Genomic DNA, 57,671 nt, shown 5'->3' on the forward strand with positions numbered 1-57,671 from the left:
GGGTGGGGGGGGGTCCCGGGGGGTGGTCGGCCCGCCGTAAAGCGAAGCAGTCCGGCACACCACCCCCGGAGGCCCGTCACCGCAGCCGACAGCCCCGCGCAGCGGATACGCCCCGCGCAGCGGCTCCGCGCCGCAGGCGCAAGGACAGCAACCCGCACGGCGGGAAGGCCGACAACGTGGGGCGCAGCCGGCCGCAGGCCCACGGCTCCTCCCCGGAGGGGAAACCCCTAGGGGATGTCACAGCTCGGACCCAAAGGGCCACCGCCCCTCCGTCGCGGGCCACCCGATCTGTCGGACCGGGTACGTTCGGGAGCGTGGCTGGATTCAGGATGGGTCGCGGACGGGACGCCCGTCCCGCGCAAGACGGACAACAGGCGGGGCCGCAGGGGCCGCCCGGGTACGGGCCGCCGGCGACGTACGGGCAACAGCCCCCGCAGCCCCCGCCCACGCCCCCGCGGAGCCAGTGGCCCTCGGCGCCGCAGCCGTACGGCGGCCCGGGCCAGCAAGGACGCCCGCAGGGGCCCGGACCGCAGGGTGAGCCCGAGTACTTCGGCGACGGCGCCGGCGGCGGCTACGCACCGTACGACGCCCAGAACAACGCCCCGGGCCACACCCAGCAGTTCAGCGTCGGCGAGGCGCCGGACGCCTACGGCACGTACGGGGACGGCTACGGGCCCGGCGACGGGCAGTACGCGGCGGGCGGCACCTACCGGGCCGGGCAGACGTCCGCGCCGCCGGCCGGCCCCCGGCTGCCGTGGAAGGAGCTGCTGTCCGGCCTCGTGCTGCGGCCCACGCCCACGTTCTGGCGGATGCGGGACCACCCGCTGTGGGGCCCGGCGCTGATCGTCACGTTCCTCTACGGCCTGCTCGCGGTCTTCGGCTTCGACAAGGCCCGCGAGGACGTGCTCAACGCCACGTTCAGCAACAGCATCCCGTGGGTGCTGATCACCGCGGTGATGTTCATCGTCGGTGGGCTGATCCTGAGCGCGGTCACGCACACCATGGCCCGCCAGCTGGGCGGCGACGGCGCCTGGCAGCCGACCGTCGGCCTGGCCATGCTGATCATGACGATTCCGGACGTTCCGCGACTGCTTTTCGCCATGTTCCTGGGGGGCGACAGCCCGCTGGTGCAGGTCCTGGGGTGGGCCACCTGGCTCGCCACCGGCTATCTGATGACGTCCATGGTCAGCAAGTCGCACGACCTGCCGTGGCCCAAGGCGCTGGGCGCCGCCGCGATCCAACTGGTCGCGCTGCTGGCCCTGGTGAAGCTCGGCACCCTGTAACGGGCGCGCGGCGCGATCCGGCCCACGGAAGAGCCCGTGGCCGAGGGGCCCGTCCCGGGAGAGAACATCTCCCGGGACGGGCCCCTCGGCCGTATCGACTCAGCGGGCGTTCACGCGAAGCGCTGCGCCTTTGACCCGTCGCACTTCTGGAGCCGCAGCGGGTCCTTGGCCGCGCCCAGCGTCAGGCAGAGCGTCGGCGCGGCGGTCGGCCGGAGCGTGCCGCCGTCCCAGGTGAACTGCTGGTTGGCCGCGCCGGAGCAGCTCCACAGGATCAGCCCGGCCCCGGCCTCGTAGCGGGCGCCGGGGACGTCCAGGCACCGGGCCTGGGTCAGCTCCACGTGCAGCGACCTGCGGTCCGGGTCGTACCACCAGCCCTGGTTGCGCTGGCCGTTGCAGTCCCAGCCGCCGACCGCGGTGCCGTTGCGGGACAGGCCGCCGGTGGCGTCCAGGCACGCGCCGGTCGCGGCGTTCTTCAGCGGCCGGTAGGCGTCGTCCCAGGCGCCGGCGTACAGCTTGGGCTGCCCGGTGTCCGCGGGGTCGGCGCAGGACGCCTCGCGCAGCTGCGGCGCCGCGTAGAGCTGGGTCAGGCAGGACGCGAACGCGGCGTGCCCGCGGGCGTTGGGGTGGAACGACTGGCGGACCGAATTGGCGTCCGGCGGGAAGGGGTTGGTGATGTTGACGTACAGCCCGCGGGCCCAGGTGTTGGCCATGCACACCTCGTGGCCGTGGAAGAGCCGCGAGGAGTCGAGGTAGGTGACGCCGGTGTCCTGGGCGATCTTGCGGACGCCGCGCTCGAAGGCCGGCACGGCGGCGTTGCGGCCCCAGCCGGCGTCCGAGGTGTAGCCGGTGCAGCCGCCCGGGAGCTTGCCGGGGTAGCGCGGGTTGTCCTCCACGTCCGGCCCGATCGGGCTCGGGTACGACATCACCACGAACCGGTAGTCGTCGTCGGCGTATCCGGCACCGCGCATCACCGTGCGCAGGTCCCGCACGGTCGACTCGACCTTCGGCACCAGGCCGTCGACGCGCGCCCGCCACCCCGGTTGGTACTTCGGCTCGCAGGTCCCCTGCAACAGGAACCAGCGCTCGACGCAGTCCGTCATCACCGGGCCGAACTGGAGGTCGTCGTTGGCGCCGGCGACCAACAGCACCATTTTCAGCCGGGTGTTGCGGGCCGCGATCGCCAGGCTGTCGCTCTGCACCAGTTCGTCGGGGTACTGCTTGCTGCCGCCGATTTGGATGTTGCCGGTGTACGCCCCGGAGCAGGCGACGTTGTACGTCACGTCCGCCGCGATCCCGGTCCGGTGGATCGCCGAGTCCGGCGACCGGTGGCACCAGTTGGTGGGCCCGTCGGTGCCCGGCTCGTACGTCCCGACGCCCTCGCCCGAGATCTCGCTGTCGCCCAGCGAGATCAGCGAGGTCTTCCGGTCGGCGAGCGGCCGCACCGCGGGGTCGCCGTACAGCTTGGTCGCCTGCTGTGCCCTGATCCGCTCCAGTTCCGGCGACAGGGGGGCAACGGCCCCTCGGCCGGCCGCCGTTCCGCCTCCCGCCGTCGTGGGCCGGACCCCGACGGCGCTCGCGCCGCCGGCCGTCACCGTGAACGCGGCGGTCAACACCGCCGCCGACAGCGCCACGGCGGCCCGCAGCCGCCGCCCTCGCCCGCGTCTCGCCCGCACCATGGGCCTCCCCTCCGGTCTGCTGTTACCGCCGGTTTCTACTCGGAGGTAGCGACCGGCGGAACACCGGGGACGGAACTGGCCGAAAGGTGCGCCACAAACGCCGCGAGCCCGCGGGAAAGACGCGGGCTCGCGGGAAGGCGGCGGACGGCCGTCAGGCGTCGAGGATCTGGCCCTCGCGCCGGACCACCGGCGGCTCGACGCTCCACGGGAAGTTGATCCAGTCGTCCGTGCGCTTCCAGACGTACTCGCACTTCACCAGCGAGTGCGACTTCTCGTAGATCACCGCGCTGCGGACCTCGGCGACGGTCCCCAGGCAGAAGTCGTGCACCAGCTTCAGCGTCTTGCCGGTGTCGGCGACGTCGTCGGCGATCAGCACCTTCTTGTCCGAGAAGTCGATCGCGTTCGGCACCGGCGCGAGCATCACCGGCATCTCCAGGGTGGTGCCCACCCCGGTGTAGAACTCGACGTTCACCAGGTGAATGTTCTTGCAGTCCAGCGCGTACGCCAGCCCGCCGGCCACGAACACCCCGCCGCGGGCGATCGACAGCACGATGTCGGGCTCGTACCCGTCATCCGCGATCGTCTGCGCCAGTTCCCGGATCGCTCCGCCGAACCGCTCGTACGTCAGGTTCTCCCGCACGTCACCCACGACTCTCCCAGACCTTCTCTTCGTCTCCGGGGCCCGCACCGGCCCCGCCTCGCACCTGCGTGAGGTGCCTCACACCTGCGTACGGTGGAAATTCTTGAACGACCGCGACGGGGTCGGACCGCGCTGCCCCTGATAGCGCGAGCCGTAGCGGTCGCTGCCGTACGGGTGCTCCGCCGGCGAGGTCAGCCGGAACATGCAGAGCTGCCCGATCTTCATGCCCGGCCACAACTTGATCGGCAGCGTCGCGACATTGCTCAGCTCCAGCGTCACGTGCCCGCTGAACCCCGGGTCGATGAAGCCGGCGGTGGAGTGCGTCAGCAGCCCCAGTCGCCCGAGGCTGGACTTGCCCTCCAGCCGCGAGGCGATGTCGTCCGGCAGGCTGATGACCTCGTACGTCGAGGCCAGCACGAACTCACCGGGGTGCAGGATGAACGCCTCGTCGCCCTCCGGCACGACCTCTCGGGTGAGGTCGGACTGCTCGACGGCGGGGTCGATGTGCGGGTAACGGTGATTCTCGAACACCCGGAAGAAGCGGTCGAGCCGCACGTCGATGCTGGACGGCTGCACCATCCCCTCGTCGTAGGGGTCGATGCGCACCCGACCTGCGTCGATCTCGGCCCGGATGTCCTTGTCTGAGAGAAGCACGCAGACGAGGATACGCGCCCGCGCACACCCCTTTTGCACGACGAGGGCCCGGCCCCCACCGGGGACCGGGCCTCTCCTGTCTCACGTCGACGTCACGCGCGGAGCTCACCGCCGGCCTCAGGCCGTCGACCTCCGCCGCGACCTCGCGACCGCCGCTACCGCTTCGCGTGCTCCACCGGCACCGCGTGCCGCAACCGAGCACAGCGCGGGCAGCGCAGCAACCGCCCGGGACCGAGCCGGTCGGTGGTCTGCATGGGGAACGAAGCGGTGCTGAACACGTGCCCCTCGGCACAACGTACGACGGTGCGCTCCATCAAGTCCCTCTCCCAACTGCCTGGACAACAAAAGCCACATTAGGGGATGAACTGGATGGACTCGCGGGCGGCACTCCGGTGCCCCACGGTACGCCTCAACTCCCTTCCCCCGCACCCGCGTCCCGCCCCGCGGCGCCCCCCGAACCAACCCGAAATCCGCCCCGCCGAACCGCCCTTGGACATGCCAAATGCACCGCGGCGCGGTGATGGGGTAGAGTGTGCGGCGACGCTCCGCCTTCAGAACATGGGCGGTGTTACGCGGGTGTAGTTTAATGGTAGAACATGAGCTTCCCAAGCTCAGAGCGCGGGTTCGATTCCCGTCACCCGCTCCACGCAAAAGCCCCAGGTCAGTGACCTGGGGCTTGCTTGTTGTCTAGACCTGCTGTGGGCTCGCGTGCCCTCTACGTGCCCCAACTCGGCGGGAACCAGCGAGTTATGGGGCAACAAGCTGCCCCCCAGTCCCCCGCGCCGGCCATCGATCTCGAATGGCGAGACGCAATTCATGTGACGTGCACCACCGAAGCATCGAATAATTGCCGACTTGCGCTTGCGAAGTGCACCGGTTCCAGGCTTTGGGTAGCGCTCGTCAGTGGCCAACTGGCCTACTGGTGCCCGGAGATAAGGGGGACAACATGGAATCCAGCGGTACCGAGTTGGCCGAGGCGCTCAAGGCCATCCGCGACGGCCTCGCAGCAGCGCAACGGGACGGCGAGGGATCGCCCTTCCGCTTCACGGTCAAGGACGTGACGCTTGACCTCGGCATCGAGCTACGGCACTCGGCCTCTGCGGGCGGCGGAGTGAAGGCGTTCGTCGTCTCCGCCGGCGCACGCGGTGAACGGGCAAAGACCGAGACCCACAAGCTGACCGTGAACCTGCAGTTGCATCATGCGGAGGACCATCTGATCTCGGATGAGGGGCGAGGGTTCGACCCACTCCCGGGCGAAGCACCCCTGTCCTGAGAGACCCGCGTGAGCGCACTCCTCCGCCAACGGACGGTTGAGGTCCACAATCCTCGTGATGGGACGTTCGGTTCCGGGAGCATCATTGCCCCTGGCCTCATCCTCACCGCAGCCCATGTGTCCTGCCGACAAGGTCCAGATGGTCGACCGGTGTTGGTCCGTGCCCTCGAAGGGGGGTCAACTGTAGAGGCACGGGTGATTTGGCACGACGCAGAGCTGGACAGCGCGCTGCTTCAGGCCGACCGAGGGAACCTCGGAGCGGGAGTGCCGATCGTGAGATGGGGAGAGCTCACCTGCGAGCACCCGGGTAACAGGCCCCTGTGCACGGCCGTCGGCTTTCCCAAGATTATGCGACGACGTTTCCTTCGCAGGTCAAAGGAAGTCATGGTCAGCGACCCGAAAGTCGTCCACGGACACATTGATCCGACGACGGCTTCCCGGACCCAGCGCTATGCGTTCGAGGTGGACGGCCCCCATGGCAACGAGTCCGCCATGTGGCGGGGCATGTCCGGTGCTGGGATCTTCTGCGAGGGACTGCTAGTCGGCCTTGCCACTCAGGCTCCCGAAGACTGGCAGGCTTCCTTACTTATCGCGACTCCAGCCTGCTGGCTCCTCGCAGCCGAAGGCTTCGCCAAGACGGTGAGCACCGCCACCGGCCGACCAGCCCGCCTTCAACCTGCCGACCTTCGAGGGCTGCTTGACGATCCGCCCGATCCGCGACTGTCCGCTTCCTACCTGCTCTCGGCCCATGCTCAGGTGGTCCCGTTGACAGGAATGGACGAGCAGTCCGCGCTCTTGGCGCAATGGTGTAAATCCAATCGCAGGGTCGACGTAGCCGCGATCACTGGCACGGGCGGCGTCGGCAAGACACGGTTGGCCAGTGAATTGCTACGCCGTCTCACCGAGGAGAAGTCCAACCTCGACCCTTCCGTAGCCTGGACGGGCGGATTCTTATCCGAGACGCCCCAACGAAGTGATCAATACGCGGCCCTGGCCACAGCGAACCGGCCGATGCTGTTGGTCGTCGATTATGCGGAAGCGCGTCTAAACCAGGTCGAGGAGTTGCTGACCGTTCTGACTCAGGGTTGGGGCACGGCCCATCCCGTTCGCATACTTCTCTTGGCGCGCGATGAAGGCAGTTGGTGGCCGCCGTTTCGTCGCACGCACCAGGGAAACACTGCGATGGGGACGGGGCTCCACGTCGAGGTAAACGACTGCGTGGAGCCCCAGACCTCTGTCGCTGCATACGAGGCCGCGCGGAGTTCGTTCAAAGAACGCATCCGCACGTTGAAGGACGCCGGAATCGAGGACGACTGGGCTTCTGCCACAGCCCCGGAGTCTAAGCCGAGGCGCCTTGAGGCAAATGCGATGCGCCCCACTCGGCTTTCCTTGCACGTAACCGCTCTCGCCGATGTCCTCACGGAGGAAAACCCAGCATTCGCAGAGTACGGCGACCCGGTCAACGTGCTCTTGGCCCACGAGGAGCGCTACTGGCACCGGATTGCGCGTGCGCGCGGGCTCGACGATGTCTTCCGCCGCCAGCCCGGCCTCCTGCCGGCCATGGTCGCAACTCAAAGTCTGCTCGGCGCCAGCAATAGGACATCCGCACGAGCCGCCATCACAGCTGGACTGGAGGCTCACCACCGTGGCCTTCCGGAAGGGGCAGGTCCAGACGCACAACTCGTGGATGCCGTCGAAGCAATGCTCACCGCTCTGTATCCGGCTGCCGGCGGCGCACGCTGGGGAACCATCGGCCCCGACCTCCTTGCTGGAGAAGTCATCAGCGAGGTCGAAGAAGTAAGCGATCACCAGTTCATCGCCGACGTCCTCCAGAATCCAGCGCTGGAGGAACAGCAACGGCGGCAGGGACTCACAGTCATTTCACGAGCAGCCGACGAGCAACCAGCGCTCGCGGCAAGCGCTGCCAAGGCCGTTGCATCAGCACCCGACATGCTCCTCCCGCTAGCAACTCTCGACGTCGCCGACCAACTTGGCACGCGCGCGGCATTGCGGTGGATCACCGAGATCAAGACCGCCGTCGAAGACAGGGCGCGGGGATCCGCACCAGACCCAGCGCTGTCGCGGTGGGCAACCGACATGGCGGATCAGGCGCTCAGTAGGCTACACACCAGAACAGCTGCCGCAGCCGCCATCACACGGACGCCTCCTTCTGACCAGCCGAACTGGGAAGACGTCGAAGGTGAGGCGCAACACGTGCTCTCACTGTTGCAAGACGCACGGTCACAGGCAATCCAACATGGTCTCAATTCCGACTACCGCTCATGCGGGTCCTACCGACACATCGCCGACGTAATCGTGCAACTGAGTTGGGTCAACGGGGCGAACATCGATGCAGCCGTCGTCGAGAGCGTCTTCCAAGGCAGATTGCAGCACCTCATGGATAAGCCACTCGTCCTCGGTATCGCCAACGCCTGCTACTCCATCGCCGGGCAGCCTTTCGATGACCAGTCCACGCGTGCACTGGCTTCTGCTGTCGACGGCGTAATCGCCCTTGCTAGGAGAGTCCGCTCGTCGCCTTCCGGGCCTAAGCCGCCCACTCACGGAGGCCCTGTCGGCAGTGGCGGAAGCTACATGTCCCTCGACGACTTCCTCCGCCTGCAAAGCGATCGCTACGGCAGTCGATCGGGCGACCAGAACAGTTAGCCCCAATTCAGGCGATGGTGGGTGCGGGATATGTCCCGCACCCACACATTCAGGCTTCCTTCTTGTGCACTCGCCGCTCCATCGCCTTGCCGCGGTCCGCGCGAACCCTCGCGTCGATGCTTCCGGCGACCTCCCGCTGCCGCTGGTCGTCGGAGTGCTGGTAGATCAGCGCCGCCCGCTCCGAGGACTGGCCGGCGCGGACCATGGCGTCCCTGAGGGTGGCACCGGCCCGGGTGGCCAGAGTGTGCCCCGTGTGGCGAAGGTCGTAGAAGCGGAAGTCGTCCGGCAAGCCGACCTGCGCTCGGGCCCTGCGCCACTTGCGGCCGAAGGAGGATCGCCGGAACGGGGCACCCTTCTCACCGACGAACAGCAACCCGTCGAGGCCCTTCTCAGCGAACCAGTCGAGGTGGCGCTTGACCTCCATGTGCAGGAAGCCAGGGAGGTAGATGGTGCGCACGCCCGCGTCCGACTTGGTGTCGCCCTCAACGCGGCGGCCGGTCGTCAGCTCGGGCGCCGCTTCCCGGATCTTGACCGCGAGGGGGTCGAGGGTGACGTTGGTCCTGCGCAGGGCCGCCTGCTCCTCCGGGCGCATCGGGCCGTAGGCGCCGAAGTAGACCATCAGCCGCCAGCGCGGACCGATCGCGTCGGCGAGCGCGTCGACCTGCTCGACGGTCGCGGTGGGCCGCTCCTTCGCCTTCTCGGTGCCCGCGCCCTTGATCCGGCAGGGGTTGCGGCGGATCAACTCGTCGTCGGTGGCCGTCTCCATGATGGCCTTGAGCAGGCGATAGGACTTGGCGACCGTGGTCGCGCCGGTGGCCTGGAGTCGCTCGGCCCGCCAGGTGCGGACGCCGGGCGGGGTGATCTCGTCCAGGTCCATCGGGCCGAAGGTGGGCAGGATGTGTAGTCGCAGGAGGCGGCGGTACAGCTCGTCCGTGGTCGCGGACAGCCCGCGTTCATCGACCCACTTCAGCGCGTACGCCTCGAAGTTGACCGCACCGGCGTCGGGGTCGATCCAGTGCTTGCGCTCGATGTCGGCCTGGGTGAGGGTGAGCCAGGTCTGCGCGTCGGTCTTGGACTCGAACGTCTCCGGGGCGGTCCGGCGGCTGCCGTCCGGTGCCCAGTAGCGCGCCTGCCATCGGCCGGAGGGAAGCCGGCGCACGGTCCCGAATTCACGCCGCCGCTGCGGCTTGCGGGCCGTCATCAAGCCGCCCTCCGGTAGGCCGAGCGCGCTTCGCGGAGAGTGGGGACGGTGTGGTCGTCGATGTACGCGTCCAGCACGCTGGCGCGGATGCGGACGTGGCGGCCGACCTTGACGTAGCGGATGCGGCGCTCCTGGACGAGGCGGCGGATGAAGCGGACGCCGGTGCCCAGGTGTTCGGCTGCCTTAGCGGGGCTGAGGAGCGGGTCGGGGGTGGGGGTGATCACCTCCTTCGCGGGCTTCGGGGTCTGGATGGAGGCGTGGGGTATCGCCGGGCGACGCAAGGGTGGGTCCTCGTCTGGCGGGTGCGGCGCGGCAACACCGCACTCCGCCGGGTCGTTCTTGGGATGGGCGGAATGTGTTGTGTTCCCTGGACCGGGGATTCGCGGGCCCCAGGGCCGGGGTGGTCTGTGGCAGCAGTCCAGGTTGGCCAGCCGGTCAGTGGTCCTGGCTGGCTCCGGGCTCGTCGTCGGATGCTTCGTTGGGCGGCTGAGTGAGGTGGAACGCCTGAGCGAAGTTCGGGATGGCCTCGTCGGCCAAGGCGCTGGCGACCATGACCTCGGCTTCGTCTCGAATGTCGGGGTGTTCCGCGAGGTAGGCGTCGAAGGCGTCTCGGGCTTGGCTGAAGGCGGCGCCCGCCCGCTGGGTCTCACGGAACGCGCGGACGACATTCTCGATGAGCTCCATCGCGCGGGCCTTGGCGGCGAGGCGCGGGGGGCCGACGAGGTTGTCCAGCGAGACGCCGAAGACCTCGGCGAAGCCGATCGCCTCGTCGAGGTTGACCCGGCGCTTGCCGTTCTCGATCCGCCACACCGCGGACGGGTTCATCTCGTACCCGGCCTCGTTCATGCGGTCCGACAGGGAGTTGGTGCTCCAGCCCCTGGCCTCCCGCTCGACCCTCAGCCGGGCGGCGACGTTCTCCTCGCCTCTGAGCAGAACCCCCTCTTCGGCACCGTCCGCTTCCGCGTCGGTCATGGATCAATCCCTCCTTCCTTCAGGCATCGCTCTTCTGCGTTTTGCAGGAACGACTCAACAGTAGCATCCACGCTGCGGTTCGCAAAGGGTTTCTGCAATCGGCATTCGTGTGGCATTGTTGTGGTCCCAGCCGCCCGACCACGACCGCAGGAGCCCGCCTCACCCCACGATCCGCGCAGCAAAAAGCCCCCCGGTGAAGCGAACACCGAGGGGCTCAAGCGCGAACCTCATGACCGCCCATCCCTGAACGATCTCCTGCGAAGCCGGGGTTGCCGCCCCATATGGCCCGCAGTCGAGGAGCTCCGTGCCCCACAGTACGACCCCGCCCATGCCCGCGTCCATGTCGCAGCCCCCGCACGACGTGGACGCCGAGTGCGCCGTCCTCGGCGCCTGCATGCACGACAGCGCCGCCATCGACGAAGTACGACCCGTCCTCGGCGACGACGCCTTCTACCGTCCCGCCCACGAGACGATCTGGCGTGCCCTGCTCTCCCTGCACAGCCAGGGCAGGCCCACCGACCCGATCGCAGTCAACGACCGCCTCGGGGAACTGGACGCTCTCCAGCGCGTCGGCGGCCCCAGTTACACACACCAGCTCGCCGGCGCCTCCCCCGGCATCAGCGGCGCCGTCTACCACGCGGAGATCGTCCGCAGGAAGGCCGACCTGCGCCGCCTGAGCGCCGCCGGCCTGCGCACCCTCCAGCGCGCCCAGGAGCCGGGCGCCGACCCCGACGTGATCCGCAGCGGGATCGAGTCGGAGATACGCGCCGAGCGCGAGCGTGCCCTCGCCTCCGGCCACGGCCGCCTCTCCCAATTCCTCACCGATGGTTGGCACTTCGTCACCGCGACCGGCGCCGAGACGGAGCCGCTGTGGGGCACACCCGACAAGGTCGCCTGGGGCTCGGGCGAGAGCCTGATGATCGTCGGGGCGCCAGGGGTGGGCAAGACGACGCTGGCACACCAGGTCGTCCTGGCCCGGATCGGCCTGCGGGACACCGTCCTCGGCATGCCGGTAGCCCCCAGCAAGCGGGTGCTGTACCTGGCGATGGACCGACCGAAGCAGATCGCCAAGGCCATGGCCCGCGGCATCGATGCGCCCGACGAACCGCTGCTGCGGGAGCGCCTGGCCGTCTGGCAGGGCCCGCTGCCCGCGACCCTCGACAAGGAGCCCGACCTCCTCGCGGACCTCGCCGCCGCCCACCAGGCCGACACCATCGTGATCGACAGCCTGAAGGACGCCATCAGCACCCTCGTCGACGACGCCCTCGCCGTGGCGTTCAACAACGCCCGCCAGCGCGCCATCCGCAACGGTGTGGAGATCATGGAGCTACACCACCAGCGCAAGGCGACCGCCGACGCCCCACGCGGCCAACGCCCCACCCTGGACCGGGTCTACGGCTCCACTTGGCTCACCTCCGGCGCCGGAAGCGTCCTGTTCCTCTCCGGCGACTCCGGAGACCCCGCCGTCACCCTGCACCACCTGAAGATGTGCACCGGCGAGATCGGACCGCTCCAGCTCCTGCACGACCACACCCACGGCACCACGACCGTGGACCCGGCCCTCGACCCGTCCGCCCTGTTGGCCGCCCACCCCGGTGGGCTGACCACCCGCGACCTGGCCACCCTCCTCACCGGAGAGACCACACCCTCCCGAGGCGCCGTCGAAAAAGCCCGGCGCGAGCTGGAGCGCCTGGTGAAAGCGGGAAAAGCCACGAAGGCCGAAGGCATCGCGGGCGGCAGCGGAGGCGGCCAGCAGGCCCGCTACTACACCACCGTGCGGCACATGAGCGTCGTTTCCTGACCCCGCCCGGCCGGGCCCGGACCGTTCACGCGACCGTACACGCGCCCCTCTCGCCGCCATGCCCTCCACGCCCGCCCAAAGCGTTCACGCGCACCGCAAAACCGCAGGTCAAACGTTCACGCGACCGTACACGCCGTACACGCGACAGAGCGTTCACGCGCGAGCCCCCCTTTAGAAGGGGGCTCGCGTGTACGCCCCCCTCGTGAACGCCGTGCACGCCCCCATGAACCACCTCTCGTACCACCCCACTTGGAGCGCCACCCACATGCCCTCGACCCGGACCACAGCCCGTGGCACCGCAGCGATCCGTATCGGCATCGCCCTGCTCGGCACGATTGGGTTCGCCCTCTCCTACGACGCCCTGCGGCAGATGGCCATCGCCATCCACGTCGGCGGGCTGCTCGTCTACGCCTTTCCCCTCGTGATCGACGGGTTCATCGCCATCGGCGTCGGCGCCCTGCTCATCCTGCGCACCGCCCCACTGCGCTCCCGCCTGTACGCGTGGTCGCTCGTCGGCAGCGCCACCCTCACGAGCATCTGGGCCAACGCCCTCCACGCCATCCGCCTCAACCAACAGGCCCGCCTGTATCTCGACAACCTCACCGTCGGGGCACTGTCGGCCATCGCCCCACTCGCGCTGGCCGGCGCCGTCCACCTCTACCTCGTCATCAACCGCCATCTCGCCGCCGGCGGCGCGGTGGCGGAACCGCCAACCGCCAGGCCGGTCGCCGTAGTCGCCGCGCCAACGCCGGCGCCGGGCCATCCGGCCCGCCAGGAGCAGCCGCACCACGGCAGCGCGGACGGTTCCGCCAAGGCGGCCGATGAACCCGCGCCGAAGGCGAAGCCCGCCGTCGCCAAGGCGCCAGAGCTCAAGGCAACGCCCAGCACAGGCGGCCGGAAGCCAGAGGGACGCAAGACCACCGTCCCCGATGACGTGCTGCTAGCCACGGCCCGCGCCATGCGCGCCCAGACCGGCAAGGTCCCCCGCACCGTCCTGGAAGACACCATCCGGGGCAAGGGCTACACGATCCGCAAGGACCTCGCCGACGAGGTGGCCAAAGCCGTCATGGCGGAACCCGCATCCGCCATCGCCATCACCGACGCCGCGTAGGCGCCACAACGCCAACCCAGGTGTTGACGCAGTGCTGATGGCGGTTCGCCACTGCCTGGCGGCACCAATGACGTGGCACCTCCGGTCCGCCTCCGCGCCAGCAGCGTCGCTGCGATACACCAACCGCCGAGTCCCCTACGCCAATCCCCACCCACTCCGCCCCAGCGGAGCGACAGCCGACTCAGGCCAAACCCCAGCTCCACCCCCACAAGCACGACCGCATCCCGCACCACTCCACGGAGAAACACCACATGCACGACCATCACCATGGCCCCTCCAGCACCCACCAGGAGACGACCACCAACCACGCTTCAGACGCAGCAAGTTGTACCGGGAGCAATGCTCCCGGGAACCCCGCCCCAGGGGTGGCGGGGAACGCCCCGCGCCAGGGGGCACCGGGCAAGGATGCTGCGGCCGAGGGCGGACCGCAGCAGGGAGGGAACAGGCCGGCCGAGTCCCTCTCGCGCAAGCGTCAGCGTCCGCGCCAGGAGAAGCTACGTCCGCACCAGCCCAGCTGCCGCATGAACGACGCCGAGTTCACGCGCCTCACCGCAGCAGCCGAGCGCTGCCGGATGAGCAACGCCGCCTTCCTCGCCTACGCCGTCGACAAGGCCGCCCGCGACCTGACCCGTACCGCCGCCGAGATCGCCACCGAACGGGAAGTCCTCGACGAGATCTTCGCCGCCCGTCGGCACTTGGGTCGGATCCACGGCCTGTTCAACCAGGTGGCCAAGGCCCTCAACTCCGGTGCCGACGCACCCGAGCTAGACGCCGCTGCCCAGGCAGTCCGGCGCGCAGCCCACCGTATGGAGGACGCCGCCGAGGCTCTTCGCGCCCACCGCGACGGCGGCGCCCCGAAATGATCCCCAGCCTCCACAAGTGCGGCAGCGACACTGCCGGGCTGATCCGCTATCTCTATGGCCCCGGCACCCACGAGGAACACATCGACGCCCACCTGGTCGCCGCCTACGACCCGCTCACCCCCGACCCGGGCCGCGACCCGCAGGCCGCCTACGAGCGCCTTGCGCGTCTGCTGGACCAGCCGGTCAACGCTCTTGCGGAGAACCGCCGACCGGACAAGCCCGTCTGGCACCTGTCCATACGCGCCGCCCCCGAAGATCCCATCCTGTCGGACGAGGACTGGGCGGCCATCGCCCGCCGCATGGTCGCCGCCACCGGCATCGCCCCCGACGGCGACGAGGCCGCATGCCGATGGGCAGCCGTGCGGCACGCCGACGACCACATCCACATCATCGCCACCCTCGTCCGCGAAGACGGCCGCCGCCCCCGCCGCCACAACGAAGCACGCCGCGCCCAGACCGAATGCCGCAGCATCGAAGCCGACTACGGACTGCGTCGCGTCACCCCCGGCGACGGCACCGCCGCCAAGCGGCCCACCAGCGCCGAGCGCCACAAGGCCGAGCGCCAGGGACGGGACCTCACGGCGCGCGAGGAGCTGCGCGAGACGGTCCGCCGCGCGGTGGCCGGCGCCGCCAGCGAGCAGGAGTTCTTCGACCGCCTCAAGGACGCCGGCCTTCTGGTCCGCACCCGCGTCCTGCCCTCAGGAGACCTGCGCGGCTACACCGTCGCCCTGCCCGGCGACCGCAACAAAGGCCGCGAACCCATCTTCTACTCCGGCTCCGAACTCGCCCCCGACCTCTCCCTGCCCCGCATCCAGGAACGCTTCACCACAGACCCCGCCACACCCGAGCCGGCCAACGACGACCCTCGGGAACACCGCCCCGCCCCCCGCTCCGCACCTGCGGACGCCCGACGCACAGCCACCAACGCGGCATGGGCAGCGCTGTTCGCCTTCGACCAGGGCGACGAGGGCGCAGTCGCCGCCCAGATCGCCGCCACCGGCGAAGTCCTCGACGCCCTCGCCAAGTCCTCGGCCCTCCACACCCGCCAGCAACTACGGGATGCGGCCTGGGCGTTCGAGCGGGCCTCCCGCTCCCACACCCGGGCCGATTTCCGCCATGCCCAGCAGCTCCGCCGAGCGGCTCGCGAGCTCGTCCGCAGTGGTCCGGCGTTCGGGAGGGGCGAAGACGGTGCTGGCACCGCGATGGTCATCGACACGCTGGTCTTCCTCGCCGTCGCGGCATCCCGCTGGCACGCACAGCGCCACCACGCCCAGCAGGCCGAAGCCGCAGACCAGGCAGCCGAACATCTCCGAGCCGCCTACCGGCAAGCCGCCGCCGCACCCCTCGCAGCACTGCAGGAGCGTGGCCGCCGCATCCCACCGTCACTGCGCCGCCACCAGGAGGAAGCCGTTCGCACCGCGCTGCCCAAGCTCGCAGACACCGTGCTGGCCGAGCCCGGCTGGGACGCCCTGGCCGCAACCCTCACCGACGCAGCACAAGCAGGGCACAACACCCAAGTTCTCCTCACCGAAGCCGCAGCCCACCGGGAACTCGACACCGCCGGCTCCATCAGCGAAGTCCTCGTCTGGCGCCTACGCCGCACAGCCGACCTCCCCGCCTACGCCCCGGCCCCGAAAGCCCCCCAGGCCAGCCGGGCCGCCGACCAGCAGCCCGTTGCACCGCACCTCACAACGAGTCCGGCACCACGCGCACCGCGCCGCTGAGAACACCACCCGCGCATTGCGTGACGGGCCTGACCGGTTCCCCGGTCGGGCCCGTCACGTATTTCGGACGCCTCGTGCACGAAGTGGCTAACTGGCGAGACAAGCATCCAGGTACTGCTGCACCGGCCCGAACAGCCCGTACGGGACATACTTGGGGATCTGGTCGTGTGCTACCCAGGCAAGCTCGGCCAGTTCCTCGGTGTCCGCCACATGCGCGATTCCACTGATCACTTCGCAGGCGGTGTAGGACATCAGCCTGCCCGTTGCCGGGTGGACACGCTCGCCCAGCAGCTTGACGGCGGAGACGTTCAGACCGGTCTCCTCCTTGGTCTCCCGCACGGCGGCGTCCTCACGGATCTCACCGGGCTCGACTTCGCCAGCCGGGAACTGCCAGGAGAGCTTCCCCTCGCTGATCCGGCGCCGGACCATCAGAACGCGTCCCTTGTGCACGATGATGGCCGCTGCAATGCCGGGTCGCTCATCGGCGGTCTGCTGCGTCACGTCTGCTCCTCCAGGACGGCAAGCACGGGTGGAAAGATCGTATCGACGGGGATGAAACGGGTCACCGCGTTTCTGGGAACCCACATCACGTCGATGTTCTCGACGGCATCGGAGTTGGTGGCCTGGCCCGCGAGGTACTCGCACAGGAAGTATTCGCACTGGACGCCGGTCACCGGGTGAAGCCGGTTTCCGAGATGCTGCCGGATCGCGCAGTGCACACCGGTCTCGTCCAGCGTTTCTCGCACGGTCGCTGTCTCGGCCCTGGCGCCTGGTTTGATCACGCCTGCCGGGAACTGCCAGCTGAGGCCCGTTGCGTCATCGTCTCGCCGGCAGACGAGCAGCACCTCGCTATCACGTATGACCACGGCGATCGCGACGCGCAGGGCCTGCGCACCTGCTGGGCCCGGTGCGGACGAGCTGCGTTCGGCGGAGACCAGGAGCGCGAACCGCTGTCGTGCCGTTGGCGGGGCCTTCTCGTGGGCTGTGTCGAGGAGCTGTTGCATCTCCTTGCGCGGCACTACGGCCGGGTCGGCGTGCCAGGCCGCCACGGTCCGTACCGCGATGCCGAGCCGGGCCGCGAACTGTTCATTGGTGAGGCGCAGGGCGGACTGCAGCAGGCAGGCGTGGCGGCCGCTCCAGAGTTCGATCACATCCACTTCCGCCCTCCTCCTTCCGCCGCGCTCTCAGTGCAGGAACTCGCGCACTGAAGGTGCACTCCGGCTGCACTGGCGGTTCATGGCCGTCCTGCGGGTGACTCGGAAGAATGATGGTCACCAGGGTGAAGCGAGCCGCAGGAGACGCCCTGAGTGGCCAACCCGCCTATGCGTAAGAGCGCCGGTCGACCGAAGGAAGAGTCTAGGTGAGCGCCCTCAACACGTAGTGAGCTCAAGGAACTTGGCTGAAACGGGCCCCTGTTTTCAGTCCTATCGTGCCGCCTTCCGGTGTCCGCCATCCGAGGGAATCTCCGGGCGTCCGGTCGAGCGAGTGGGCGCCGGTAACCTCAGCTTCCTGGCGGCTGATCCGCCGTCAATCTCCATGCATACAAGCCGAAAGGGACTCCATGGCTGAGGATCAGGGAAACCCCGTTGAGCGCACGCTCGTCCTGCTCAAGCCCGATGCGCTCGTACGTGGTCTGGCGGGGAGGATCATCACCCGGTTCGAGGAAGCCGCGCTGAAGATCGTCGGCACCAAGATGAAGTGGATGGACGAGGAGTTCACCCGGCGGCACTACTTCGACCTTGAGGAGAGGCTGGGCTCGGAGGTCTACCGCGTCACGTCGACGTTCATGAAGCAGGGCCCGGTCATCGCACTGGTGCTGGAAGGGTTCGACGCCATCGCCACGGTGCGGAAGATCGTCGGCAGCACGTACCCGAACCAGGCGCCGTCGGGGACGGTGCGAGGCGACTTCTCGCACTACAGCGCCGCGGGCAGCATCGCCTCGGGCAAGGCCGTGGCCAACCTCGTGCACGCCTCCGGCAACAAGGAGGAAGCACAGCAGGAGATCGAGCTGTGGTTCGACAAGGACGAACTGCACGACTACAAGACCCTCGCGGAGATCTACACGTACTAGCGGCGGGTTGCGGCGTCACCGCGGGGGCGCCGATGCGTTGAGCACCACCAGTGCACGACCAGACTTCTGAGGGGAATCCATGACCATCCAGACCCGCCTGGCCTCCGCTGATGAGCTGGAGTCCATCTTCCAGCGTGAACTGACGACAGACCGGTGGGCGGCCACCGAGACCGCGTACGCCTTGGCGGTACGCCACCGCGACCTGGGGGATCGACCCAAGTCCCGCGAGTGGGTGCAGCAGTGCCTGCGCCTCCTGGAGGGCTTCCCCAGCGACACCGAAGACCAGGTGGCCACCAGCCGCACCTCGGTGGGGGGCGTCCAGCTCCCGACCTACCTGCACGAAGGCGTCGTCCGGGAACGCTTCGGCGACCTGGACTGACCGGTGATCCATCCGGCGGGGTGGTGAGCCGGGCTGAGTGACGGCCGCACCGCCCCGCCCCTGACCCACAACCGCACAAGCAGCAGCCACCCGAACCGGCTACCCACCCCTTGGCGCCGGTCCGGCTGGCTCCGTCATGCCTGATTCAGGAGGCGATACGCCCATGCCCATCGAGATCGAGATGCGTGCCCGTTTCAGTAAGGAGGCCCGTGACCAGCTCGTCGACCGTCTGACGAGGGACGGCGAGGACCTGGGGCCCGACGACAAGCACATCTACTTCTACGTGCTGCCGGACCAGCTGCTGAAGGTCACCGACAACACGGCTGCCGGCACCGCCAAGATCACCCTCAAGGGAAGCAAGATCGGCCAGGGCGCCGCATTCGCGGAGACCGAGTTCGCCATCGCACCGGCCGACGTGAGTGCCGCGGTGAAGGTGTTCAACGCTCTCGGGTTCGAGGGAGCGATGCACGAGGCGTCCAATCTTCGGCACAACTTCCGTTTCGACGGTGTCGAGATCGCGGTCAAGTGGAGCGAGGCATGGGGTTACCACGCCGAATTCGAGGTCCTGCTGGACGACGACGCCCCCGACGCCTCTCATGCCGAGGCCACCGCCAAGATCACGGACGTTGCCAACGAGCTGGGCGTCACCCTGATGACCGAGCAGGAGCTGGCCGAGTTCACTGCCGCCTTCGAAGCCGCTGAGAAGGAGCGCAAGGAGCGCGAGCGGCAGGCCGCGCCCATCCGATAGGAGCACGTCCCCGCGGAGACCACCAGGGGGTGGGCATGATGAGCACGACCCCAACGACCGCAAGCCTGATCGACCTTGCTGCCCGAGGGCAGCTGCCGCTCCACCAGTACATGGACCGGGCCACCATCGACTGGATCACAACGAACCAGCCCAATCTCCAGCCCTCGCCGAAGCCGGCCCTTCGGCCGCTCGCGCAGTACCTCCTGCGGCGGGCCGCACTACCGCGCGACTGGATAGCCGAGCCCCGTCTGTACGACTCGATCCACGGCGTCCGGCACGCCATGCGCACCGCAGCACTGGCTGCCATCCTCGCCGAGGCGAACGGCTTGGACGACGCCGACACCACTACCGTCATCGTGGCCGCCGCCGTCCACGACTGCCAGCGCCATCACGACAAGGACGACCGCGGCCACGGGGAACGCGCGGCGATATGGCTGGCCGCCAACGCAGACACCATCTGGGGCCGGTTCGACCTCACGGCCACACCGCGCGGCGTCACACGGGCAGCCACCGCCGTCCGCCTGCACGACGTGCCCTACGCCGTGTTCAGCCCCGACGACCAGGCCGACTACCTGCGGAGCCACGTCATCTGCGACGTGGTGAAGGCCGCCGATGCCCTGGACCGCTACCGACTGCCGAAGACCAGGTGGTGGCCGAACGCCCAGCGCATCAAAGAGCCGGCCTTCGGCGCGTTCCGCAGCCTCGCCTTCGACCTCGTGGGCATCTCCGAGAAGGCCCACCTGGCCGGTGCCCACAGCCCGGCGGCCGTCCTGTACGCGCTTGCGGAGAAGGAGCTCGCGTGACCATGGACTTCCTCGACGCCTATCAGCTCTGGGCCGACGTCCACGCTTTCTACGACACCACCCACATCCCCAGCCCTGCCGATACAAACGACCCGCTGGCCCGACAGTCGGCAACCTGGGACGAGCGGCTCGCCGCCACACCGAACGGGCGCCTGCTGCGGCAGAACTCCCTCTTCGACGCCCTCAACGGCAACGGCACACTGCACCTCCTCCACGTCACCCACGCCCTTGAACAGATCAACGAGCAAGGAGTCCTCTACCCGTCCGGCGGCTGCCTCGTCGGGAGCATCTACTGTGCCCCGCTCACGGCTACGGACCGGGGCCTGCGGATGCACAACCTGGCTGCGTACGTCCTGACCAAGGAGGCGCCGGCCTTCCTGGCCAAGCTCGGCGTCGCAGACCGGGTGCCCACCCCGCTGATCTTCGAGATCAACACCCCACCGCAGGCGTACCAGGGCCTGGCGGGAGTGGACTATCTCCGGCTGGGCCTCATCCACTTACGGATCTACTGCCACCTCGAATACCTGCTGAGCAAGGGCGAGCGCCACCGCTTACGCGAGACCGTCGTGGCCAGGGTGAAGAACTCTGCCGCCTTCCTCGCCACCGCTGCGGCCGTGGCCTACCGAGGCACGCACATCGCCGCCAGGCCCTTTCTCGGCCTGCTCGACGAGACCATCCCCCGCTTACCGATCCTCGGCTACCTGTACTTCGAGGCGCTGGCGGAGTACCTGATGCTCCACTCGACCTCGCAGCACACGCGACGCCTGGCCGACATCGGAGAGCTGAACAACTGGCTGTACAAGGAGATGCTCTTCGCCTCCTACCCGAACATGGCCGGCAAGTTCGACCTCGCGAAGTTCCGCCCCAGGCCCTGCCGGCTGGCCGACCTCATCCACCATGTCGACCCGACCATCGAGATCAACCACGCGGCCGACTACCTGGTCGAACGAATCAGCCACCTCATCGCAGCCCGGCTCTTCGCCCCTGGGGAGGCCCCGGAAGCCTGGCATCACAAGCGCTGGGAATTCGACGCCCTCGCCACCCAGCTCGGCCCCCTGCTGGGCCACCTCATCCACCGGGAACTGCGCACCTTCGGCCGCTACCCCGACTTCTACTTCTACTTCGACCAGTACAAGGCCCTGCAAGCCTGGAACTACTGGAACCACATGGACATCGTCACCCCGTTCAACGGCACGATGCCCAAGGGCGAGATCGGCATCAACCCCGCCTACCCCAACCTCGACTACCGCGTCTGGCGCGCCGAACAGGACGACGCCGGCCACCTCCACCCGGCCGAGCAGCTCTCCTTGGCCATCGCCCCGCGGCTGGTGGACATCAAGTACACCCTCATGCGCAACAACCAGTGGACCGCCCCGGCGCCCAGCGCCGCGTAACCACTGCAGCCTTCACCAGCAGCTGCTCTGCTGCCTCTTCTTCCCAGGAGCCCCGCCATGAGCTACTTCGGCATGCCCTCCGTCGACCTCCTCGGCGAGCAGATCGACGCCGTACTGAGCGCGCCCTCCACCACCCACGGCCTGGCCCGAGCACTCCGCACTACGGCCTGGGAGATCGAACTCCACCGCTACCACCACGCCAGCCAGCGAGCCTGGCCCGACGGCCGCATCGACCAGAAGCCCACCAAGGTCCAGATCGGCGGCGGCGCCCACCGCATCGAGGGCTTCTTCAACATCGACGCCGTCCCTCCGGCTGACATTCTCTGGGACGTCCGCGAAGGCATCCCCCTGCACGACGGCACCGTCGAGCTGATCTTCTCCGAGCACTTCCTGGAGCACGTCGACTACCCCCGCTCCGTCAAGTACTACGTCCGGGAAGCCCACCGCATCCTGGCTCCGGGCAGTCGGATCATCACCGGCGTCCCCGACGCCTCCTTCGCACTCAGCCAGTACCCCGGACCACTGAACCTCGCCGACGAGATGATCGACCGCTGGTACGCCGAACGCGACTGCCGCGGGGACATCAACACCCGGCTCGACCTCGTCAACCTCGTCTTCCGCGACCAGGACGACGACCCCAAGTACACCCCGCACCTCTGGGCCTACGACTACGAGAAGCTCGTCCAGCTCTTCACCGAAGCGGGCTTCGCCACCGTAGAGCCGTGGACCTTCGACACCAAGATCGCCAATCCGAAGCGTCGCTGGGGAAGCGTCTACGTCGTCGCCACGAAGTAGCGACGACGCAGACCACCGACCACCGGATAGCGACCTCCCCGGCCGCACTCCCCTGGGTGCTGCCGTACCGGCAACGGTTGGCATGCGGCACCCACCCACGCACAGCCGGCCCCGCTGAGGGCGGCATCCCCCGTGGATCACGTCGGCCTGCCGCTCAGGGGCTCCCCTCGCCTCAAGCCCCGGTCTGAAGAACCGTCGAAGGGTCTCTGTCATGCGCTGCCATAGCCAAAGCTTCCTTCTGGTCCGCGATCCGACCTCGGTGCCGATCAGCCGCCGCCGTCTCCAGGATCTGGTGCAAAAGTGGAGGCTCCGCCTCGACGAGTCCTCCGATACCGCACTGACCGTCATCACCTCGGAACTGGTCACCAACGCGGTGCGGCACGGCACCGGCACGATGCTCACCATCACGGTGTCCGCCAACCTCAGCCGACGCCGAATCCTCGTCGAGGTCTACGACGGTTCGCTCGTCCTCCCTGTTCCGCACTGGGCGGACTCCGAGGACGAGTCCGGACGCGGTATGACACTCATCGACCGCCTGTCCCTCTGCCATGGGGCCGAGCACACCACCTGCGGCAAATGCGTCTGGGCAGAGATCGCCATGCCCCCACAGCGGGTCACCCGGCAACGGCTCATTCTCCGCCCCCGACGGGCCGCTCGAGCTATCGCCCGCCATTGGGGCGCCCGCCAGCCCCTGACGACCGTACGCACAGGAAGACGTGCTGGTCCCTGACGTTCATCAACCCGGCGGCGCGACGTCATCGCGCCAAATACACCGACTGCGCCGTCTTCACTCCTCCGGATGAAAATCCGCCCGATCAGGAATAGCCGGCCAGCACAGGAGCCCAAGTATCTATACGGCCTGGGGAATTTCTACGCCGCAATCGGGGCCGGTCAGCGTGGTGCCCATCTCGTTGGGGTCCGGATGCTGGTGACCCGGTACGTGCGGTGGTCGGTGTAGCACAGTGCGCGGGGAGTCGGAGATGGCAATCGAGGTAGCGGAACTGCGGCGGCTGCTGGCCGAGGCGGGCGATGCCGGCGGGGAGCGGCTGCTGGAGGTGCCGGAGGAACGGCTGGGGCTGGGCGACGCCTTCCGTCCGCTCTTCCCGGACGGGGTGATGCGGGCCAGAGCCACCCGGATCGACTCGGACGCGCTGTCCTTCTCCGGCACCGTGGAGACCACCTGGGCCGAGCAACCGGCCTCGGTGCAGATGACCTTCTCCCACGACGGCGGGTCCGAGGTCGAGGGGGTAACGGTGGCCGCGGAGCTGCCGGGCGAGGGAGCGCAGGCGCAGGCCCTCGCGGCCGAGCTGGGCCTGCGGGTCGTGGACCTCCCGGGGATGGCCGGCGCGTCCCGGCTGGTGCTTCGGCAGGCGGACGGAACGCTGTCGGTCAGCGGTGAAGGCAAGGGCGGCCGGTGGACGGCGGTGTGCCGCGAGGACACCGGGCGGCTGTGGGTGGGCCGGGGCGCCGACGGATGGCTGGTGGCCGGCGGCGACCGGGCGTTGAGCGGGGAGCAGGTTGCCGCCCTGGCCGCTGCTGCCGGGGAAGACGTACCGACAGCAGCGGGCGGGGTCGGGGAGGGCTGCTGGCTGTTGATGCCGGGGGCAGACGGGGCGGCGGCCGGGCCAGCGGCGCGCGGCTGGGGTGCCGCGGCCGAGGGGCACGGCGTGCTGGGTGACGAGCCGGTGTGGGTGCCCGTGCGCGGCAAGCCGCAGACGCGGGAGCTGGACCTGAAGCGACGCGATGGGCTGGGGCGGCCCATGCCCGTGCGACCGGATGGCTCGGGTACGGACAGAGGAAACGGCATCGCCATGCCCGGCGCCCGCGCGGCGGACGCGTCGTACGCCGTGGCCACGGACGACGGCTTCGTCGTCCTCGCGCCGGGTGCGCTGGCCCGCCACAGCCGAAGGCTTCGCGTGGCGGGTGCGTCGGCGCTGGTGCCGACGAGCCGGTCCTTCATCGACTTCGGGGATCTGGCGGACGGCAAGAGCAAGACGGTCACGTACAACAAGCCGCCGCTGTATGTCTCCGGCGGGCTGGTGGCAAGGGACGCCCAGCCGCCATACGAGCTGGTGGTGGGCGGGGTGCTGGTGGTGGACACGAAGTCCTTCACCGGCAGCGCGGTGGCCGCCGCCTACGTGCCGACCTCCGGGAACCGCACCTCGTTCTTCGCCTTCGGCGCGCTGACGCCCCAGAAGGCCGTCGGGCCGCCCGCCTTCCAAGTGCGTGGTGTGGCCGGTGGCATGGGATGGCGCAGCAAGCTGCGGGAGCCGGGTGTTGAAGAGCTGAGCGACTTCCCGTTCCTCCGGGCACTGGACGATCCGCGAGCGATCGGCGCGAACCCGGACGGCTCGGCCGATCCGCTCGCCGTACTCGACACCCTCACCGGTGGCGACACACCCTGGATCACCCCGGCAGGCTCCGGTGAGGATCCCCTCTGGATCGTGGCCGGCCTGGGATTCACCATCTGCGAGCGACTGGACGGCAGCGCGATGCTGCTCCTCCAGACCGGTGCGGATCTCACCTTCGGCCTGCTGGGCACCGCGGCGATGTGCTTCCCCAAGGAGGCCGGCCGCCGCCGGTACGCAAACGTCGAAGTCGCCCTGCAGGCAGTACTCAAGCCGAACGCGGGCGAGCTGACCCTGGCCGCGCAGCTCACCCCCAACTCCTTCCTCCTGGACCCGAACTGCTCGCTGCGCGGCGGCGTCGCGTTCAAGACCTGGTTCGGGCCGAGCCCCAACAGGGGCGACTTCGTCGTCACCATCGGCGGCTACCACCGCAACTACACGCCGCCCTCGCACTATCCGGCCGTGCCCAGGCTGGGCTTCGACTGGGATCTGTCGGGCAAGGTCACCGTCTCCGGTGAGGCGTACTTCGCGCTCACCCCAGCCGCTGTCATGGCGGGCGGCGCGCTGGAGGTACGGTTCCACTCGGGCGCGCTGCGGGCCTGGCTGGACGCCCGCGTGGACGCCCTGATCCAGTGGAAGCCGTTCTACTTCGATGTCGGCCTGCGGGTTTCGGTCGGCGTGCAGGCCCGCATCAAGGTCTGGTTCGTCAAGATCACGATCACCGTCGAGGTCGGCGTCGACCTACGCCTGTGGGGCCCGCCGACCGGCGGCGAGGCCAAGATCAAGCTGTGGTTCATCTCCTTCACCATCGGATTCGGCCGCGACCGCGACCCGGACGACAAGGCCCTGGACTGGGCCGGTTTCCGCAGCATGCTGCCACCGCCGGAGAGCACCGTACGGATCCTGCCCGGCGCCGGCCTGATCAGCGACGCGCAGCAACCCGATGGGACGCGGAGCCAGGACTCCCGGTGGCAGGTGGCGACCTCGGGGTTCACCTTCTCCACCGACTCCGCCATGCCGGTCAGCGAGCTGTACCTGGCCGAGAGCGGCGGCACCAAGGCCGAAACCGGCTCGAAGGTCAACATCCGTCCGATGCAGCGCACCGACCTGACGAGCGTGCACCGCGTCTGGGTCACCAATGACTCGACTGCCCTGTGCATGAACGCCTGGACGTGGACGGCATCCAAGGCGGCGGTGCCACAGGCGCTGTGGGGCAAGGGCGCGGGCAACGCGCTGCCCGCGCCCGGGGATCAGCTGGTGGACAACCAGCTCACCGGCGTCACGCTCACCTCGCCCGGCCCCTCGAACGGCACGGACACCGGCTACATCGGTGAAGACGCCCTGGCCTTCGACCCGATCGACCCGGACGGTACGCAGCCGCTCGATCCGTCGGCAGGGAAGACCGGTCCGACGCCGACCCGGCCGGGTGGCGTCATCGCCGCCATCGCGACCACGGTGAACGCCTCCGCGCAGAAGACGGCACGCGCCCAGCTCGCCCAGGCCCTGTCCGGCTTCGGCATCGATGTGGGAACCCCGGACACGGACTTCTCGGCCTACGCGCGAGCGGCCGAGACGGCGTTCACCGCCGAGCCGATGCTCATGACGACCTGACGCCCTCGCCGCACTCTCCTCTGACCACCGGCCGACCCCAGGGGTGACCAACCCGTGCCCACCACACTACCCGTCAAGCACCGCACCCGGTTCTTCGACCACCGCATCCCGGGCCTGTACGCAGGCCGCTACACCATCCACACCAGGCAGACCGTCAGCGGCCTGACCATCAGCGACAGCTTCCCGGACCGTACCCAGGGCTTCGACGTACGAGGTCCCCGCTTCGCCATCGCCGCCACCGATGTGCACGCGAGCTACCCCCGTCCCGGCTCCATCGGCTTCTACAGCCAGGTCCTGCCGCACATCACGCTGGAAACGCCGGCCGTGCCCTGGGCGCGTCCGCTCAAGGACCAAGAGCCCGCGGTCCCATGGCTGGCCCTCCTGGTCTTCCGCGAGGGTGAACTACCCGAAGACGAGCTCGCGCTGGGCAAGACCAGGGCGTGCTCGGTCTCCGAACTGCTTGCCGGGGAACTGCCCGGCACCGCCCCGGCGATTCGCCCGGAGCACCTGTTCGAGGATGAGCGCGAGCTGATCTGCGCGACCGTGCTGGTGCCGGGTGATCTGTTCAGCGCCGTCGCTCCCCATCCCGCTGAAATGGGCATGCTGGCGCACATGCGTGAGGGCGGCCCGCCGGATGCCACTCGGGGCGCGACCCCCGAGCCGGACGAGGAGGAGCTGAGGGCGGTCGTCGTCGCCAACCGCTTCCCCGATGTCACGGGCGGACGCCATGTCGCCCACCTGGTGTCGTTCGACGGATTCGAGACCTACCTCGGTGGCAGCGATGTGCCGTCGGCGGGACTGCGCATGGTGTCCCTCTGGTCATGGGTCTTCGAGTCCGAGCCCGACTCGGGGATCGGCTTCGGCGATCTTGCGCAGAACCTGGCCGCACAGCCCGAGCCGCTGCTGCGCTTGCCCGTATCCGATCCGCCGTCGAGCCCGTCCGACGCGCAGAAGGCGGCCCTGGACCGGCTCACCATCGGCGCGACCGCGCTGCCGCAGCGCCTGGAGTCCGGCGAGCGCAGCTTCGGCTTCTATCGCGGCCCGCTGACCGCCGCGCCCGCCCGCGACCTGCCGTCACCGTCGCACGACGAACGGCTGGAGTCGGCGGGCGAGGCGCTCGCGTACGTCCAGCCGTACGGGGTGTTCGACGCCTCGTACGCCGCCGCGTTCAGCCTGGGCCGCACCCTCGCGCTGTCCGATGCGGAGTTCCGTAGCGCGCTGCTGGCGTACCGGAAGGCCGCCCGGGGCGCGGTACGGCGCCTGCTCACACATCCCGACCTGGCGGGGCGGTCCGTCACGGCCGCCACGGCCGGGCTGCTGGGGCGCAACCTGTCGCGGGACGCCTTCGACCGGCTCCTCGGTTCCGACGGCAGCCGCGGCGGAACCTCTCGCCTGGCCTCCGCTCTGGCCGGTGCGGGCGCGGACGTCGTGGCGGGCCACACCCGTGCCCCGGCGGCGCACAGTCGCAGGGTCGGCCTCACCACTGCGGGGGTACGGACGGCACTGGCCGACGCCCAGGTGGCGAACGTGCTGCGGCAGGCCACGGCGACGGAGCTGAAGCCGGTCGAGACATGGCTGGCCCGGCTGCCCCTGCTGGAGATGATGCCGCTCGAACACCTGGTGCCCGACCCGCGCATGCTCCCCGAGGAGTCACTGCGGTTCTTCTACGTCGATCCGGCCTGGGTGCGGGCCGCCGTCGACGGCGCGCTGAGCATCGGCGTCGGCCACACCATGGACGCCGACCTCAACGCCCTGGCGCGACAGGTGCCCGCCCCGCCGGCCTGTGGCGTCCTGCTGCGCTCCGGCATCGTCGCCAACTGGCCCAAGACCGTCTACACCGGCTTCCGCGGCAACAGCCCCGTCGAGGAAGCCCATCGGGCCCACTACGGCACCAACGTCCTGATGCTGCTGTACCCGCAGGTGATCGACACCTTCGCCATGGCCGAACCGCCGCAGGGCCTGCACTTTGGCTTCGGCGACCTCGGCACCATCGAGCTGCGGAAGATCAGCGGCCCCGACATCGGCATGCCCATGGGCGAGTTCCCGGAGGATCCGGGCGACGACCGGTTCGGGCGGTTCCTGCGCCCCGGGGGCCACGACGTGCTCAACGTCGCGGGCTCCGGCGACCCGCTCGTCCCGGCGCTGGCCGAGGCACATGGCGTAGCGGACCTGACATCCGCCCAGTTCACCCTCCAGATGGTCAAGGCCCCGCAGCTGCAGACCTTCGCCCGGCCCTGACCCGGCGACCATCCCGTCATCCCGTACGGAAAGGACCGCGCGATGCCCACGCGCAGCAGCAACGACCACCTGGTGGTGCCGGTCGAGGTCGCCGCCCTCGCGGTGAACGCAAGCATGCAGAACCCGCACGGCGCCTTCGTATGGCACCGCTGGATCGCCAACTTCTTCCACACCCAGGACAACGGCGCGCCTGCCGAGCCCTCGCCGTTCTCCATCGACGCCGACTGGCCGAGCCAGCAGGAGAACTGCGGCGTGTACCTCCAGTGGCAGCTGCCGGAGGGTCTGACCAAGGGGCGGCACGACAACGAGACCGGCGACGACGAATTCCCGCTCGTCCCCAACCGGTGGCTGGTCGTCCGCTACCAGGCGGAATCCCGCAAGGTCCGCGCCTGGATGGTCGAGAGCGACCACATCGGCCTGGACACCGGCGCCGTCTCCGCGGTCGATCCGGAGGCGGAAGAGATCATCGCCACCAAGATGGGCCGCCGCCATGAGCTGAGCGCCGGCACGCCCTGGCGCGAGCCCTCCGATGCCCGTTCCCCGTTCCTGACCGCACTGGGCCCGGGCCTGCTGACGTTCTCCGTCTTCCAGCCGTACAACACCGACGTCTTCTCCCTGCACGACGACCTGGCCGACGTCGCGGGCGACGAGACGCTGGACTACTACGTCGCCGGCTTCTATTCCACGCCCGGCAGCGACATCCTGGCCAGGGGCGGTGAGCTGCGGGATCTGCTGGACGAGCTGGAGTGGGTCGCGCCCATGGCCGGGAGCAATACGAAGAGGTCGCTGTACACCGGCAGCGCGCTGGGCGTGGACTGGCGGCCGGACGGCCCGGTCCCCGACTCCGACATTCCGTCCGCCGACAGCGTCGCGGTGTCCGTCGGCAACAACACCGCGGAGGCGGCGACCGCCCTCCCCGAGGCCGCCGCCGGTCCCGGCGCCCTGTCGGCCGACGAAGCACGGCTCGTACGGGCCTTCGCGCTGGGCACCCTGGACCAGCTCGACCGTGCCGACGGCGACGAGCTGACCGATGCCGCCGCCCACCACGCCGGCTTCGGGCCCGTACCCGGCGGCCACATTTGGCGCGTCGTCGAGCGCGGGGAGGAGGGGGCGGGGGCGGCGGCCGGTCGGAGCGCCGCCGAACGCGCCCGCCTGCGGGCGGCCGAAGCGGAGATCGTGGCCGAGCTCAACCGCGCCCAGGCCGAACACGACGCGGTTGAACGCGACTTGATCGCCGCGCAGGAGCGGCTGTACGTACTGTGGGCGCTGTCCAGGGCAGACCGGCGGCCCAGCGAGTTCGAAGAGCGCATCGACGATGAACTCGACCCCGTCAAGTCCGGTGCCGCCGGCAGGGTCGGCGCGCTCCTCGACAACGTGGCCACCAAGCGGGCGGCCATCCCGTGGGGCAGCACCCCGGAGGAGCTGGAAGCCGCCGCAGCCCAGTACGCGGCGGACCACCACCTGCCCGCCGACCGCGTACTGCAGCGCGTCCCCAAGGAGCCGTTCCAGGACGCGGCCGACCCCGTGGTGCTGCTGCAGGGCGGTCATGTGCACGCGCCGCTCACCCGGGACACGCTGCTGCCCTGCCGCACCGAGGACCGGCTGATCACCGCCGTGGGCTCGATCACCGCCGCCTCCGTGCAGCAGGACCTCGACAAGGTCAACATCTCGAACCTGCCCGACCCCGTCCGCGATCTGCTCACCGAGTTCTTCATCCTCGCCCGCGCCCGCCACGCCGGCACCGGCCACGACAACGTCAGCGGCACCCTTCCCGAGCACGGCACCGATGCCTGGCGTCAGCCCTGGCAGCCGCTGTTCCTGACCTGGGACGTCGAGTACTGGCCGCTGCCGTACGCCGAGGCCGACGGCACCCGGCACTGGACGTTCGACGGACACCAGTACCGCTGGGACGGGACCGGCGACCGTCCCGAGTCCGTCGTCATCACCGGCCGCATCCCCCTGATGCCCTCCGCCGGCCACAACCTCGAAGGCGAAATCGACGCCTACGCCAACGGCCGCACCGACCTGCCCGACCTGCGGGGCCTCCGCGAAGAACTCAGCGACCTGGACATGCTCTCCCAGCGCCTGGACGGGCTGGCCGCGCACCTCAACCAGCGCGACCCCCGCGCCGGCGCCCGCCCCACCGGCACGCTGAGCAAACTCGTCGAGCACGCGGACGATCACGCGCCCGTCCCCGGCAGCGTCCCCTCCCGGCCCGGCCGTCCGCCCGAGTCCACACCGTTCTACGAGGTACGCACCGGTCAGCTCGCGTTCCGCCAGCTGTCGCTCGTCGACCGCTTCGGGCGAACCGTCAACCTGATCGGCGACCACCGACGCTGGCCCTACGTCCGGCCCGAGTCCATGATCCCGCTCAACCCGGTCGACTCCTCCGACCCCGAAAAGCGGTTCTGCGAGCTGTCCCCCCGCCTCTTCCAGCCCGCCCGGCTGGCCTTCGACTTCCTGCACGCCACCGCCGATCAGCCCATCGACTTCTCCCCCGGCACCAACCCGGTCTGCGCCTGGCTGCTCCACAACCGCCTCGACCGCACGCTGGCCTGCTACGACCCCGACGGCCACGCCCTGGGCGAGCTGCGCACCGTGCTCAAGCCCGACAACAGCCGCTCCGTGGAGTGGCTGTCCCTGCCCGGCTCATCCGTGGCCACCCTCGCGCAGCTGGAGGCCGTCAGCCCGCATGCATTCCGCTACCTCAAGGCGGTGGCCGACCGCGGCCCGGAAACCTTCGACGCGCTGCGCGCCACCATCGACGAGGCCCTGACCACAGTCGACCCGGAGGGACCGGACGACGTCAGCCTCGGCTTCCTGCTCGGCCGCCCCCTGGCTCTCCTCCGGGCCCGCCTCGATCTGCAACTGTGCGGCCCGGCCCGTACCTCGGTCGGCTGGAACGAGGTCCTCGACCCCGACGACCACCAGCCCGCCATGCCCGACTGGAACTGGATCGTGAAGCTGGGCCAGCCGCTCGCCACCGACGACGGCCTGATCGGCTACGTCCTGAACGACGACTACGCCCACTTCGACACCATCACGAAGCCCGCCTCCGGCGCCGGGGACTACCTGCGCCACATCGACAACGGTGAACGCCTCCAACTGGCCTTCGCCGGCACCAGCACCGCCACGGTGACCCTGCTCGCCGACCCGCGCGCCGCGGTCCACGCCAGCAGCGACGTCCTGCCCGTCGCTACCGTGCACGTCCCTCCGGCGTTCACTGAGGCGGCGCTCGCCCGCATGGCCGTCTGCTTCCGCACCGGCCCGGTACTGGCGGCGAGCACCGCCGACCCCGTCACCACAGTGCTGCCACGCCCGGCGACCGCCACCGGCACCTGGACCTGGGCCGAACCCGCCACCACCGACGGCACCTGGCACCACCTGCCCATCACCGCCCCCGACCCCGCCGACCTGCCCCTCGGCGACCCCGAACTCCGCAGCGGCTTCCTCGTCCTGAACGACGCCACCGACGCCACCCGCTGACCCCGTCCCCGGAAGGACCGACAGCCAGCCATGAGCACCGTCACGCAGATCCGCGCCCGCCAAAACGGATCCGAGGCCGACACCGCCAGTCTCGGCGGTGAGATCGAATGGAGCCTCACCACCATCCCCGACCCCATCACCGTCAGCCCCGCCAGCGGCGACGTCGAACTCGCCGACATCATCCTCGTAGGCAGCCGCGCCATCCCCAGCCCAATCGAGGTCAACCAGATCGACGTCGACATCGACGCCGGCAACGAAGCCTGGCACCTCGCCCTCGACCTCAACGGCATCCAGCCCAATAACAATCTGGACTGGACCCACACGGTCAGCGGAAACCGCATCACCTTCAAGCCCACATCCGGCCACGCCGTCATCGACAACGAGCACGGCATCACCATCCAGATCAAGAAACTCCGCATCAGCCGCAAGGTCGGCACCGGCGCGGTCATCCCCGTCACCAAGTGGCGCCGCCCCGGCGAAACCAACTGGAAGACGGACGACACCGCCATCGCCGTCGGGAAATTCCCCCAGGGCTTCTACCTGCGCAACTTCAAGGCCGACCCGATGTACATCGACAACGGTCAGTGCGTCACCCTCACCTGGGAACGATCCCCCGGCTCCACCCAGGACCTCCTCTACGACAACACGGTCATCCCCGTCACCGACTACACCGAATTCGACATTAAGAAGGGGGAGATCACCCGGAACACCATGTTCTACCTCCGCAGCCGCGCCCAGCAGGGCACGGACTACGCCGAGCGGACTCTCAGTGCCTATGTGACCGTCAACAAGCCCGACCTCGAAGTCGGCCATTTGGCAGTGCACGGCGCTGTGTCGGCGCTGTCCGTCCCAGGTGGCCAGGGCTTCACCATCGGGCTGGAGAGTAAGCGCGCCGTTGCCCCGACAGACGGTTTCCTGGTCGTCCGGCTGATGGACGGACAGGGAAGCGCGCTCATTAAGGGCAAGTACGGTACGTCTCAGGCTATTTTCATGAGGGTCGAGCCCGAGCACATGGATGTATGTCGCCCCATCAAGAAAGGCATGGAACTCGAGTTCTCCTACTGGCAGAACGAAAGCAAGTTCAGCTATGCCGATGGCGAGTGGCATCCCCTCGGCAGCGGAGAACTGGAATGGAAGGAGTCGTAACCTTCCCCATGGAGGGCAGGCGAAGCCGGACAGCCCTGACCTTGGGCCAGGCCATCGCCGTCGTGAATACGTCCCCCGGATGCCCCTCCTCCCTTCTCCCACAGGTAGCCGGAGCCTTGGGGCTGAGCTGGCCGATCAGGGCCGCTCGGGCTGGGCGGACCTAGCGGCGCGCCGATGTTCCCCTTCGCAGCCCGGCTCCGGCCCGCCGTGGCCCATGGCCGCGAAGGGCGGAGACGGAACAAGCATCGGACAGAAATCCCGGGGCCCAACCCGGCGCCGTGCCCCAACCGTGCCCTCCAGACAGGTCAACCAGGGTCAACAAGGGACTGCCAGTCCCTCTCGACGACCGCCATTCACCCGGCGTTTTACCTGGTCAGACAGCCCGTACATACCCTGAGCGCTCCTGATTCCCAAGCTCAGAGCGCGGGTTCGATTCCCGTCACCCGCTCCAGAGTTAAGGCCCAGGTCAGCGACCTGGGCCTTGTTCGTTGTCTGGACCACTTTGGGGCGGCGTGCCATTCGCGTGCCATAAGTCGCCGAATAACGCACCGAGTTGGGGCCCGCAAGCCCCTCCCGGTCATACTGATCGGCCGTCATCTCGAATCGCGAGACGCAATTTTTGTGGTGTGCGCCACGGGCCATTGAGTCGCCCGTAGCGGTGCACCCGCAAACCACATCGACATCGCCACGCTTGGCCGACGACGAAGGCCGGGCCGCCCCCTGCCGGCCCGGCCACTGACTGCAAGCCCCGACCTATGCCGGGACGGGCTCTCCCAAGATTCCGCGCAGGACCGCGCCCGCAGCCGGCGATGCTTCGGCTACCTGCCTCAAGGCTTCGCCAGTGAGGTATCGGTAGCTCTGCGGCGGGTGGAAGGTCCCAGCGGCCCGCAGGGCGCTGAGCGACACCGGCTCCTCGAAGGGCTGAGGTGCCTCAAGGGTGAGCCCACTGGCCTGAGTAGCGCCACTCATATACGCGTCGAACTCCCTTCGACTGATGCCGGTTTGGGCCCGATGGGCACGCCACACCTGTCGAGGAGAGCCGACGCTGACCGCCGCGATGCGCGCAAGCCCCACCAAGGCCATGGTGGGGGCAGTGGCGTAGAGGACGACAGTGGTGCCGGGTGGCGCGGCAACGCGCTGCCGGCGCACCTCGACCGTCTTACTGCCCGCCAAGATCGCGGTGGCGAAGCGAGGGTGTACGGACAGCAGCATCGGGCGTTCCAGATCGTTCACGTCCTTCGGTGTCCCTCTTCGTAGACCGCCTGGAACAGCTTGTTGCTGATCTTCGACAGCGACATCAGCGAAAACTGTAGTCCCAGGCTTTTGGCCAGTGACTTCAATCGCCGCAGTGACACCGGCCTTGGAAAGATCTCGGTGTCCGAAAACCTCAAGGCCATCGCCCGGCCCGAACCATCCTCGCGAGCGATAGCGCGTACCTGCTCCCGACCATATACGCCCAGGTGTTCGAATTTCGAGTGCAGCGCATCCGGCTCGTCGATCACCACCTCGTCCAACCGCGAGCAGCCGACGACCATTTGGCCCTCCTCATGGGGTGAGCCCTTGCTGACGTACCAGAGCAGTCGCGCCGGGACGCTCTCTCCACGGTGCCCGGAAGAACGGTAGTAGACGTGTTCCCTGCTGATCCCTAACTCGTTGGGGCGCGGCAGCAGGGTCGCCGGCACGTTGAACAGCTCTGCGGACCAACGGGGTTCGATCGGCACCATGAAGGACGGCATGAGCGAATCCATGATCTTCGCCGGCCACCAGGCACGTTCGACCACGCCCGCCGCCTCAGCCGGCAGATCGGCCTGAAGCGCAGCAGCCCCCTCTCGCCCCAGTTCACGGGCAGCATCGCTGGCAGCGGCCTCCGCGTCCTGGGCATTACCGCAGACCTCGATCAACAAGGCGGCCAGGCCGCCGTCATGCGAGAAGAAGCCATCGTCGCCCGCAGCGGCCTTGGCTGCGGATGACGGGAACGGGTCGGTGATGCGCACGACTTGAGCGCCGCAGTCCCTCCCGAGCCGCTTCAGCGAGAACAGCAGATGCCGTGCGAGCGTCTCTTCCAAAGAGTGCGCCGCGGTGCGCAGGACGGGCACGGTCAACGTCCGCCCGTCCATCGCCCACACGTAGAGAGCCACCGGACGCCCCTGGCCGTCGCGCAGCAACTCGCGGTGCCATACGGCCTCGTCGCCGGCCAGGGCCTCAAGCCGCTGGGCGAACGCCGAGCCGTTGTCCTCCCCTGACTGATCGAAGAACGCTACGAGTTCGGCCTCCGCCCCCGGGGCGACCTCGCCGGAGCGGAATTCAGTGCCCATGAGATCGGCAGGCCGGTACATCTGGGCCTGCCTCAGCTCGTCCACGTGCAGCGTCACTACCGACGGTGTCACCACCTTGACTCCAGCTACATCCCAAGCAGCATCGGTCAGTTGCAGCAACACCGGATCCCGGGTCACGAGCAACTGCAGGCCGGCGCACGAGGTCTCGGCCACATATTGCAAGCCGCGCAGCAGCCCCGGATCCCTCGGGCCGTCGGCTGCTACGGCCGGGAGGACCGTCTGCATCAGCTCGCGGATCCGTGCTCCCACCGCCTCGGCGTCCGGGGTGAGTTGGCGCAAGCCCTGCGCAGCAGTCCGCTGGTGCTTGCGTTCGGCGGTGTCGGCGATATCCCGGATCTCGTACAGCAGTTGCGGCGTGGCAGCGACTTCGACGAGGTCGGCCAGCCAGCCGGCTTCAAGTGCCTGCGCCTCCGCCGCTTCGCCTGTAGGCGCCCGGCCGCGCAGATCGGCGAACACGCCGTGGTCCACGGCCACGACCAACAACGCTTCGCTCTCCATGCCCGCGAACAGGTCCAGGTGGCCATGGTCCAGCCACCAACCGTCCAAGGTCTCCCCGTCTCGTCCACGGCCACGCACTTCCCCGCGCGGAACGAAGCCCAGGCTCGTCCACATATCGCTGAGCCCGTAGTCACGACGGCACTTCGCCTTGATTCCCAACCGATCCTGATGCCGGCGCCGGATCCCCTCCACCAGCAGCCGCGCCGCGCCCTTCCCGCGGTGTTCCTGGGCCACGCACAGGTGCGCGAGCCGCACGTGCGGGCTCCGCTTCGGAAGGCCGAACAACGCGTACCCGATCACCTCACCGCTGTCGACTGCGACGAGCAGACCACCGTCGCTCGCGTGCTTGCGGTACGCGGGCGGCGTGAGCAACCCCAACGTCTTGGTGTAGCGATCGCCCAGGGCCACGGCCGCGTCGACTAACTCGGCTTGAGTCTCCGTCACCGGCACGATCTTGATCGCCATGTATCCCCCTCCGGATGAACTTGCCACTGGCCAGCTCGCCTTTGGTTTCAGTACATACAGGGAAAGTCCTCTTGGCCCAAGACCGCCTCGATCAAGACGGACGCATGAGCGGGTACGACAAGAGCCGGGCCGACATCTCGTCGGCCCGGCTCCGCCCACTGGTCGTGCCGCTCTACCGCCCGGCTGCGTCGGCGGCCTCGCCTGGCACTTCGGCACCGCCCCGGGCGACCAAGCGGTGGACCGTGGCCAACTCCCCAGTGTGCTCACCGCACTCGGTCGCTTCCTGACACTGACGGCGTACGTCGGCGTCGATGGCGGAGGCGATCCTGCGCTGGTGCCTCTTCTGGGAGTGCTGGTAGATCAGCTGGGCCCGGGCGCTGGAGTGGCCGGCGCGGACCATGAGGTCCTTCAGCTTGGCGCCGGTGTCGGCGGCCAGGGTGTTGCCGGTGCCCCGCAGGTCGTAGAAGCGGAAGTCCTCGGGCAGGCCGACCTTCTTCCTAGCCTTGCGGTACTTGCATCCGAAGGTGGACCGGCGGAAGGGTGCGCCGCGCTCGCCGACGAAGACCAGACCGTCCGGGCCCGGCTCGGCGAACCACTCCAGGTGCTGGCGGAGGTCGGTGAGCACGAACGTGGGCAGCACGATCTCCCGTGTGCCGGCACGGGACTTGGGGTCGCCGAGAGCCCGTTTGCCGGTGGTCAGCTCCGGGGCGGCGCGCTTGACCCAGATCGTCCCCTCGTCCAGGTCGACGTCCTTGCGCCGCAGCTCCGCGAGTTCCTCCGGGCGCATCGAGGCGAACGCGCCGAGGAGGACCATCAGCCGCCAGCGCAGGCCGATGGTGTCGGCGAGGGCGAAGACCTGCTCGACGGTGGCGATCGGGCGCTCGTCTGCCTCCTCCTTGCCCGCACCCTTGATGCGACACGGGTTGCGGCGGATCAACTCGTCGTCGACCGCGGTCTCCATGATCGCCTTGAGAAGGCGGTAGGACTTGGCGACCGTGGTCGCGCCCGTCGCCGTCAGGCGCTCGGCCCGCCAGGTCCGCACCCTCGACGGGCCGATCTCGTTGACGGCCAGGGACCCGAGGGTGGGCTCCAGGTGGAGGCGCAGGAGCCTGCGGTACAGCTCGTCCGTGGTGGCGGCGAGCCCGCGCTCGTCGATCCACTTCGTGGCGTACTCAAGGAAGTTGACCTCGCCGGCGTGCGGGTCGATCCAGTCGCCGCGCGTCTGGTCAGCCTCGGTCTGGCTGAGCCAGATCTCCGCGTCCGTCTTGGTCTCGAAGGTCTCCGGCGCCGCGCGCAGGTCTCCGTTCGCATCGGGATAGCGGGCTTGCCAGCGTCCCGAGGGGAGTTGGCGCACGGATCCGTAACGCCGCCGCTGCGGCTTGCGCTTGCGAGCCATCAGGCCCCCAGCCGGTAGCCGGAGCGGAAGCGGGAGAGGGGCTGACGCACCGGCTCTACGGTGCGGGCCGCGACGTACGCGTCGAGCGCGCTCCGCGGGATGCGGACGTGGCGTCCGACCTTGACGTAGCGGATGCGTCGCTCGGCGACCAGCCGGCGGGGGAAGCGCTCGCTGGTGCCGAGGAGTTCGGCGACCTCGGGCACGCTCAGCAGGGGGTCTGCGTGGTTGTTCACCTCCCCCGTCGCGCGCGAGGGCGAAGGCGGGGCAGGGGGTATTGCGGGGTGGCGCAAGGGTGATCCTCGTCTGGCGGGCGCGGGGCGGCAACCCCGGCCTGGCCGGTGATCGTGGGATGGGCGGTGGTGGGAAAGTTCCGGGCGGGCGGTGGTCGCAGTGCCCGGGGGCCGGGGGGTCAGCTGTCGGAGCCGGTGCCGGTATCGGTGTCGTCCGGCTCCGGTTCCGCCGGTGATGCCTGCTGCATGAGGCCGGGGGGCTGTATGGAGGCCATGAGGTCCTCGGCGATGGCGTTCGAGACGAGGACGTCGGCCTCTTCCCGAAGGTCGGGGTGCTCCGCGAGGTAGGCGTCGAGTGCGTCGCGTGCCTCGGCGGCAGCGCGGTTGGCCAGGTGCATCTCGCGGTAGCGAAGGCGGATGTCCTCGATGAGTTCCATCGCGCGGGCGTGGGCGGCCAGTCTCGGCGGGCCGACGAGGTTTTCGAGGGAGATGCCGAAGAGCTCGGCGAAGCCGATGGCCTCGTCGAGGTTGACCCGCCGCTTGCGGTTCTCGATGCGCCACACGGCGGACGGGTTGATCTCGTAGCCCGCTTCGTTCAGCCGGTCCGAGACCGCGTTGGTGCTCCAGCCGCGGGCCTCCCGCTCCAACTTGATCCGTACGCCGACGTTCTCCTCGCCTCGGAGCACCAGAGGTTCTCCGGACGCCTCGTGGTCTTCCACAGCCAACCCTCCTTCGTGACGTAACAAGGCGCTGCGATTTGCAGCACCCCAAAAGAGTAGCATCGCTTCTGCGTGATGCAGAACTCTTCTGCGATCGGCAACGTGGCTGGTACGATAGATGCCCTGAGCCCGCTTCGGGCCCAGGAACGCGAAAAGCCCCGGTGCGCTAACACCGGGGCCGAAGCGAAGTCCCCACCACCGCCCATCCCTGAACGATCTACCGGTCAGGCCGAGGTTGCCGCCTCGATGGCCTGCCGTGTGAGGAGCTCTATGCCCCAGAGTACGTGCCGGCGTACCTTCCCTGCACCCCTGTCGTGCCGCCCGTCGGCGAAGGCGGGGCGATAGGCATGGCGCGCATACGCACCATCAAGCCCGAAGCCTTCGCCTCCGAGTCCCTCGCCCACGTCTCCGTCACCGCCGAGCGGACCTTCTTCGGCCTGCTCACCCAGGCCGACGACCACGGCCGGTTCCGCGACCAGGCCGCCGTCATCGCCGGACTGCTGTGGTCCCTGCGACCCGAGCACGGCCCCATGGGCGTCGAGGACGACCTCACCCAACTCGCCGGCGCGGACCTGATCTGCCGCTACGAGGGCGCCGACGGCAAGCGGTACCTGCACATCGTCACCTGGAGCCGCCACCAGAAGATCAACCGGCCCAGCGGCGTCCGCACCCCTGCCTGCCCCCACCACGACGGGGCACCGCGCAGCGAGCGCCATGAACGCAGTGAGCCCTCACGGCCGGTGCAGGGAGCCCTCACGGCCTCCTCCGTGACGCCTCACGGAGCCCTCGCCGACGGCTCCCGCAAAATGCGTGAGTCCTCCGTGACGTGCGAAGAATCCGCAGGTCAGGAGGGATTCAGTGAGCCCTCGGTGAGGGGGCAGGGAGGACTCACCGCGCCCTCCGTGAGCCCTCACGGTCCGGATCTAGGACCTAGGATCCTGGATCTAGGATCAGTACCTGTGGGGGCCGCAAGCGGCCCCGCGCCGGACACCGTCTCGGCCAAGCAGCTGATCGGCGAATTCGTCGCCGCGTGCGCCCACCGTCCGCCCGAGAAGGTCCTCGGTCGTCTCGGACGCGAGGTCAACCAACTCCTCGGCGAGGGCATCGCCCCCGACCACGTCCGCGCCGGACTGGAGCGCCTGCGCGCCAAGGGCCTGAGCCCCAGCGTGCTGCCCAGCCTCGTCAACGAGGCCATGAACGCCAACCAACCCATCTCCCGCACCGTGCACCGGCCTTGGACCAACCCCACCGACGTCGAGGCCGCTTACGGGGGTGAGCTGTGACCGCCACCGCCACCGCCACCGCCCCAGTCACGGCCACTCGTGAGCCGGAGCGCGCCGGTGCCGTGGCCACCCGGCTCCGCGCGATCCTCGCCGACCGGGGCATCGACCCCGACGCGGCCACGGCCCAGGAGCCGGCTGCCGAGCCGGTGACCGCGCTGGAGCTGGCCGACGCCCGTATCCCAGCCCGCTACCGGCGTGCCCTGGCCGACCACCCCGAAGTCACCGCCTGGGTCGAGGAGATCACCCGCGCTGGCCGCAAGGGGCCCGGCGGAGCCCCCGGCATCGCGGAGGGCCCGTCGCTGCTGATCGCCGGTCCCACCGGCACCGGCAAGACCCACCAGGCATACGGCGCGGTGCGCTCCCTGCTGGCCGCCGGCGTCCGGCTGCGCTGGGAAGCCACCACCGCAGCCGACCTCTACGCCAGCCTGCGCCCGCGCCAAGGCCACGACCCCGAACGCGCCCTGTGGGCCCTGGGCCGCTGCCCCCTACTCATCCTCGACGACCTCGGCGCGGCCAAGACCTCGGAGTGGACAGAGGAGTTGACGTACCGGCTGGTCAACCGCCGCTACAACGAGATGCTCCCGACCCTGGTCACCACCAACCTGCCGATCCACGAGCTCCGCAACGTCGTCGGTGACCGCGTCGCCTCCCGCCTCGCCCAGATGACCACCCGCGTCATCCTCGGCGGCACCGACCGCCGAAGGCAGCCCACCGCCGATTAACAGGCCCCTGCGCCCTGCCTCCTCGCCCCACATTTCCACCCCGCCAGCACCAGGCCCGTCCACCGGTGCGGCGGCCTCTCCGGAGACCCACATGCCCCACCTCGCCCTACCCGCCCCTACCCCAAATCCCATACCGCGGGCTGCTGATGAGCGCCGCGCCACCGCCTGGGACCGCGCCGCCATCACCGCCCTCGGCGCCGCAGGATGCGCCCTCTCCTACGACGCCCTGCAGCAGATGGCCACCGCCATCCACGTCCGCGGACTGCTGACCTACCTCTTCCCCCTCGTCATCGACGGGTTCATCGCCTACGGCGTCCGCGCCCTGATCATCCTGCGCACCGCCCCCTTCCGCTCACGGCTCTACGTCTGGGCCCTCTTCGGCACCGCCACCACCGCCAGCATCTGGGCCAACGCCCTCCACGCCGTACGCCTCAACCAACAAGCCACGGAGGCGGGTTTGCGCCTCGGCGACCTCACGGTCGGAGTGCTCTCCACCCTCGCCCCACTCGCCCTGGCCGGCGCCGTACACCTCCACATCCTCATCGCCCGCCACACACCGGCCCCGGCAGCCCCGTTTCCTTCCCGCACGGAAGTGATGCCGCCGCACCCCGGCGACCGCACGGAAGTCAGCCGCCCCCACCCGGAACCCACGGAAGTCCCAGAACTCCCGGAACCTCAGGCCGAGACCGGCGCCCCAGAGCAGGCTCCGCAACCCGACGCCACGGACGGCCCCCGCTACGGGCGCCCACCGGGCGCCGAAATGAACGTGCTGCTCGACATCGCACGCAAGGCGATCGACACCCACGGAAAGTGCTCCCGCACGGTGGTCCGCGACGCCATCCACGAAGCCAAACTGCCCATCGGCGAAAGCCGGCTCACCGAACTCATGAAGCTCCTCCGGTCCGAGACCGACCGCCCCACGGACCAAGGCCACACCACCTGACCGGATATCCGGTCACCCCGACCGACCGCCCAACCGGCCCACAGCCCACCGCCCAGGGACCAGGGCCAGCCCGCGTCCGCGCGCGCCGCCTACAGCCGTGGTCCCTCCCTGGGGTGCCCACCAGCGGCCCCAGCCTCTCCCCCGCCGCATCTCGCCCGACGGAGAACCACCCCGCATGCATACCCCGAACTACGAACCCCCCACGCCTCAGGAGCAGATGACCACCACCCAAGCCTCAGGCGGAGCAAGTTGTACCGGGAGCAATGCTCCCGGAGTTCCCGCCCCAGGGGTGGCGGGAGCGGCCCGGCGCCAGGGGGCACCGCACCGGCAAGCTGCGGCCGAGGGCGGACCGCAGCCTGGAGGGGAACGGCAGGCCGTGGCCCTCTCGCCGAAGCGTCAGCGCGCCCGTCAGCCGAAGCCGCTCAAACGTCTGCACCAGCCCAGCTGCCGCATGAACGAACCCGAGTACGCGCGCTTCACCGCCGCAGCCGCCCACTGCAAGATGACCAACGCCGCCTTCCTCGCCTACGCCGTCGACAAGGCCGCCCGCGACCTGACCCGCACCGCAGCCGAGATCGCCACCGAACGGGGAGTCATCGACGAGCTCTTCGCCGCCCGCCGACACCTCGGCCGCATCCACGGCCTCTTCAACCAGGTCGCCAAAGTCCTCAACTCCGGCGCCGACGCACCCCACCTCGACGCCATCGCACAGGCGGTCCATGACGCGGCCCGCCGCACCGAGGACGCCGTCGACGCCCTCCTCGCCCACCGCGACGGCGGCGTGTCGGCGTGATCCCCAGCATCCACAAGCGCGGCAGCAAGACGGGCGGCCTGATCCGCTACCTCTACGGCCCTGGCACCCACGAGGAGCACATCGACCCGCACCTGGTCGCCGCTTTCGACCCGCTCGCCCCTGACCCCGGCCGCGGCCCCAGCACCACCTACGAGCAGCTGCAGCGCCTGCTCGACCAGCCCGTCAACGCCCTGCCTAAGAACCGTCGTCCCGACAAGCACGTCTGGCACATCTCCGTACGGGCCAGCCCCGAAGACCCGATCCTGTCCGACGAGGACTGGGCCGCCATCGCCCGCCGCACGGTCGCCGCCACCGGCATCGCACCGGAAGGCGACGACACCGCGTGCCGGTGGGCGGCGGTGCGCCACGCCGACGACCACATCCACATCATCGCCACCCTCGTCCGCGACGACGGCCGACGGCCCCGGCTGCACAACGAAGCCCGCCGCGCCCAGGCCGAGGCCCGCCGCATCGAGGCCGACTACGACCTGCGCCGGGTCACACCGGGCGACGGCACCGCCGCCAAGCGCGCCACCAGCGCCGAGCGGCACAAGGCCGAACGTCGCGGTCAGGACGCCACCTCACGGGATCTCCTGTGTGAACGCGTCCATCGAGCGCTGGCCGGGGCCAGGGACGAGACCGAGTTCTTCGACCGGCTCGCCGCCGAAGGCGTCCGCATCAAGAAGCGGATCGCGCCCTCCGGCGATGTACTCGGCTACTCGGTCGCCGTGGTCGGCGACCGCAACAAAGTCAACGAACCCGTCTGGTTCTCCGGCTCCAAACTCGCCCCGGACCTGTCCCTGCCCAGGATCCGAAGGCGATTCGCGGCCACGGCGGACATGCCCGAGCCTCCCGCAGCCTTGGAACGCAACGCAGCCTCGGCCCCGGCCCGCGCCCGCCGCTTCGCCGCCGAAGCCACCGACTCCGCCCTGGCATCGATGGCGTCCGACGACGACAGTGCGGCAGCGGCCCAGCTGATCGGGGTGGGAGAGGTCCTCGATGCCCTCGCCCAGACCTCAATCGGCCCCACCAAAGCCGAACTACGAGAAGCAGCCAGGCACTTCGAACGCGCCACCCGCTCTCACATTCGCGCCCGGAACGAGGAGATGTATGCCCTGCGCCGCGCGGCGAACCAGATCGTCCACTCCGGGCCGGCCTTCGGTCGCGGCCAGGACGGTGCCGCCACCGCCCTGGTCCTCGACGTCATGGTCCTGGCCGTCATCGCCGCTGCCCGCTGGCACGCCGCACGCAACCACGCCCAACAAGCGGAAGCCGCACAACGCGCCGCCGACCACCTACGCACCGCCTACCAGACAACCACCGCAGGCCCGTTGGCCGCCATGCGCGCCCACGGACAACGCCTCCCCACCCCGGTACGGCAGCGGCAGGCGCACACGGTCCGTACCGCCCTACCCCACCCCGCCGACCGCCTCCAGGCCGAGCCAGGCTGGCACGCCCTGACCGCCGTACTCGACCAAGCCGAACGCGCCGGCCACCACACCACCACCCTCCTGGCCAAAGCCGCCGCCCAACGCGAACTCGACAGCGCCGACTCGATCAGCGACGTCCTCGTCTGGCGGCTACAACACCTCGGCTACATCGCCCCGCCAGCCTCGACGCCTCAGTCGCAGCGCCCCAGGAGTGACGCCACTCCGATCCCCACAACACCTGTCGTTGCCCCCCAAGTGGCGAACCGGCCACGACGGCGTTGATCACGACCGAGGAAAGGGATCCAAGAAGGAGGGGGGGCAAAGGCTGGCACAGAGAGCGCTACGGCCCCGATCAGCCACGGCACCGCAACGGCAGCTTTCACGCCCTCCGTTGTCTGGTTCCAGTCCCTCTACCTTGGTCAGCGATCTCTGTGCGGTAGAACGGGGGCCGTTGTCATGTTGCCGGCTAGGGGGACGGGATTGGGCGGCTTCGAGGTTGACACCGGCCAGATGATCAAGGCGTCCATGGCAATGATGGACGTCATGCGAGGCGTCCGAGACACTGCGATCGCCCTTGCGAGCGAGTTGCAGGACCAGCAAGGTATGGCCGGCGACGATGACGCCGGCCGGGCGTTCGCCACGGTGTACAAGTCAGCGGCTGCGGCCACGCTCGACCAGATCGGCTTCGGGTCCTACATCATGGGGGCGACCGGCGCGGGCATCATGCAGTCCGCCCGTGAGTACATGGCCACCGAGAGCCAGGTCAGTGCCGAACTTCTCGGCAAGCAGGAAGACCTGTCCGCCAACATGGGGGATCCGGCGGCAGACTGCTCATCCCGTTTCATCGGGCTGGGGCGGGAGTTGCCCGAAGTTGTCGGTGACACCGCCTGGTACGACCAGTACGCCCCGGGAGGCGGCGACCGCTACCGCGGCTCCGCGCAGAAGGCGCGGGACGTCGCCGGCTCTTGGCGGCATGCCGGCAAACTCCTGGAGCGGTTCTACGGTGAGGCCCAGGTCTGTGCCTCCACGGCCCGTCATCACCACACCGGAGTCGCTTCCGACACGTTCCAGGACTACTTCAAACGCTGCGTCGGCAACGGCACCCCGCCGTCGCAGGCACATCCGGACGAGCCTCTGATGGCCAACCTCGTCGGCGCATGCGTGCAGCTCGCCAATGCCTGCGACAACTACGCGGACCACATCGAAACGGCACTGGCTGCGATCGATGCTCACAAGGCCGACTTCTTCCGGCTCGACCTGCCGTGGGAGCAACCCATGCTGGGCGGCAACGGATTCGACGGCGGCCTTTCCGAGGCGGTGCTCGGCGACCCACGGATCCATCAACTCGGCGACATCGCGCACAGCCTCGATTCCTCGCAGGCAAGAGTTCGGCTGCCCGGTGGAGACACCGCGCCCCGTCCGCCACTGCTACCGGGTGGGGGCATTCGCGTGCCGGTCCCGATCATGCTCGCCTCGACAGCGCCGGCGCTGGCCCTCATGGGGCAGGCCGTCGATCCAGGTCTCCCTCACAGCGATCCGCTGCCGCCCAACCACCCCAATCTGCTCTCTCCGGCCGACCAGGCTGCCTTCCGCGCCTGGAGGAACTCGCTGCCGGCTCACGGCTTCGCGGGCGGAGGAGACGCCAGCAAGCCGGAGAACGCCTACCAGAGAAGGGTGGCCGGTTACCCCGAGCGAGAAGTGCCGCTCCCTCCCGGAGCCCCGGGAGCGTCCAAACGCGGACTGAGCATCGACGGCCTGCGGCCTGCCGACGGCTATGCCGTGGAGGCCAAGTACGTACGGGAGCCCGGATGCCGCAACACCTTCCGGCGCCTTAGCGAAGTGGACAAGACCCTTGGTACGCCGGTCCAGTTCAAACAGGACGGGGCGACGGTCAAGTTCGACCCGCGCCGGGACGGCATGTTCCCGGCGGACGAACGGGAACTCATGCGCTACCACGCGGCCATGTCGGATCCGCGCAACTCCCGGATCAAGGGGTTCGAGATCATCACCAACGACAAGGAAGGCTCCGCGTACTGGCAGAGCATGATGGCCATGACCGGCGTAAAAGGCACCACACGCTACGAGCCCTGAGACTACGGACACCCATGACTGACAACGAAGACCGCGCGACCTTCCTCTTCTACCCTCCGGTCGACAACGCGAACTCCTGGCACATGACCTTCGAAGGCTTCGAAGCGGCCCTCAAACGGCAGTTTCCGGATGCCGCCACCCAGTTGATCCCCACCATGTTCCGAGGGGGAAGCTACCTGGACTTCGAGGTGGCCGTGGGGCCGGAAGCCGATGTCCAGGGCATGGCCACCATCCCCGTGGAGGAGTGCGGCTGCGTCACGCTCATCGGAGTCTCCCCGGGAGAAGCGGCCCCCTTCGCGAAATGGCTGCGCGACGAGTTCAGCCCATCCCCCGAACTCATCCGGTTCAGCAGCGAGGGAGCCATGGAAATCGGCGACGAGGCCCACTGGGAGCTGCCGGTTTCAGGAGATGAGGAAGAGATCGCGGAGGATCTCCGAGCGCACATCGCCTACGTCGACAGCGTCTGAGGCAGCGGAGACGCGAACATCGCCGCGCGGGCTAGTGGCTGACAAGCCGCCCCGAGCGCGGCGCCCTGATCACGCGTGGGCTGAGGCATGGGGCGCGAGCAGCTCCAGCGCCTCCTCCCACTGGAAGCGGTCGGCCCCACCGCCGGCTTTCGGCCGATGAGGCTCGTACCCACCGACCAGGACGCCCATCCCGCGCAGCCGGTCCAGACTCTGCCGGTACGCGGGGTGGGCTGCCTGGGCCGAGTTCAGGTACGGCAGAACCGCGGTGGGGATGCCGAAGCCGTACGCCTCGCACAGAATGCCCAGGGCCAGGGTGTCGGAGATCCCGGCGGCCCACTTGTTGATCGTGTTGAACGTGGCCGGGGCCACCGCGATGGCGTCGGCGGGCGGCAGGGGTCGGGGGTCGCCGGGTGAGCGCCAGGCCGAGCGGATGGGGTAGCCCGTCTGTGCCTCGATCGCCGTCGTGTCTATGAAGCCGAGGCCCTGTGGAGTGGCGATGACCCCCACGTCCCAGTTCTCCTCCTGTGCGGCCGTGATCAGCTTGCCGACGTCGCCGGCGATTCCGGACGCGCACACGACGACGTACAGGAACGGCTTCTTGGTCTGCTGGTCAGGCTGATCGCTCACGCGGGGACTCCCAGTCGACGGCTGAAGTGATGCAGTTCCGGCAGGCTACGACGGCGGTCGCGGGCTGCCATATCGGCGACCAGTCCCCGGACGGCCGGGCGGCGGATGTCCTGTGCCGCGCAGCTCTCGGCGATGCGCAATGCCTGGTAGCCATCGGCGAGGCGGCCCTGCTGGCTGTAGGCGCGGGCGGCCTCGACCCACAGGGCGGCACGGCGCTCGGGCACGGGGATGTGACGGCGCATGAGGGGGCGGGCGGTCTGCAGGGCGATTCCCGCGTCACCGAAGGCGACGGCGGCGCTGACCCCGTGCAGGGCGACGTTGGTCGGGCTGAAGTTGGCCCAGGCGTCGGGGCGGTCGAGCGCGACGTAGCGGGCGACTTCCTTCGCCTCGGTGAGGAAGTCCTGGGTGGCGGAGCGGTCGTCACCGGTGCTGGCGGCGGTCACGCCGCGCAGGAGCAGCAGGCCGAGCGCGGCGAGGTATTTCGGGGAGCGCTGGTCGTACGCGCCCGTGAGCTGGTCGGCGGTGTGCCGGACGAGGGTGACGGCCTGGGCGGTGTGGCCGTCACGGGCGAGGACGTGGGCGTGTACCCGGACACTGGACGCAAGGACGACCGGGTCGCCGGAGCGCTCGGCCTCGGCCATGGCCCTGCCGACCGCGAGCCATGCGTTGCCGTGATCGCCCTGCTTGAGCAGCAGGCTCGCCGAGGTCTGGTAGGCCGTGGCCAACAGTCCGGACAGGTCGGTCGAGCCGGGGGTATCGCCGACGGCTTGCCGTAGCTGCCCGATCAGTTTGGGCAGCGTGCGCTCCAGCTGCGTGTAGTGGCAGGTGCAGAAGAGGCGTCGTGCGGCTGCGACGTGCTCTCGCATCTCCGGCAGCCCAGGTACGGGATCCGTGAGCGCAGGGCTCGGGCCGGGGAGAAGGGACTGGATCAGATCCTGGTGCGCGCCGACGGGAGTGGCCGGGGCCGCAAGCGCGGCGACGCCCGCAGCGAGGAAGGTACGGCGGTGCATGTCTGTTGTCTCTGGGTCGGGTGGAGTGGCATCCGGGGCGGCGGCGAGGCCGAGGTGGTGGGGCGGGATGGCCAGCACCCGCGCGACCTCGCGCAGCATGTGGAGGTCCTGGACGCCTCTGCCGGCTTCCAGGCGGCTCACTTTGGACTGGTGGTACCCCAGTGCGGTAGCGACGTCCTTCTGCGAGCGCCGCTGTAACACGCGTGCCTGACGGATCACTTCGCCGATCCGTCTCGCTTCGCTCTGCGCTTCGGCCATCTGTGCCACGGCTCCTCCTGCCGCCGCCGATCCTGCCAGCTCAACCGAGCGTAGGGGAGGGGTACTTGGAGGGGATGCAGCTCGTGCATAAGTGATGCGGCCCCCGCACACGGACTGGTTCCGCCTGCTCCTGGAGCGGTTGCGTGGAGCAGCCGACCCCTCCAGGAGGCCGCTCATGGAAATGCACGACGTCCGCTTTTCCGTCTCCGGGACACCCGCTGCCGCGGCGTCCGCGCGGCGTCGGCTCGTCGCCGCGATGCGCGACTGGGGCCTGCCGGCCGACAGCGATGTACTGCACGTCGCTGAGCTGATGGCCGGTGAGCTGCTCTCGAACGCCGTGCGGCACGCAGGTCCCGGCGCAGCCACCGTGACCGCCCGCTGTGACGGCAACGCCATTCGGGTCGAGGTCAGCGACAGCAGTCGTGATCTTCCTCGGCCCCGATCGCCCAGTCAGGACGACGAACACGGCCGGGGCCTGTCCATCGTCGCGGCCCTGGCCGACCGGTACGGCACCGAACCGACCGCGTCCGGCAAGCGGTGCTGGGCGGACGTCCGCCTGCAAGAAGCCTCAAGTCCCCCATTCGCACTGCCAGTTCCGCTTCCGAGGAGATGACCGTGACAACCGCTCGGACACCAGCCATTACCTCCGAGGTGATCGCCATCCGTCCCGGCGCGCCGCTTTCCGGGACCGTGACCGTCGACGGCTCGAAGAACGCCGCACTGCCGCTCCTCGCTGCGGCAGCCGCCCTGCGCCGACCTGTCCAGCTGTCCAACGTCCCCGCCAACGACGACGTCCAGGCCATGCTCACGCTGCTCCAGCACACGGGCCACAACATCACCCGTCCCGTAGGCCGACCGAACACAGTCCTGGTCCTGCCGCGCGACGGTGTGCACGTGGCTCCGGGTTTCCACGAAACCGCTGCCCGTATCCGTGCTTCGTACTACCTGGTTCCGGCTCTCCTCGCCGTTCACGGGCGGGCCGTGCTGCCGTGGCCGGGCGGCTGCCCGATCGGCGACCGCGGGATGGAGCAGCACTTCAGGGTGTACGAGGCGTTCGGCGACCGCACGCTCGTCAACGACCACGGCTACAGCGTCGAGGCCGGTGAGAGCCGCACCGGCTCGGTATCCGTGATGCTGCCGTTCCGCTCCCGCGGCGCGAGCATCGCGGCAGTACTGCGCGCCGTCGTCGCCGGGCGACCACTGCGGCTGGGGCAGCCCAACCTCTCGCCCGAAGTCCTCAGCGTCCTGCAAGCGCTCCAGGTGACCGGTTGGGAGGCACGGGCCGACGACCGTGTTCTCTCCTTGACTCCGCCCGCCTCCGCCGCACAGGAGCCGGTGACCTGGGCGGTCCCCGGAGACAAGGTGGAGGCAGGCACCTTGGCCTGTGCCATCGCCGCCACCCGCGGAAGCGGCCGCATCGAGGGCGTACGCAGCAAGGACGTGGCACCGATGGTGGCCGCATTGCGCTGGCTCGGCGTTCCGGTCGACGCCCAGCAGGACGCTCTCGTCGTCCGTGCTGAGGGAACCCGCCCCACACATCAGCCCCTGCGAGCCATCGCCTCGCTCTCCCCCGGCGGGCTCGACGCCGACTTCGAACCAGCCTTGATGGCCCTGACATTGGGAATGCCTGGCACCCACCTCTTCGCCGACGCGATCAACCCTGGGCGTCACGGCAACCTGATCCCCCAACTCGCCCGCCTCGGCGCCGACATCCGCGAGACCTCCCCCACGCAGTGCCGCCTGACCGGGCCGCAGCAGCTGACCGGGACCGGAGTGGAGGCCACCGACATCCGTACCGGCTCGGCCCTGCTCATCGCCGGCCTCACCGCCCGCGGCGTCACGACCCTCGGCGGCCTCGAACAGCTCCGCCGAGGCCACGCCGACCTTCCCACCAAGCTGCTCGCACTCGGCGCCGACATCTGCGAGGTCACCCCGTGACCGGTCCCCGCGCGCTGCAACGGATCGCCGCCACCACCGACGTCCACTCCTCGTTCGACAACGCCCTGCCGATGCTGACCCACCTGCACGCCATCCGGCGGGAGACGCTGATCGTCGACTGCGGCGACTTCTTCGAAGGCAGCGGCTACTACCGACTCGGCCACGGCCGTATCGAAACCGCGATCCTCCAGGGCCTCTACGACGTGATCGCCCCCGGGAACCACGGATGGATCCACCATTTCGAACCCCCGATCCGGGACATCACCGTGTGCGCCAACGCCGTAGACACCGCTACCGGCGAACCGCTCTTCCGCCGCCTGCACACCGCCCGCGTCGGCAACCGACGCGTCGCCATCACCGCGGTCATCGGCGAGCAGGCGTTCCACTCCGTCCCCGTCGACCAGCGAGCTGGGCACCGGGTCACGGCACCGGCCCAGGCCCTGCGCGAAGTGACGCTGGCGCACCACCACGAGGTCGACTCCTGGGTCGTGTTGAGCCACTCCGGCTTCGACGAAGATCTCAAGCTGGCCGCCGCCTGCCCCTTCCTCGACGTGATCTTCGCCGGGCACTGCCACAGCGACAGGTACGGCCCTCTCCAGGTGGGCGAGGCCCTCGTTCTAAAGGGCCGCGAACTCGGCGCCGGCTACGCCCTCGCCGAACCGTCCCCCGCGGGATGGACGGCACGCACCGCCCGCTTCCCCGACACGACCGGCACGGCAGCGCTACCGCCCCAACTCGCCTCCATCCACGACCGGATCGAGGACCTCAGAGATCGCCTGGCCCTGCCGATCGGCGCCATCGCCGAGCCGTACCGAGGCCAGGTCCTCGACCGCCGGCTTCTCCTCTCCACCCTCGTCAGCCGACTCCACACCGCCCTCGGCGCCGAAGCCGTCATCCTCAACGAGACCGCCCTGCGCCACAGCCAGCTCGGCGACGCCCTCACCTTCGGCGACCTGCTCACCATCGAGCCCTTCAACAACCAGCTCGTCCACGCCCGCGTCCCCGAAGCTCTGCGCGACAGCCCTGACGCACTGCTGGCCCACCTCACCAAGAGCGCCGGCCCCTTGGTCACCGAACCAGCACCGCTGCCACCGCATCTGCCGACCGTGCTGACCACCGACTACCTCGCCGAGGGCTATCTGGACGGCCGCACCCACCAAGCCGGCCTCCGCCTCCGCCAGGCCCTCCAGCGGATCCTGACCGAAGGACCTCACCGATGATCCTCACCGGCCCCGAAATCACCGCAGCCGCGGCCGACGGCCGCCTGCGCATCGCTCCCTTCGACGCCACACAAGTCAACCCCAACAGCTACAACGTCCGCCTCGGCCCGACCCTGCTCACCTACACCACCCCACTCCTCGACGCCCACCAGCCCAACCCGACCCACCAGTTCGAGATCGGCGACGACGGCTACGTCCTCAAGCCGGGCCAGCTCTACCTCGGCCACACCGTCGAACAGGTCGGCTCCGACACCTTCGTCCCCCTCCTCTTCGGCCGCTCCTCCGTCGGCCGCCTCGGCCTCTTCGTCGAAATCACCGCCCCCATCGGCGACATCGGCTTCCATGGCCAGTGGACCCTGATGCTCTCCCCCATCCGCCCCCTACGCGTCTACGCCGGCATGAAGATCGGCCAGGTCATGTTCTTCGTCGCCGTCGGCCCGATCGCCTCCTACGCGGGCAAGTACCAGACGTCCACGGGCCCCAGGCCCTCCGCCTACTGGCAGGACCTCGCCCCGCTGGAAGCGGTGGCGCCGTGATCCTCACCGGCCCTGCCATCGCCGCCGCCCACGCCGCGGGCGAAATCACCATCGACCCGTATGACGCCGGCCATCTCTCTCCCAACGCCTACGACTGGCGCCTCGGCGCCAACCTGCGCGTCTGCGACGGAGACCTCGACGCCGCCACCCCGACCTCGTCCACCGAAATCACCATCCCCCGCACGGGGTTCGTCCTGGAACCCGGAGCGCTCTACCTCGGCGTCACCCACGAGAAGACCGGCTCGGAGACCTACGCACAGCTCCTCAACGGCGACCGCACCACCGGCGCCCTCGGCATCTGGGTCCACGTCTCCGCCCCGCTCGGCCACCAAGGCCACGCCATCCGCTGGACCTTGGAGATCCGTGCCGCCAGACCCGTGCGGGTCTACCCGGGCATGACCTTCGGCAAGCTCGTCTTCCTCCAACCCCTCGGCGCCACATCCAGCTACCAACAGCACGGCCTCAAGTACCGGGCCAGCCAGGGCATCGAAGCCTCCCGCCTCTACGAGGAAGCCCCAGGAGGCCGACCATGAAACCAGGGTCGCCACGCTCCTCGACCTCCCGTTCCCCAGTCCCGGCGGCAGCGTCGAACTCTTCCTCGACCTCTACACCGGCCCCCAACCCCTCATCCCCGCACGGGCCTTCATGCTCGCCCCCACCAGCCCCAACCCCAGCCTGCCCGCCGGGCTCAACCTCCTGCCGGTCGTCGGCAAGTGCCTCGAAGGCCCGGCCTTCCACCGCTACGTAGCAGCCCTCCAACGGGCCCTGACCGAGTCAATTCCCCCCGACCACACCGACGTTCTCCACCTCCAACACCTCACCTTCGGCGGCACCCCCGCGCTGATCAGAGCCCTGCCCGAACACCCACGGATCGCCCTCGTCCACGGCACCGACCTGCTGTTCGCAGAAACCCACCACGACCAGCACAAAGTCCTGACCGAATCCGTGCGGCTCGCCGACGCCATCGTCGTGCCGACACCGGCCATGGCCGACCGGCTCCTGCGCATCGCCCCCACCGCCGACCGCACGAAGATCGTCCACATTCCCTGGGGCATTCCAGACCGACTCCTGGCCCACCCGCCGCATGGATCAACCCGCCCGCCCGGCAGTCCCTTCCGGCTGCTCTACGCCGGGCGGCTCACGCCGGAGAAGGGCGCCGAGAACATGCTGCTGGCCCTAACTGCCATCCCCGGCGTCGAGCTGAGCATCGCTGCCCCGCAAGGCCAGTTCCGCACCCTCACCCGCGCCGTACGGCAGTCCGGCGTCAAGATCCGGTACCTCGGCTGGCTCCGTCGCCCACAACTGTGGAGAACGTTCACCGAGCACGACCTCCTCGTCGTGCCCTCCACCACCCTCGAAGCCATGGGCCTGGTCGCCCTCGAAGCCCAAGCCTGCGGCCTGCCCGTGCTCTACCAGCCCGTCCCCGGCCTGGCCGACACGCTCGCCGCCTCCGGCACCGCGACGGACTTCACCCGCCCCGCAGCCGTCGCCCGAGACGTCGACCGCCTCCGTACGACCCCCGGGCTGCTGGCCGCCTTGCGCCATGCCGGGCGAAGCAACGCCGCCCGCTACCCGCTCAGCGCCACCGCCAAGGCCCTGACCGAACTCGGCCATCGGATCAGTTGACCACTCGTCACATTCCTGGGTCGGGCCTGACTGCCTCACTACGCTGACGGGCGGGCCCGCACCGCGACATCGGAGATGTTCATGGAAGACAGCACCGACCAGATCAAGCAGCTCGTGGTGGACGGCGTCCGCGACAAGGTCTATCCCGGCGCGGTCTGGGCCATCGGCAACGCCACAGGCACCACGGCCGCAGGCACCGCCGGCGTCCTCGACCCCACCGCGCCGAACATCCCCATGCAACCGGACACGGTCTTCGACGTCGCCAGCCTGACCAAAATCCTGGCCGTCTGGTCCACGATCGGCGCCCTCTGGGAAGACGGCTCCCTCCCCCTCGACAACCTCCTCGGCACCTTCTGGCCCGAGGTCACCGGCCACCCCCTCGGCCAGGTCACCGCCCGCCAACTACTCACCCACACCGCAGGCGTACCGCTGCGAGCCCGACTGAAGAACCTCTACGGCACCGACCCGGCGGCCGTTCGCGCTGGAGTCCTCCACGAAGCCCTGCACAGGCCGCCCGGCGAGGCCGTCGAGTACACCGACCGGGCCGCCCTCATCCTCGGCTACCTCGCCGAACACCTCTCCGGCCAAAACCTCGGCCAACTCGCCCACACCCGCATCTGGCAGCCCCTGGGCATGCCCCACACCCGCTTCGGCCCGCTGCCCTCCGAACTGGCCGCCCGCTGCGCCCCGACCGAGCTCGACGAAGACGCCGGCCGCCATCTCAAGGGCACCGCCCACGACTTCTCCGCCCGCCTCCTCGGCGGCGTCTGCGGCATCGCCGGCACCTTCTCCGTCCTCGACGACCTCGCCCGCTTCCTGCGCTACATGCTCGACCCCACAACCGCCCCCACAACACCGGGATTCGGACCGACCTGGATCGAGGAATCGCTCAGAGTCCAGACCGGAACCCTGGAGCCCATCCGCGGCCTCTTCTGGCACCCGGCCCCCGGCACCGCCCCCGCCGACCGCACGTACGTGCACTACGGCTTCACCGGCACCGGCATGTGGATCTCCCCCAAACGGGGAACCTGGGCCGTCCTGCTGACGAACAAGCTCTACTACACCCGCGACCGCGAGCCGTTGACCCGGATCCGCAACGCCTTCCGAAGCCTGGTCTTCAGTTGAAGAAGCTGGGCGATCCGAACCCGCCCCATGTATGAGGGAGCCACAGCCCCCGCCACCAAATGCCGCGGCTCAGCAGCTGCTGCACCACCGAGTTTCAGATCCCGGCGTGCAGGTGGGCCGCCCAGAGGTAGGGGGACTTTGGATATTGATCACGGACCTTGCGCACGGTGTGATGCAGAGCATGTGCCGCCGCATCCGTGTCGAGGCAACCGTGCTGGTTGGTGACCCTGCCGAGCTCAGCGTAGAAGTCAGCTGCCATATGTGAGGCCACCTCGTCGTTTATCTCCCAAAGGGTGCCGATGACGTGGGGAAAGCCAGCGAGCTGAAACGCCGATGCGAGATGGATGGCCTCGTCGATCAGTTCCACGGATTCCATGAACGCTGTTCGGCACGCTGACAGGTAGGCCAGTTGGGCCGAGTCCATCCTCATTCCCGCAAGGCTCGCCACCGTGAGCGGATCACGTTCATGGTCGTGCAGAAGCAACAGACTCCGGGATGGATCGTCGGGGTCGTGGGCACCGTGGCACGCGAAGTGAACGATCCCGCAATCAGGGAGGGTCTCCAGGACCCGAGCCTTGGTCGGTCGTGGCTCCGGCCCGGGGGCGATCGTGCTGTCAGCCGATGCATCCGGCTCGATGAGCAGCATCGGTTTCGGCAACAGGTCACGCAACAGTGCGGCTTCTACCGAGACGTGGTCCAGACGGCCCCGGACACCCGGCGTCGTGGGCATGGCCACGATCAGCGACCGACTCACGGACGGCGTGGAGGTGTGATGACGGCGTGCGTGATGGAGTGCGCGGATGGTGGTTGTGTAGGAGGAGACGACACGGTCCATGACGGTCCGCCGCGGCTCCCCCTCTCCCAAACCCGCCGGAGGCGGCTCGGAGTGATGGCCGGCAGCATGCAGAGGGAGCAGTGAGAGGAGCCCACCCGGCGCCCACCAGACACGGGGCCACGGCTGGCCGGGGAAGGGCTCAGCGGTGAAACCAAGGCTTCGCAAGACCGGTTCGGCCGCCGCGTCCCACAGCCACTCCAACACGGCACGAAGGGTCGCTTGGGCTTCCTTGCGCGCGAGGGGCGTCGTGCGTGGATCCGCAGCGGTTTCCAGGGCCTGATGAAAGGTCTGTATCTGGTCGATGACGAGGTCGTATGTGAGGTCGGGCAGGTTTAGGGACACGATTCCTTCGGACGTCAACAGCATTGCGTCGCTGCGGTAGTGGCTGACGTTGAAGCTCACCACCGGGCCGAAAGCGGCTTCCGCCAAGAGCTCAGCGACAGCGGGGGGACGAGCGAAACCGGCGAATCCGTCCTGATCTCGGATGCGGTCCAACGTTGCCTGGAGTTGGCCGACGAGGTCCCGTCTATGTTCCCCAGCATCGACCGCGCTTATGGCGGTGCGGACTTGCCCCGTGGGGTCTGCGGGGGAAGCTGTCAATTCCATCGGTCGGTCTAGCTCGCTTCGGAGCGTCTGGAAGCGTTGGGCCAGGTCGGGATGGCACTCGCGAAGCTCGGCGAGGTCGCTCCGCATGTCCAGTGCCTGGCTGTGGAGGACGCCGCGGCCCGTCTCAAGCAATTGCAGCGCCCGCACGGCCCGGTCGGTGGGTGTTCCCTCGTGAGAAGCCAGAGCCAGTGCCGCGGCATCTCCGGCCAGCCCGGACCACTTGCCCATGGCGTGCTGTTGGTCGCCACGGCGCAGCCGACGATCAGCTACCTCGGGCAGCAGACGTACGGCCCCGGCCAGGAGATCGGCCGCAAGATCGGGGGCCTCCCGTCCGATCAGTGAGGCTGCCGCCTGAGCTGCCCGAATTCGCATTGACGGTCTGGTCCAGTCGGCTCGCGAGCCTTCCAGATGTGCGGCCAGAGCGCGATCGAAGTCGTGCCGTGAGCCAGTCCGCTCATACCGGCTGTGCAGGGCTGTCCCGAGGTTGAGCAGGTAGTTAGATCTCTCCGGATGTTCGGCGGACGTAGTGTCGAGCGCGGCCTCGCATGCTGCCACCGCCTCGTCCAGGTCCACTGCGGATCCGGTCTCCTTGAAACTGACGGACAGTATGGCTCCCAGCGCGGACAGGTATCGCGGGCGCTCTGGGTAGTGGCTCGGGACATCGGCGGCGTCCCGTCCTGCCTTGATCGCGCCATCCAGGTCGTCAAACCCCCCGGTTTGCTGGAACCGCGCGTGCAGTGTGGCGGACAGATTCGCGAGGAAGCGCGGACGGTCGGGACTGGCGGAATCGGTGATCGCGAGGGCCTCGCGATTTCTTTGGATCGCCTCATCGAGATCCGGTGTGTACTCGTTTCGTTCGTAACGTTCCATCAGTGCGATGCCGAGATTGGACAGCATTCCCGCCAGGACAGAGTGGCCAGGTGATGCTGCCTCCACAGCGTCATGTGCGAACTCGATCGCGGCATCCAGGTCCGACAGCGCCCCGGTGTGCTTGTACCGCGTCCACAGCATCAGTCCGACGTTGGACAGACGGGTCGGGCGATCGGCGTGACCGACCGCTGTGGCCTGCGCGGAAGCACGGCTGGCGCTGAGCGCCTCGTCCAGGTCGGCCATATGACCATTGCGCTCGAAGCGCTGCCACAGAGAAATGCCCAGGTTGTTAAGAACCGCGTTGAACTCGGTTTGTTGCGGGGCGATTTCTTGGGAGGCAGCCCGGTTCATCTCAATCGCCGTATCGAGGTCAGACCTGTCCCCGCCGAGGCGGTACCGCGCTAGGAGAGCTTGCCCCAGGCCGGAGAGGCGAAGCCCCCGTGTCCGGTGACCCAGCGGGGTCATCTCCAGGGCTCCCCGGAACGCGTTAATGGCACGGTCTAGATGATCTGTTTCCCCAGTGCGCTTGAATCGGGTCAGCGCGGTGCTGCCGAGCCCAGCCAGGAATGTGGCGCGCCTAGGATGTTCCTCGGGGGCAGCCTCGACAGCGGCCTGGCAGCACTCGATCGCGTTCTCCAGATCGGCCGGGATGCCGATGCTTTCGTATCGGTCTTGCCAAGCGATACCCAGGTTGTAGAGAACTCCCGCCTTGTCGTGGTCCTCGACACAGAGGTCTGACGCTTCCTGGAAAGCTTCTATCGCCGCG

Annotated in this window: 48 protein-coding genes and 1 tRNA gene (1 of these 49 running past the window's edge); 33 read left to right on the top strand and 16 right to left on the bottom strand. The window is 69.1% G+C overall.

The window, feature by feature from the left end; all coding sequences use genetic code 11:
* The first annotated feature begins 329 nt into the window (after window positions 1-329).
* Window positions 330-1,283, top strand: a complete 954-nt coding sequence (locus tag ACIQU6_RS00005) for a Yip1 family protein (RefSeq protein WP_403479634.1) — start codon at window positions 330-332, stop codon at window positions 1,281-1,283.
* Between the two features lie 110 nt (window positions 1,284-1,393).
* On the opposite strand, the gene ACIQU6_RS00010 is transcribed toward ACIQU6_RS00005, so the two are convergent.
* From ACIQU6_RS00010 to dcd (ACIQU6_RS00020), 3 genes are all read right to left on the bottom strand, one after another.
* On the bottom strand, window positions 1,394-2,959 hold the full coding sequence (locus tag ACIQU6_RS00010) for a ricin-type beta-trefoil lectin domain protein (protein WP_403479326.1): 1,566 nt from the start codon (window positions 2,957-2,959) through the stop codon (window positions 1,394-1,396).
* Between the two features lie 151 nt (window positions 2,960-3,110).
* The gene (locus ACIQU6_RS00015) at window positions 3,111-3,608 is read right to left on the bottom strand and encodes a phosphoribosyltransferase (protein ID WP_018539917.1); all 498 of its coding nucleotides are present in this window, start codon (window positions 3,606-3,608) and stop codon (window positions 3,111-3,113) included.
* 69 nt (window positions 3,609-3,677) lie between these two features.
* Complete coding sequence (gene dcd / locus ACIQU6_RS00020; protein ID WP_403479327.1) at window positions 3,678-4,253, bottom strand: dCTP deaminase; 576 nt, start codon at window positions 4,251-4,253, stop codon at window positions 3,678-3,680.
* Window positions 4,254-4,825: 572 nt separating this feature from the next.
* On the opposite strand from dcd (ACIQU6_RS00020), the gene ACIQU6_RS00025 reads away from it, so the two are divergent.
* The 3 genes from ACIQU6_RS00025 to ACIQU6_RS00035 all read left to right on the top strand — a co-directional run bounded on the left by ACIQU6_RS00025 (window position 4,826) and on the right by ACIQU6_RS00035 (window position 8,190).
* Window positions 4,826-4,899, top strand: a tRNA-Gly gene (locus tag ACIQU6_RS00025).
* A gap of 300 nt (window positions 4,900-5,199) precedes the next feature.
* Window positions 5,200-5,526 (top strand): trypco2 family protein, encoded by a 327-nt coding sequence (locus tag ACIQU6_RS00030; protein WP_403479328.1) that lies wholly within the window; start codon window positions 5,200-5,202, stop codon window positions 5,524-5,526.
* Window positions 5,527-5,535: 9 nt separating this feature from the next.
* Window positions 5,536-8,190, top strand: coding sequence for a serine protease (locus ACIQU6_RS00035; protein ID WP_403479329.1), 2,655 nt, complete (start codon window positions 5,536-5,538; stop codon window positions 8,188-8,190).
* A 49-nt stretch (window positions 8,191-8,239) separates the two neighbouring features.
* Here ACIQU6_RS00035 and ACIQU6_RS00040 read toward each other — a convergent pair whose 3' ends face one another.
* The 3 genes from ACIQU6_RS00040 to ACIQU6_RS00050 all read right to left on the bottom strand — a co-directional run bounded on the left by ACIQU6_RS00040 (window position 8,240) and on the right by ACIQU6_RS00050 (window position 10,363).
* Window positions 8,240-9,391, bottom strand: coding sequence for a tyrosine-type recombinase/integrase (locus tag ACIQU6_RS00040; RefSeq protein WP_403479330.1), 1,152 nt, complete (start codon window positions 9,389-9,391; stop codon window positions 8,240-8,242).
* Window positions 9,391-9,672, bottom strand: a complete 282-nt coding sequence (locus tag ACIQU6_RS00045; RefSeq protein WP_403479331.1) for an excisionase family DNA-binding protein — start codon at window positions 9,670-9,672, stop codon at window positions 9,391-9,393. Before ACIQU6_RS00045 ends, ACIQU6_RS00040 begins: the two co-directional genes overlap by 1 nt.
* A 154-nt stretch (window positions 9,673-9,826) precedes the next feature.
* On the bottom strand, window positions 9,827-10,363 hold the full coding sequence (locus tag ACIQU6_RS00050; RefSeq protein WP_344574674.1) for a helix-turn-helix transcriptional regulator: 537 nt from the start codon (window positions 10,361-10,363) through the stop codon (window positions 9,827-9,829).
* 328 nt (window positions 10,364-10,691) lie between these two features.
* On the opposite strand from ACIQU6_RS00050, the gene ACIQU6_RS00055 reads away from it, so the two are divergent.
* The 4 genes from ACIQU6_RS00055 to ACIQU6_RS00070 all read left to right on the top strand — a co-directional run bounded on the left by ACIQU6_RS00055 (window position 10,692) and on the right by ACIQU6_RS00070 (window position 15,862).
* A complete protein-coding gene (locus tag ACIQU6_RS00055) occupies window positions 10,692-12,164 on the top strand; it encodes a DnaB-like helicase N-terminal domain-containing protein (protein ID WP_403479332.1) in 1,473 nt (490 codons plus the stop codon).
* 187 nt (window positions 12,165-12,351) lie between these two features.
* Window positions 12,352-13,275, top strand: coding sequence for a DUF2637 domain-containing protein (locus ACIQU6_RS00060; RefSeq protein ID WP_403479333.1), 924 nt, complete (start codon window positions 12,352-12,354; stop codon window positions 13,273-13,275).
* A gap of 521 nt (window positions 13,276-13,796) precedes the next feature.
* Window positions 13,797-14,138 (top strand): plasmid mobilization relaxosome protein MobC, encoded by a 342-nt coding sequence (locus ACIQU6_RS00065; RefSeq protein ID WP_403479334.1) that lies wholly within the window; start codon window positions 13,797-13,799, stop codon window positions 14,136-14,138.
* Window positions 14,135-15,862 (top strand): relaxase/mobilization nuclease domain-containing protein, encoded by a 1,728-nt coding sequence (locus tag ACIQU6_RS00070; protein ID WP_403479335.1) that lies wholly within the window; start codon window positions 14,135-14,137, stop codon window positions 15,860-15,862. The genes ACIQU6_RS00065 and ACIQU6_RS00070 overlap by 4 nt, the downstream gene beginning before the upstream one ends.
* A gap of 87 nt (window positions 15,863-15,949) precedes the next feature.
* On the opposite strand, the gene ACIQU6_RS00075 is transcribed toward ACIQU6_RS00070, so the two are convergent.
* Both ACIQU6_RS00075 and ACIQU6_RS00080 read right to left on the bottom strand, forming a co-directional pair.
* The gene (locus ACIQU6_RS00075) at window positions 15,950-16,363 is read right to left on the bottom strand and encodes an NUDIX hydrolase (RefSeq protein WP_403479336.1); all 414 of its coding nucleotides are present in this window, start codon (window positions 16,361-16,363) and stop codon (window positions 15,950-15,952) included.
* Complete coding sequence (locus tag ACIQU6_RS00080; RefSeq protein WP_403479337.1) at window positions 16,360-17,019, bottom strand: NUDIX hydrolase; 660 nt, start codon at window positions 17,017-17,019, stop codon at window positions 16,360-16,362. The genes ACIQU6_RS00075 and ACIQU6_RS00080 overlap by 4 nt, the downstream gene beginning before the upstream one ends.
* A gap of 404 nt (window positions 17,020-17,423) precedes the next feature.
* On the opposite strand from ACIQU6_RS00080, the gene ACIQU6_RS00085 reads away from it, so the two are divergent.
* From ACIQU6_RS00085 to ACIQU6_RS00135, 11 genes are all read left to right on the top strand, one after another.
* Window positions 17,424-17,933 (top strand): nucleoside-diphosphate kinase, encoded by a 510-nt coding sequence (locus ACIQU6_RS00085; RefSeq protein ID WP_403479338.1) that lies wholly within the window; start codon window positions 17,424-17,426, stop codon window positions 17,931-17,933.
* 79 nt (window positions 17,934-18,012) lie between these two features.
* On the top strand, window positions 18,013-18,312 hold the full coding sequence (locus ACIQU6_RS00090; RefSeq protein WP_403479339.1) for a hypothetical protein: 300 nt from the start codon (window positions 18,013-18,015) through the stop codon (window positions 18,310-18,312).
* A 163-nt stretch (window positions 18,313-18,475) separates the two neighbouring features.
* On the top strand, window positions 18,476-19,060 hold the full coding sequence (locus ACIQU6_RS00095) for a hypothetical protein (protein WP_403479340.1): 585 nt from the start codon (window positions 18,476-18,478) through the stop codon (window positions 19,058-19,060).
* 38 nt (window positions 19,061-19,098) lie between these two features.
* Window positions 19,099-19,863 (top strand): hypothetical protein, encoded by a 765-nt coding sequence (locus tag ACIQU6_RS00100; RefSeq protein ID WP_403479635.1) that lies wholly within the window; start codon window positions 19,099-19,101, stop codon window positions 19,861-19,863.
* Window positions 19,864-19,865: 2 nt separating this feature from the next.
* A complete protein-coding gene (locus ACIQU6_RS00105; protein ID WP_403479636.1) occupies window positions 19,866-21,257 on the top strand; it encodes a hypothetical protein in 1,392 nt (463 codons plus the stop codon).
* Between the two features lie 57 nt (window positions 21,258-21,314).
* Window positions 21,315-22,052, top strand: a complete 738-nt coding sequence (locus ACIQU6_RS00110) for a class I SAM-dependent methyltransferase (RefSeq protein WP_403479341.1) — start codon at window positions 21,315-21,317, stop codon at window positions 22,050-22,052.
* Window positions 22,053-22,263: 211 nt separating this feature from the next.
* Window positions 22,264-22,782 (top strand): ATP-binding protein, encoded by a 519-nt coding sequence (locus tag ACIQU6_RS00115; protein WP_403479342.1) that lies wholly within the window; start codon window positions 22,264-22,266, stop codon window positions 22,780-22,782.
* Between the two features lie 250 nt (window positions 22,783-23,032).
* Complete coding sequence (locus tag ACIQU6_RS00120) at window positions 23,033-26,011, top strand: DUF6603 domain-containing protein (protein WP_403479343.1); 2,979 nt, start codon at window positions 23,033-23,035, stop codon at window positions 26,009-26,011.
* A 54-nt stretch (window positions 26,012-26,065) separates the two neighbouring features.
* A complete protein-coding gene (locus ACIQU6_RS00125; RefSeq protein ID WP_403479344.1) occupies window positions 26,066-28,249 on the top strand; it encodes a hypothetical protein in 2,184 nt (727 codons plus the stop codon).
* 42 nt (window positions 28,250-28,291) lie between these two features.
* A complete protein-coding gene (locus tag ACIQU6_RS00130; protein WP_403479345.1) occupies window positions 28,292-31,735 on the top strand; it encodes a hypothetical protein in 3,444 nt (1,147 codons plus the stop codon).
* A 30-nt stretch (window positions 31,736-31,765) separates the two neighbouring features.
* Window positions 31,766-32,881, top strand: a complete 1,116-nt coding sequence (locus ACIQU6_RS00135) for a hypothetical protein (protein ID WP_403479346.1) — start codon at window positions 31,766-31,768, stop codon at window positions 32,879-32,881.
* Window positions 32,882-33,634: 753 nt separating this feature from the next.
* Here ACIQU6_RS00135 and ACIQU6_RS00140 read toward each other — a convergent pair.
* From ACIQU6_RS00140 to ACIQU6_RS00160, 5 genes are all read right to left on the bottom strand, one after another.
* The gene (locus ACIQU6_RS00140) at window positions 33,635-34,114 is read right to left on the bottom strand and encodes an ASCH domain-containing protein (RefSeq protein ID WP_403479347.1); all 480 of its coding nucleotides are present in this window, start codon (window positions 34,112-34,114) and stop codon (window positions 33,635-33,637) included.
* The gene (locus tag ACIQU6_RS00145; RefSeq protein WP_403479348.1) at window positions 34,111-36,180 is read right to left on the bottom strand and encodes a GNAT family N-acetyltransferase; all 2,070 of its coding nucleotides are present in this window, start codon (window positions 36,178-36,180) and stop codon (window positions 34,111-34,113) included. The genes ACIQU6_RS00140 and ACIQU6_RS00145 overlap by 4 nt, the downstream gene beginning before the upstream one ends.
* 172 nt (window positions 36,181-36,352) lie before the next feature.
* Complete coding sequence (locus ACIQU6_RS00150; protein ID WP_403479349.1) at window positions 36,353-37,576, bottom strand: tyrosine-type recombinase/integrase; 1,224 nt, start codon at window positions 37,574-37,576, stop codon at window positions 36,353-36,355.
* The gene (locus ACIQU6_RS00155) at window positions 37,576-37,809 is read right to left on the bottom strand and encodes a helix-turn-helix domain-containing protein (protein WP_403479350.1); all 234 of its coding nucleotides are present in this window, start codon (window positions 37,807-37,809) and stop codon (window positions 37,576-37,578) included. The genes ACIQU6_RS00150 and ACIQU6_RS00155 overlap by 1 nt, the downstream gene beginning before the upstream one ends.
* 176 nt (window positions 37,810-37,985) lie before the next feature.
* Window positions 37,986-38,525 (bottom strand): helix-turn-helix transcriptional regulator, encoded by a 540-nt coding sequence (locus ACIQU6_RS00160; RefSeq protein WP_403479351.1) that lies wholly within the window; start codon window positions 38,523-38,525, stop codon window positions 37,986-37,988.
* A gap of 347 nt (window positions 38,526-38,872) precedes the next feature.
* Here ACIQU6_RS00160 and ACIQU6_RS00165 point away from each other — a divergent pair, with 347 nt between their 5' ends.
* From ACIQU6_RS00165 to ACIQU6_RS00195, 7 genes are all read left to right on the top strand, one after another.
* Window positions 38,873-39,808, top strand: coding sequence for a hypothetical protein (locus ACIQU6_RS00165; RefSeq protein WP_403479352.1), 936 nt, complete (start codon window positions 38,873-38,875; stop codon window positions 39,806-39,808).
* 62 nt (window positions 39,809-39,870) lie between these two features.
* Window positions 39,871-40,530 (top strand): ATP-binding protein, encoded by a 660-nt coding sequence (locus ACIQU6_RS00170; protein ID WP_403479637.1) that lies wholly within the window; start codon window positions 39,871-39,873, stop codon window positions 40,528-40,530.
* A gap of 91 nt (window positions 40,531-40,621) precedes the next feature.
* Window positions 40,622-41,473: a DUF2637 domain-containing protein gene (locus ACIQU6_RS00175; protein ID WP_403479353.1), complete on the top strand. Its 852-nt coding sequence runs from the start codon at window positions 40,622-40,624 to the stop codon at window positions 41,471-41,473.
* 451 nt (window positions 41,474-41,924) lie between these two features.
* Complete coding sequence (locus ACIQU6_RS00180) at window positions 41,925-42,266, top strand: plasmid mobilization relaxosome protein MobC (RefSeq protein WP_403479354.1); 342 nt, start codon at window positions 41,925-41,927, stop codon at window positions 42,264-42,266.
* Complete coding sequence (locus ACIQU6_RS00185; protein WP_403479355.1) at window positions 42,263-43,978, top strand: relaxase/mobilization nuclease domain-containing protein; 1,716 nt, start codon at window positions 42,263-42,265, stop codon at window positions 43,976-43,978. Before ACIQU6_RS00180 ends, ACIQU6_RS00185 begins: the two co-directional genes overlap by 4 nt.
* Window positions 43,979-44,176: 198 nt before the next feature.
* A complete protein-coding gene (locus tag ACIQU6_RS00190) occupies window positions 44,177-45,787 on the top strand; it encodes a restriction endonuclease fold toxin-2 domain-containing protein (RefSeq protein WP_403479356.1) in 1,611 nt (536 codons plus the stop codon).
* 14 nt (window positions 45,788-45,801) lie between these two features.
* Window positions 45,802-46,254 carry a hypothetical protein gene (locus tag ACIQU6_RS00195; RefSeq protein ID WP_403479357.1) on the top strand — a complete coding sequence of 151 codons (453 nt, stop codon included), beginning with the start codon at window positions 45,802-45,804 and terminating at the stop codon, window positions 46,252-46,254.
* A gap of 69 nt (window positions 46,255-46,323) precedes the next feature.
* On the opposite strand, the gene ACIQU6_RS00200 is transcribed toward ACIQU6_RS00195, so the two are convergent.
* Window positions 46,324-46,881, bottom strand: a complete 558-nt coding sequence (locus ACIQU6_RS00200) for a flavoprotein (RefSeq protein ID WP_403479358.1) — start codon at window positions 46,879-46,881, stop codon at window positions 46,324-46,326.
* Window positions 46,878-48,149 carry a helix-turn-helix domain-containing protein gene (locus ACIQU6_RS00205; RefSeq protein ID WP_403479359.1) on the bottom strand — a complete coding sequence of 424 codons (1,272 nt, stop codon included), beginning with the start codon at window positions 48,147-48,149 and terminating at the stop codon, window positions 46,878-46,880. The genes ACIQU6_RS00200 and ACIQU6_RS00205 overlap by 4 nt, the downstream gene beginning before the upstream one ends.
* A 175-nt stretch (window positions 48,150-48,324) precedes the next feature.
* On the opposite strand from ACIQU6_RS00205, the gene ACIQU6_RS00210 reads away from it, so the two are divergent.
* From ACIQU6_RS00210 to ACIQU6_RS00240, 7 genes are all read left to right on the top strand, one after another.
* Window positions 48,325-48,762, top strand: a complete 438-nt coding sequence (locus ACIQU6_RS00210; protein WP_403479360.1) for an ATP-binding protein — start codon at window positions 48,325-48,327, stop codon at window positions 48,760-48,762.
* Window positions 48,759-50,087 (top strand): UDP-N-acetylglucosamine 1-carboxyvinyltransferase, encoded by a 1,329-nt coding sequence (locus ACIQU6_RS00215; protein WP_403479361.1) that lies wholly within the window; start codon window positions 48,759-48,761, stop codon window positions 50,085-50,087. The genes ACIQU6_RS00210 and ACIQU6_RS00215 overlap by 4 nt, the downstream gene beginning before the upstream one ends.
* A complete protein-coding gene (locus tag ACIQU6_RS00220) occupies window positions 50,084-51,307 on the top strand; it encodes a metallophosphoesterase (RefSeq protein WP_403479362.1) in 1,224 nt (407 codons plus the stop codon). The genes ACIQU6_RS00215 and ACIQU6_RS00220 overlap by 4 nt, the downstream gene beginning before the upstream one ends.
* The gene (dcd, locus tag ACIQU6_RS00225) at window positions 51,304-51,843 is read left to right on the top strand and encodes a dCTP deaminase (protein WP_403479363.1); all 540 of its coding nucleotides are present in this window, start codon (window positions 51,304-51,306) and stop codon (window positions 51,841-51,843) included. Before ACIQU6_RS00220 ends, dcd (ACIQU6_RS00225) begins: the two co-directional genes overlap by 4 nt.
* Entirely contained in the window at window positions 51,840-52,376 is a 537-nt protein-coding gene (locus tag ACIQU6_RS00230; RefSeq protein ID WP_403479364.1) for a dCTP deaminase domain-containing protein, read from the top strand. Before dcd (ACIQU6_RS00225) ends, ACIQU6_RS00230 begins: the two co-directional genes overlap by 4 nt.
* A gap of 112 nt (window positions 52,377-52,488) precedes the next feature.
* Window positions 52,489-53,469, top strand: a complete 981-nt coding sequence (locus ACIQU6_RS00235; protein ID WP_403479365.1) for a glycosyltransferase family 4 protein — start codon at window positions 52,489-52,491, stop codon at window positions 53,467-53,469.
* Window positions 53,470-53,550: 81 nt separating this feature from the next.
* Window positions 53,551-54,594, top strand: a complete 1,044-nt coding sequence (locus tag ACIQU6_RS00240) for a serine hydrolase domain-containing protein (protein WP_403479366.1) — start codon at window positions 53,551-53,553, stop codon at window positions 54,592-54,594.
* Between the two features lie 94 nt (window positions 54,595-54,688).
* Here ACIQU6_RS00240 and ACIQU6_RS00245 read toward each other — a convergent pair whose 3' ends face one another.
* Window positions 54,689-57,671 carry the 3' portion of a CHAT domain-containing protein gene (locus ACIQU6_RS00245; RefSeq protein ID WP_403479367.1) on the bottom strand. It continues 824 nt past the right edge of the window, so only the last 2,983 of its 3,807 coding nucleotides appear in the window; its start codon lies beyond the right edge, outside the window; it ends in the stop codon at window positions 54,689-54,691.

Origin of the sequence: Streptomyces sp. NPDC090442 (assembly GCF_044769405.1) — a bacterium.
Lineage (GTDB): Bacteria > Actinomycetota > Actinomycetes > Streptomycetales > Streptomycetaceae > Streptomyces.

What these genes read in the sequence shown, in the direction of transcription:
- ACIQU6_RS00120 (WP_403479343.1), top strand. Translation starts at nt 23,033, where the DNA reads ATGGCAATCGAGGTAGCGGAACTGCGGCGGCTGCTGGCCGAGGCGGGC.
- ACIQU6_RS00095 (WP_403479340.1), top strand. Translation starts at nt 18,476, where the DNA reads ATGCCCATCGAGATCGAGATGCGTGCCCGTTTCAGTAAGGAGGCCCGT.
- ACIQU6_RS00145 (WP_403479348.1), bottom strand. Translation starts at nt 36,180, where the DNA reads ATGGCGATCAAGATCGTGCCGGTGACGGAGACTCAAGCCGAGTTAGTC.
- ACIQU6_RS00085 (WP_403479338.1), top strand. Translation starts at nt 17,424, where the DNA reads ATGGCTGAGGATCAGGGAAACCCCGTTGAGCGCACGCTCGTCCTGCTC.
- ACIQU6_RS00110 (WP_403479341.1), top strand. Translation starts at nt 21,315, where the DNA reads ATGAGCTACTTCGGCATGCCCTCCGTCGACCTCCTCGGCGAGCAGATC.
- ACIQU6_RS00240 (WP_403479366.1), top strand. Translation starts at nt 53,551, where the DNA reads ATGGAAGACAGCACCGACCAGATCAAGCAGCTCGTGGTGGACGGCGTC.
- ACIQU6_RS00070 (WP_403479335.1), top strand. Translation starts at nt 14,135, where the DNA reads ATGATCCCCAGCCTCCACAAGTGCGGCAGCGACACTGCCGGGCTGATC.
- ACIQU6_RS00150 (WP_403479349.1), bottom strand. Translation starts at nt 37,576, where the DNA reads ATGGCTCGCAAGCGCAAGCCGCAGCGGCGGCGTTACGGATCCGTGCGC.
- ACIQU6_RS00175 (WP_403479353.1), top strand. Translation starts at nt 40,622, where the DNA reads ATGCCCCACCTCGCCCTACCCGCCCCTACCCCAAATCCCATACCGCGG.
- ACIQU6_RS00235 (WP_403479365.1), top strand. Translation starts at nt 52,489, where the DNA reads ATGCTCGCCCCCACCAGCCCCAACCCCAGCCTGCCCGCCGGGCTCAAC.
- ACIQU6_RS00130 (WP_403479345.1), top strand. Translation starts at nt 28,292, where the DNA reads ATGCCCACGCGCAGCAGCAACGACCACCTGGTGGTGCCGGTCGAGGTC.
- ACIQU6_RS00215 (WP_403479361.1), top strand. Translation starts at nt 48,759, where the DNA reads ATGACCGTGACAACCGCTCGGACACCAGCCATTACCTCCGAGGTGATC.
- dcd (WP_403479363.1), top strand. Translation starts at nt 51,304, where the DNA reads ATGATCCTCACCGGCCCCGAAATCACCGCAGCCGCGGCCGACGGCCGC.
- ACIQU6_RS00055 (WP_403479332.1), top strand. Translation starts at nt 10,692, where the DNA reads ATGCCCGCGTCCATGTCGCAGCCCCCGCACGACGTGGACGCCGAGTGC.
- ACIQU6_RS00135 (WP_403479346.1), top strand. Translation starts at nt 31,766, where the DNA reads ATGAGCACCGTCACGCAGATCCGCGCCCGCCAAAACGGATCCGAGGCC.
- ACIQU6_RS00180 (WP_403479354.1), top strand. Translation starts at nt 41,925, where the DNA reads ATGAACGAACCCGAGTACGCGCGCTTCACCGCCGCAGCCGCCCACTGC.
- ACIQU6_RS00105 (WP_403479636.1), top strand. Translation starts at nt 19,866, where the DNA reads ATGGACTTCCTCGACGCCTATCAGCTCTGGGCCGACGTCCACGCTTTC.
- ACIQU6_RS00010 (WP_403479326.1), bottom strand. Translation starts at nt 2,959, where the DNA reads ATGGTGCGGGCGAGACGCGGGCGAGGGCGGCGGCTGCGGGCCGCCGTG.
- ACIQU6_RS00210 (WP_403479360.1), top strand. Translation starts at nt 48,325, where the DNA reads ATGGAAATGCACGACGTCCGCTTTTCCGTCTCCGGGACACCCGCTGCC.
- ACIQU6_RS00040 (WP_403479330.1), bottom strand. Translation starts at nt 9,391, where the DNA reads ATGACGGCCCGCAAGCCGCAGCGGCGGCGTGAATTCGGGACCGTGCGC.
- ACIQU6_RS00100 (WP_403479635.1), top strand. Translation starts at nt 19,099, where the DNA reads ATGAGCACGACCCCAACGACCGCAAGCCTGATCGACCTTGCTGCCCGA.
- ACIQU6_RS00165 (WP_403479352.1), top strand. Translation starts at nt 38,873, where the DNA reads ATGGCGCGCATACGCACCATCAAGCCCGAAGCCTTCGCCTCCGAGTCC.
- ACIQU6_RS00090 (WP_403479339.1), top strand. Translation starts at nt 18,013, where the DNA reads ATGACCATCCAGACCCGCCTGGCCTCCGCTGATGAGCTGGAGTCCATC.
- ACIQU6_RS00205 (WP_403479359.1), bottom strand. Translation starts at nt 48,149, where the DNA reads ATGGCCGAAGCGCAGAGCGAAGCGAGACGGATCGGCGAAGTGATCCGT.
- ACIQU6_RS00050 (WP_344574674.1), bottom strand. Translation starts at nt 10,363, where the DNA reads ATGACCGACGCGGAAGCGGACGGTGCCGAAGAGGGGGTTCTGCTCAGA.
- ACIQU6_RS00030 (WP_403479328.1), top strand. Translation starts at nt 5,200, where the DNA reads ATGGAATCCAGCGGTACCGAGTTGGCCGAGGCGCTCAAGGCCATCCGC.
- ACIQU6_RS00115 (WP_403479342.1), top strand. Translation starts at nt 22,264, where the DNA reads ATGCGCTGCCATAGCCAAAGCTTCCTTCTGGTCCGCGATCCGACCTCG.
- ACIQU6_RS00195 (WP_403479357.1), top strand. Translation starts at nt 45,802, where the DNA reads ATGACTGACAACGAAGACCGCGCGACCTTCCTCTTCTACCCTCCGGTC.
- ACIQU6_RS00065 (WP_403479334.1), top strand. Translation starts at nt 13,797, where the DNA reads ATGAACGACGCCGAGTTCACGCGCCTCACCGCAGCAGCCGAGCGCTGC.
- ACIQU6_RS00005 (WP_403479634.1), top strand. Translation starts at nt 330, where the DNA reads ATGGGTCGCGGACGGGACGCCCGTCCCGCGCAAGACGGACAACAGGCG.